Consider the following 53,434-nt stretch of genomic DNA (forward strand, 5'->3'; position numbering starts at 1 on the left):
CGTGGGGGGGGGGGGGGCTGGTGGGGCCGGTACCCGCCGTAAACCGGGCCGTTTTTCACGCCCCCAACCACACCCCCCCGCCGCCGCCCCCCCCCCCCCGGTACGAGACGGTCGCGAGCGGCCTCCAGGTCCGCTTGAGTGAGCCGGGTCAGAGGATCGCCCCCGGCGTGTAACCGGCGGCCTCCGGGTGCTGCTTCGCGATCTCCTCGACGCGGGCCACGAGCTGCGCGACCTGACCGGCGGCGGCGCCCGTGAAGGACAGCTTGTCCGCCATCAGCTCGTCGAGCTGCGCGCGGTCCAGCGGGATGCGGGAGTCGGCGGCCAGCTTGTCGAGCAGTTCGTTGCGCTCGACGCCCTGCTCGCGCATCGCGAGGGCCGAGGCCACCGCGTTCTCCTTGATCGCCTCGTGGGCCTCCTCGCGGCCGACGCCCGCTCGCACCGACGCCATGAGCACCTTCGTGGTGGCGAGGAACGGCAGGTAGCGGTCCAGCTCACGGGCGACGACGGCCGGGAAGGCGCCGAACTCGTCGAGGACGGTGAGGAAGGTCTCCAGGAGACCGTCGAGCGCGAAGAACGCGTCCGGCAGCGCCACGCGACGCACCACCGAGCACGAGACATCGCCCTCGTTCCACTGGTCGCCCGACAGCTCGCCGGTCATCGACGCGTAGCCGCGCAGGATGACCATGAGGCCGTTGACGCGCTCGCAGGAGCGGGTGTTCATCTTGTGCGGCATCGCGGAGGAGCCGACCTGGCCGGGCTTGAAGCCCTCGGTGACCAGCTCGTGCCCGGCCATCAGGCGGACCGTCTTGGCCAGCGAGGAGGGCGCCGCGGCCAGCTGCACCAGCGCGGTGACGACCTCATAGTCGAGCGAGCGCGGGTAGACCTGGCCGACCGAGGTGAAGGCCTGCGAGAAGCCCAGGTGCTGGGCGATCCGCTGCTCCAGGTCGGCCAGCTTGTCGGAGTCGCCGCCGAGCAGATCGAGCATGTCCTGGGCGGTGCCGACCGGGCCCTTGATGCCGCGCAGCGGGTAGCGGTTCAGCAGCTCCTCGACCCGGCCGAACGCGACGAGCAGCTCGTCGGTCGCGGTCGCGAAGCGCTTGCCGAGGGTGGTGGCCTGCGCCGCGACGTTGTGCGAGCGGCCGGCCATGACCAGCTCCGCGTACTCGCCGGACAGCTTGCCGAGGCGCGCGAGGACGGCGACGGCGCGGTCCCGGACCAGCTCCAGGGAGAGCCGGACCTGGAGCTGCTCGACGTTCTCCGTCAGGTCGCGGGACGTCATGCCCTTGTGGACCTGCTCGTGCCCGGCGAGCGCGTTGAACTCCTCGATACGGGCCTTCACGTCGTGCCGCGTGACCTTCTCGCGCTCGGCGATGGAGGCCAGGTCGACCTGGTCGAGCACGCGCTCGTAGTCGGCGATGGCGGCGTCCGGGACGTCGATCCCGAGGTCCTTCTGGGCCTTCAGCACGGCGAGCCAGAGCTGTCGCTCCAGCTTCACCTTCTCCTCGGGGGACCAGAGGGTGGCGAGCTCGACGGAGGCATAGCGGCCGGCGAGGACATTCGGGATACGGGGCTTTGCAGGCGCAGTCACGTGGACGGAGTTTACCGGGCGTCCCTACAGGCTCCGAACCGTCGTCCGAATGTAGGAACGTACAGGTCAGGGGCGGCGGGGTCGCACGGGCCCACGAGGTCCCCCGCCCACCCCGGACTCGACTTGCGCCGACTGTGGACCAGGGCACGATGAATTGGGGACGGCGCACGTCGGAGATCGGTCCGGCATCTTTGCCCCGACACCTGGATCCGATGTGTTCTCGGCCCCTTCTCAAGGCATTGAGGCCCCTCACATCGGAGCAGACATGAGTGATCTTCCTCCGCCCGTCACGCCTGTCCTGGAGCAGGCCGCGAAGGAGCTGGCCGAAGCGACCGATCCGCACCCGCGGATCTACGAGGTCCCTCCGGAGAAGGGGCGTGACATCCTCCTCGGTCTCCAGAGCGACACGAGCGTGCCGCGTCCGGACGTCGACGAGGAGTGGGTGGACGTCGATGCCGGGCAGTGGGGCACCGTCCGTACCCGGATCATCAGGCCCAAGGGTGCGAGCGGTCCGCTCCCGGTGGTCTTCTACATCCACGGAGCCGGCTGGGTCTTCGGCGACGACAGGACCCACGACCGCCTCTTCCGCGAACTCACGGTCGGCGCGAACGCCGCGGGTGTCTTCCCGGTCTACGACAGGGCGCCCGAGGCCAAGTACCCCACCCAGGTCGAGCAGAACTACGCGGTGGGGCAGTGGGTCATGGAGCACGGTGCCGAACACGGCCTGGACACCTCCCGCGTCGCGGTCACCGGGGAGTCCGTGGGCGGCTGCATGTCAGCGGTGTTCGCGCTCATGAACAAGGAGCGCGGCGGCATCGACCTCAAGGCCCAGGTGCTCCTGTACCCGGTGACGAACGCGGACTTCGACACCCCGTCGTACCTGCAGTTCGCCGATGGCTACTACCTCACGCGCGACGGGATGATCTGGTTCTGGGACCAGTACTCCGAGCCCGGCCAGCGCGCCGAGCCGCACGCCTCGCCGCTGCAGGCGCCGCTGGAGGACCTCAAGGGCCTGCCCAGAACGCTGGTGATCACCGACGAGGCCGACGTGCTGCGGGACGAGGGCGAGCAGTACGCCAACAAGCTGCGCGAGGCGGGTGTCGACGTCACGGCCGTCCGCGTCGCCGGCATGGTCCACGACTTCCTGCTCCTGGACAGCCTGCGCGACACCCGGGCCGCGAACGTGGCCCGCCGTCTCGCCGTCGACGCCCTGAGGGAGGCGCTGAACGGTCAGTAGCCTCCGGCCGAGTCACCGGTGCTCCCGCTTCCGCATGCCAGTACCGTCCCGCGGAACGACGACACGACCGGCCGCAGGTCGACCTGGTGCCACACGGCCCACAGGCGAACGGACCTGCGGAACCAGGGGAGTTCGCGCACGGTGACACCCTCGGTGCCGCGTTCGTGCACCATGCTGCGCTGCACGAACGCGGCACCGAGCCCCGACGCCACCAACCCCACCGCCGTGAGCGGTTCGGGGGCCTCGAAGCGGATGTCGGGGGTGAATCCGGCGGCGGCGCAGGCCGCGACGAAGTCGTCCCGCCAGACGTGGTCCTGCCCGTCCTCGACGGCGATCCACGGCCGGCCGTCGAGGTCCTCGGGCCGCACCACTTCGGCGTCCGCCAGCGGATGCGTGCTGGGGACGGCGAGCAGCAGCGGGTCCTGAAGGAGGAGCGTGCTGCGCAGGTCCGGATCGTCCTCGGGCGGCGCCTCCGGGACCAGGGCGATGTCGAGGCTGCGCTGGCGCAGGCCCTCGAACTGCTCGTGCGCCGTCATGTCGTAGAGGGCGACGTGGATGCCGGGGCGCTCCTCGTTCAGCGAGCGCAGCGCCTTCGGCAGCAGCCCGGTGTGCATGGCGTCGCCGACGTAGCCGACGCACAGGCCGCCCTCCTCGCCGCGCCCGAGGCGCCGGCCCAGGTTCTCCAGGCGGGCTGCGTGCCGCAGCAGGGCCGTCGCCTCGGTGAGGAAGACGCGGCCGTCGGAGGTGAGCCGGATGCGCTGCTGGCTGCGCTCGAACAGGGTCAGGCCCAGGTTCTTCTCCAGCTGCGCGATCTGCCGGCTCAGCGGCGACTGCGAGATGTGCAGCCGCTCGGCGGCCCGGCCGACGTGCTCCTCCTCGGCCACGGCCACGAAATAGCGAAGTTGTCGCAGGTCAAGCATGTTGGACCTCGGGGGACTCAAGTGTGTCCAAGCAAGTCTTGGACAGTCTTACCCGTCGATCCTAACCTCGGAGGAGCAAGAGGCGCGGAGCAGGAGAAACCCCAAGAAATCTCCTCAGGCCGCGTACAGCACCAGACGTACAGCCCCAGACGTACGGCACCAAGGCAAGGAACGATCTCCATGGGCATCAAGTCCCTCCTCCCCGGCAAGCTCGGCTTCGGCACCGCTCCCCTCGGCAACATGTTCCGCGCGATCCCCGACGACGAGGCCCGCGCCACCGTCGAGGCCGCCTGGGACCACGGCATCCGCTACTTCGACACCGCCCCCTTCTACGGCGCGGGCCTCGCCGAGGAGCGCCTGGGCGAGGTCCTGTCCACCAAGCCGCGCGACTCCTACGTCCTGTCGACCAAGGTCGGCCGCGTCATCCTCGACGAGCACGAGACGGACGTCCCCGACTTCGGAGAGAAGGGCGGTCTGTTCGAGCACGGCAACCCGAACAAGATCCTCCACGAGTGGACCGCCGACGCCACCGAGCGCTCCATCGAGGGCAGCCTCAAGCGCCTGGGCACCGACCGCCTCGACATCGTGTGGGTGCACGACATCGCCCAGGACTTCCACGGCGACGACTGGATCCAGAAGTTCGAGGAGGCCCGCACCGGCGCCTTCCGCGTCCTGTCGCGGCTGCGCGACGAGGGCGTCATCAAGGCCTGGGGCCTCGGCGTCAACAAGACCGAGCCCATCGAGCTGACCCTCGCCCTCGACGAGCCGAAGCCCGACGGCTTCCTGCTCGCCGGCCGCTACACCCTGCTCGACCACGAGCACGCCCTCACCCGGCTGCTCCCCATGGCCCAGGAGCAGGGCGTCGACCTGGTCGCGGGCGGCCCCTACAGCTCCGGCATCCTCGCGGGCGGCACCCACTTCGAGTACCAGGAGGCGCCGCAGGAGATCATCGACCGCGTCGCCCGGCTGAAGGCGCTGACCGCGAAGCACGGCATCGGCATCAAGTCCGCCGCCCTGCAGTTCTCCCTCGCCCACCCGGCGTCCGCCGCCGTGATCCCCGGCGCCACCCGCCCCAGCCGCATCGCCGAGGACACCGCCGCCCTCGCCGAGGAGATCCCCGCCGCGTTCTGGACCGACCTGCGCGCCGAGGGCCTCGTCAGCCCGGCCGCCCCGCTCCCGAACAACGCCTGACACCACACCACTTGAACGTGAAGGAGGCGGCCGTCATGGCTTCCACCACCGCAACCCTCGACATCCCGAAGAGCCCCGACCGTGTCTGGCGGCTCATCGGCGGCTTCGGCTCGCTGCCGGACTGGCTCCCGTACATCCCCAAGAGCGAACTCGGTGAGGGCGGGCGCGTGCGCCACCTGACCAACGCGGACGGCGGCGTCATCGTCGAGCGTCTTGTCGGGTTCGACGAGGCCGGGCGCCACTACAGCTACGCCATCGAGCAGGCCCCGTTCCCGGTCACCGGCTACCTCTCGACCATCACCGTGCACGCCGTGCCCGGCCGCCCCGACGCCTCCCGCGTCGAATGGTCCGGCTCGTTCACGCCGGACGGTGTGAGCGACACCGAGGCCGAGGAGCTGTTCCACGGCATCTACGCCGACGGCCTCGCCGCGCTCCTGAAGACCGTTCAGGCCTGACGGACGTGGGCGCGCAGCCACCGGGTGCCGCGGGCGAAGCAGGCCCCGGCACCCGGCGATCCGCGTCCTCGGCTCGAATTCCCCTCCTGGATATCCTTGCCCCGATCAACTCGACCCGGAGGTAAGGACCCATGGCGCGGCGGCCGACCGTCACCAGCGTGCAGATCGCCCGCGAGGCCGGAGTGGCGCAGTCGACCGTCTCCCGCGTCCTGAACGGCGGGAGCGTCGCACCCGAGACGCGCCGCCGCGTGCTCGAAGTGGTCGACAAGTACGACTTCCAGCCCAGCCAGGCCGCGCGCAGCCTCGTGGGCTCCCGCTCCGGCCTCATCGGCGTCGTCATCCGCGATCTGACGAACCCGTTCTACCCGGTCATGGTCAAGGCGATGGAGCGCGTCCTGCACGAGCAGGGGATGCGCCTGACCCTGGTCACGGACGTCATGACCGAGGAGGAGGGGCTCGCGCAGCTGCGCCGCGAGGGCGTCGACGGCGTCGTGTTCACCTCGGCGCTGCAGGACGAGCCGCTTGCGCACCGGACGGCGGGCCACGGCATCCCGGTCGTGCTGGTCCACCGCACCCTCGCGGACTTCCCCGCCGACCAGGTCGAGGCCGACAACCGGACCGCGGGCGAGCTCGCCGCCGAGCATCTGCTGGGCCTCGGGCACCGGAGGATCGCGATGGTCCGCGGCCTCGCCGGATCGAGCACGGCCCAGCAGCGCGGCCGTGGTTTCCGCGACCGGGTGCGGGCCACCGGCGGCGCCGTGCTCGCCGAGATCGACGGCGATTACGACTACGCCACCGCGTACGCGGCGGTGCGCACGCTGCTCGCCGCCCCCGAGCGGCCGACCGCGCTCTACTGCCACAACGACGTCATGGCGTACGCCGCGCTCAACGCCGCCGCGGCCGAAGGCGTCGCCGTACCGGGCGAGTTGAGCGTGGTGGGCTGCGACGACGTGCCGCTCTCCGCGTGGGAGCGGATCGACCTGACGACCGTGCGCCAGCCGCTGGAGCGGATCGCGCAGGTCGGCGTGGAGCTGCTGCTCGGCCGCCTCGAGGACCCCGAGCTGCCGCACCGGCACGAGGTGCTGCCGGTGGAATTCGTCGCTCGCTCCACCACGGGCCCGGCGCACACCCCCTCGTAAATCCCTCCCCAGAACCCTCTTGACCGTTCAACCCTTCGTCTTCCATTCTGTGGATACGTATCCAATGGATACGTATCCATCACGAGTGAGGAGCTGGACGTGTCCCGCACCATCAAGGCCGCCGCCACCCCGTCCACCGCGCCGTCCGGCAACGACACCGTCGGGCAGGCCGTCCGCGAGCTGATCGCCGACGTACGCGGCCGTGGCGACGAGGCCGTCCGTGAACTGTCCGCGCGCTTCGACCGCTGGGAGCCGGAGTCCTTCCGCCTCGACGAGCGGCGCATCGCCGAGATCATCGGCACGCTCGACCCGCAGGTCGTCGAGGACATCAAGACGGTCCAGGCCAACGTCCGCCGGTTCGCCGAGGCGCAGCGCGACTCGATGTCCGAGATCGAGATCGAGACCGCGCCGGGCGTCTTCCTCGGCCACCGCCACGTACCGGTCCAGTCCGTCGGCGCCTACATCCCCGGCGGCCGCTACCCGCTGACCGCCTCCGCGCACATGACGATCGTGACCGCCAAGGCCGCCGGTGTGCCGCGCGTCGTCGCCTGCACCCCGCCGATCCGCGGCGAGATCCCCGCCGCGACCATCGCCGCCATGCACTTCGCGGGCGCCGACGAGATCTACGTCCTCGGTGGCGTCCAGGCGGTCGCCGCGATGGCCGTCGGCACGGAGACCATCGAGTCCGTCGACATGCTCGCGGGGCCCGGCAACGCCTATGTCGCCGAGGCCAAGCGGCAGCTGTTCGGCGAGGTCGGCATCGACCTGTTCGCCGGGCCCACCGAGATCCTGGTCGTCGCGGACGAGCACGCCGACCCGTTCGTCGCCGCCGTCGACCTGCTCTCGCAGGCCGAGCACGGCCCCGACTCGCCCGCCGCCCTGATCACGACCAGTCGGCGGGTCGCCGACGAGGTGCAGCGGCACATCGAGGAGATCCTGCCCGGCATGCAGACCGGCGACATCGCGGGCCCGGCCTGGCGCGACCACGGGCAGGTCATCCTGGCCGACGACCTCGACGAGGCGTACCGCGTCGCCGACTCCTTCGCGTACGAGCACGTCCAGATCCTCACCGAGAACCCCCGCGAGGCGCTGGACAAGATGCACGCCTACGGCGCCCTGTTCCTCGGCGAGGGCACCTGCGTCTCCTACGGCGACAAGGTGATCGGCACCAACCACGTGCTGCCCACTCGCGGCGCCGCCCGCTACACCGGCGGCCTGTGGGTCGGCATGTACCTGCGCACCGTCACGTACCAGGAGGTGCGCGAGGAGAAGTCCTCCGCCGAACTCGGGGAGCTGTGCGGGCGCGCGGCCCGCGTCGAGCTGTTCGAGGGGCACGCCCGCTCCGGCGACGTCCGCGCCGCCAAGTACGCCGGCGCCACGCTGCCGTGGACCGACCACTACGAGACGGCTCGCGCCTGACCCCACCCGGTCGCCCCGCTCACGTCCCCTGATCAACGGAGATCCCCATGCCCACCGCCGCCACCCCGACACCGGAGCAGCTCCGGCGCCGGTCACTGCAGTCCGGCACCATCGGCGCGATCGTCGAGTGGTACGAGTACACGATCTACGGCACCGCCGCGGCCCTGGTGTTCGGGCACCTGTTCTTCCCGAACCTGTCGCCCGGCATCGGCCAGATCGTCTCGCTCGCCTCGTTCGGCGTGGGGTTCCTGGCCCGCCCGATCGGCGCGTTCGTCGCCGGGCACCTCGGGGACCGGATCGGCCGCAAGTCCACGCTGATCCTCACGTTCTCGATCATGACGGTGGCCACGGCGGCGATCGGCCTCGTGCCGACCTACGAGCAAATAGGCGTCGCGGCACCGCTGTTGCTGTGCGTGCTGCGGCTGGCGCAGGGCTTCGCCGTGGGCGGCGAGTGGGGCGGGGCGGCCATCGTCGCCGTCGAGAACGCGCCGCGCAAGCGGCGCGGCTACTTCGGCGCCTGGCCGCAGATCGGGGTGTCGGCGGGCCTGCTCCTCGGCACGGCCGCGGTGTCGCTGGCCTCGTGGCTCTCCGGCGACGCCTTCGACGAGTGGGGCTGGCGGCTGCCGTTCCTGCTCAGCGTGATCCTCGCCGGAGTCGGCTTCTTCATCCGCCTCCGCGCCACCGAGAGCCCCGCGTTCCTCGAGGAGAAGCGCAAGATGGACGCCGAGCTGGAGCGCCGCAAGGCCCCCGCGGCGGTCGTCTTCCGCGACCACCGCAAGGCCCTGCTGATCACGGTCTTCGGCCGCTTCGCCGAGGCCGGTAACTACTACCTGTTCACGACCTTCATCCTGTCCTACGTCACCACCACCCTCGGCGCGCCGAAGAGCTACGGCCTGACGGCGTCGATGATCGGCGCCGCGGTGAACATCGTGATGATCCCGGTGTTCGGGGCCGTCTCCGACCGCATCGGACGCGTCCGGACCTTCCTCATCGGCGGCGCCCTGATCGTGCTCACGACCTGGCCGGTCTTCGCGCTGGTGCACACCGGGCAGCTGTGGGCGATCGTCGCGGGCGTGGTCCTCTTCCTCGCCCTCGGCCACGCCATGGTGTACGCGCCGCTGCCCGCCCTGTACTGCGAGATGTTCCCCACGGCGGTCCGCTACTCGGGCATCTCCATCGGCTACCAGATGGCCTCGATCCTCCTGGCGAGCTTCACCCCGGCGCTGGCCGGCGCGATGGTGCTGTGGGCCGACGGCAGCCTGTGGATGGTGATCGCGTTCGCCGTCGTGACGACGGTGATCTCCATGGTGGCCATCGCGTTCGCACCGGACCTGCGGGACCGGGAGCTGTCGGAGATCGGGGCGGCGGGGGAGCGGGACGCGCCGGAGGCCGTGCCCGCGCGCTGACGGGTCGCTCAGGACGACGGGAAGTGCGGCAGCACCGTATCGGCGAGTTCCTTCAGGACCTCGTCGATGGGGCGGTCGCTCGGGCGGAGGTTGAACGAGACGTGGGAGACGCCGAGTTCGCCCATCGCCCGCAGGTACTCCACCAGAGCCTCGCGGCCGGTGCGCAGGCCGAGCCGGATCGAGGTCGCCGGGGCGGCGGGATCCGCCAGGAGGTCCAGCTGCATCGGCGTCAGGTACGGCTTCGGGTCCTCGCCCGTCAGGTCCCGCCACTCCTGCGTCTTGAGCCGCAACGCGCCGAGCGGTCGCGGGTAGTTGAGGGACGCGTCGGCGTTCTGGGAGATCCACTCCGCGGACTGCTGGGCGTGCCCGGCGACGGCGATCGGAACGGACGGGCCGGTCGGCTTGGGCAGTACCTCCAGGCGGCGGCCCGGGTCCAGGCCGAGCGCGGGCAGGCTCATGCCCTCGTCCCCGTCCCGTGCTGCCCAGGCGGCGCGCAGGGTCTCCACGCCCTCGCGGAACGTGGCGCCGCGGGCGTGGAAGTCCGCGCCGAACAAGGGGTATTCGACCGGCCGGTCCCCGCTGGCGAGGCCGAGCACGAACCGGCCGCCGGACAGTGCGTCCACGCTGGCCGCCGCCTTGGCGACCAGCAGCGGCTGCCGCAGCGGCAGGACGACGGCCGCGGTGCCGAGCACGGCCCGCCGGGTGACGGCGGCGAGATGCCCGAGGTGGGTGAACGTCTCGAACACGGAACCGGCGTCGCCGAAGTGCTCGGGATCGTACAGCGGGACGTCCCGTACCCAGAGGGCGGCGAAGCCCAAGTCGTCGGCGAGGCTTGCGAGTTCGGCATGCTGGCTCAGGTCGGGGACGCCGAAGGGGCGGCCCGCCGCCTGGTCGGCGCGCAGCCGGGTGCCGCCCCAGTCGGCGTCGAGGGGGAGTTCGAGACCCAGGGTCGGCAGTGTGCCCGCGGGGTTCACGAGGCGGTCGAGGGCGGTGGGGGCAACAGACATCTCAGGCGGTGCTTTCGGGGCTGTGGACGGCTTCCGCGCCGTGGCCGCCTCGGGCGCCCGCGGCGCGGAACTCGGGGGTCCGCTGGGTCAGTTGAGCTCGTCCGGGTGCGGCCCCGTGCGCAGGTCGCGGTCGAGGGTGGCGATGGAGGCCAGCTCGTCGTCGGTGAGCGTGAAGTCGAAGACGTCGAGGTTCTCGCGGATGCGGGCCGGCGTCACGGACTTGGGGATCACGACGTTGCCGAGCTGGAGGTGCCAGCGCAGGACGACCTGGGCGGGGGACTTGCCGTGGCGGGCGGCGATCGTCGTGATCGCCTCGTCGCCGAGGACCGCGCCCTGCGCGAGCGGGCTCCAGGCCTCGGTGGCGATGCCGAGGTCGGCGTGCACCGCGCGCAGCTCGCTCTGCTGGAGGCCCGGGTGCAGCTCGACCTGGTTGACGGCGGGGACGAGGTCCGAGCCGTCGACGAGGCGCTGAAGGTGCGCGGGCTGGAAGTTGGAGACGCCCGCGGCGCGGATCCGGCCGTCGGCGACCAGCTTCTCGATGGCCTTCCAGGTCTCGCGGTAGAGGTCGCGCTCCGGGGTCGGCCAGTGGATGAGGTACAGGTCGACGTAGTCGAGGCCCAGCTTCTCCAGCGAGGCGTCGAAGGCGGCCAGCGTGGCGTCGTAGCCCTGGTCGGCGTTCCACAGCTTCGTCGTGATGAACAGGTCCTCGCGGGCGATCCCGGAGGCGGCGAGGGCGCGGCCGACGCCGGTCTCGTTCCCGTAGATCGCCGCGGTGTCGATGCTGCGGTATCCGGCCTCGAGCGCGGCGGTCACGGCCGCGGTGGTCTCGTCGTCCGGCACCTGGAAGACGCCGAAGCCGAGCTGGGGGATCTTGACGCCGTTGTTGAGCGTGACGGTGGGGATGGTGGACGGTGCCATGGTGTGGGTGGCCTTTCGGGTGGTACGTGCCCTACGGGTGCTTACGTCGCACGACGGTACTTGCAGGCGCGGGTTAATTGCAAACGCACGTATCGGGGGCTTGCATTTACCGCCGTGTGCAACCATTGGGCGGATGAAGGCCATCACTCTGAACGCATACGGCGGCCCCGAAACGCTGCGGCTCACCGACCTCGCCGACCCGAAGGTCGCACCCGGTGAGGTGCTGATCCGGGTCAGGGCCGCCGGGGTCAACCCGGTCGACTGGAAGCTCGCCGCGGGCGGCCTCGACCCGATCATGGAGACCCACTTCCCGCTGGTCCCCGGCTGGGACGTCGCCGGAGTGGTCGAGCGCGTCGGCTTCGACGTCGAGGAGTACGCGCCCGGCGACGAGGTGTTCGGCTACATCCGCAAGGACACCGCCCAGCTCGGCGCCTACGCCGAGTACGTCTCCGCGCACGTGCGGATGCTGGCCCGCAAGCCCGCCGCGCTCTCCTGGGAGCAGGCCGCGGGCGTCCCGCTCGCCGGGCTCACGGCCTACCAGGCCATCAAGCGCGTGGGCGTCGGAGCCGGTGACACCGTCCTGGTGCACGCGGCGGCGTGCGGCGTCGGCTCGTTCGCCGTGCAGATCGCGGTGGCGCTCGGCGCGCGGGTCATCGGCACGGCGAGCGCCCGCAACCACGACTTCGTACGGGAGCTGGGCGCGGAACCCGTGACCTACGGCCCCGGACTCGCCGAGCGGGTCGCGGAGGCGGCGCCCGAGGGCGTCGGCGCGGCCCTCGACTTCGTCGGCAGCGCGGAGGCCGTCGGCGCCTCGCTGCGGCTGCTCGACCGGCCCGACCGGTTCGCGTCCATCGTCGAGGCGGAGGCCGCCGAGAAGGGCGGCCACTACGTGTGGGTCCGCCCCGACACGGCCGACCTCACGGCGCTCGCCGGCCTCGCCGACGCGGGGAAGCTGACCGTGCCTCTCGCGCGGGTGCTCCCGCTCGCCGAGGCGGCGGAGGCCTGGCGGCTCAATGCCGAGGGGCACACGCGGGGCAAGATCGTGCTGTCCGTGTAACCGGAGGTTTTGTCCCGCGCGTCGTGCCAGGGTGGGGCGCATGACCTTCGACGTGCGCCCCGCCTCGGTGTTCGAGGACGTCCGAGCCGTGCTCGGCCCGAAGTCGGCCACCGCCAACGTGTGCTGGTGCCTGAGCTATCGGATCCCGTCCAAGCTCAACAACGAACTCCGTGGCCCGGCCCGCGGCGACTACGTCGGCGAACTGTGCCGCGCCGGTACACCGCCGGGAGTGCTCGCCTACGACGGCGACGAGCCGGTCGGCTGGGCCGCCGTGGCACCGCGCTCGGACACCTCGTTCGCCCGCAGCCGCACCATCCCGCGCGTCGACGACCTGCCGGTGTGGTCCCTGTGGTGCATCCGGGCCCGCCCCGGTCACCGCAAGCAGGGCGTCTCGCACGCCCTGATCGCCGGAGCGGTCGACTTCGCCCGCTCCCACGGCGCGCCGGTGCTCGAGGCGTACCCGCTCGACAACGGGGAGGCGCGCGTGGACGCGACCATGGCGTACGCCGGGATCCGCAAGAACTTCGAGCGCGCCGGTTTCACGCATGCCGCCGACACCACCTCGGTGCTGGCCGGCCATCCCCGCGTCCTGATGCGGCTCGACCTGCGGAACTAGGGGCCTGTCGACCTGCCGGTCGGGTCAGGCCCGTCGTTCGGGCCAGGCCCGTCGTTTAGGCCAGGACTTAGGCGCGCGGATCCCGCGCGTACGGGGCCAGCTCCGCCCGCTTCGGGGCCCGGCCGTCGCCCGACGACCGGCCCGTCAGACGGCGGCCGATCCACGGCACGAGGTGCTGCTTGGCGAAGCGGGCGTCGGCCACGCGGCGCGACACCCAGTTCGGCGGGAGCGCGGACGGCAGCTCGGCGCGCCAGTCGGACTCCGGCTCGTAGCCGAGGCCCTGCCAGACCGCCTCGGCGACCCGGCGGTGGCCCTCCGCGGTGAGGTGCAGCCGGTCCACGTCCCACATGCGCTGGTCGGCGAGGGCCGGCGCCCCGTACAGGTCGACGACGAGGGCGCCGTGCTTCGCCGCCAGCTCGTCGATGCAGGTGAACAGCTCCTCCATGCGCGGCCGGAAGCGCTGCAGCACCGGGCCGTTGCGACCGGGGCTGCGCATCAGGACGAGCTGCTCGCAGGACGGGGCCAGCGTCTCCACGGCCTGCGTGAGCAGATCCCGGACGCGGACCATGTCGCACTTGGGGCGCAGGGTGTCGTTGAGGCCGCCGACCAGGGTCACGACATCCGCCTTCATCGCGGCGGCGACGTCGATCTGCTCGTCGACGATCTGGCCGATGAGCTTCCCGCGCACAGCGAGGTTCGCGTAGCGGAAGTCGGGCGTCCGCGCTGCCATCCGGTCGGCGAGGAGGTCGGCCCATCCCCGGTAGGAACCGTCGGGCAGCAGGTCCGACATGCCCTCGGTGAAGGAGTCGCCGACGGCGACGAGGCTGGTGTGGGTGGGGTTCGTGTGCATGGCTCCTCAGATCGTATCCCGAGGCAACGAAGTGCCGGGCGTCGCGGGGCTGGGCAGCGGCGCCCGGCGGCGGTATGCCGGGAGCGGACACGGTGAACGGGGGAGCGGAACATGTGGAGCATCGGTTTCTGGAAGGCCACCACCGAGCGTGCGATCAGGACGTTCGCGCAGGCGCTCGCGGCGGTGCTGGTCGCGGGCGCGACGAACCTGCTGGACGTCGACTGGGCCGCGGCCCTCGGCACGGCGGGGCTCGCCGCGCTGCTCGCGGTCCTCACGGCGGTCGGCACCGCGGGCATCGGCCCGCACGGGCCCGGCCTCCTGGAGGCCCCGACGGCGGACTCCGCGGCGCCGCGGCCTCAGCCCACCACGGACCCGCCCGCCACACGCACCTGACGGCCCTCGAAGCGGGCCCGGAGCCTGCGGTCGTGGGAGACCACGACGAGCGTGCCCGCGTAGCCGGCCAGCGCCTCGTCCAGGTCCTCCGCGAGCGCGGGGGAGACGTGGTTCGTCGGCTCGTCCAGGAGCAGCAGATCGGCGGGGCGGGTGACGAGCCGCGCCAGATCGAGCCTGCGGCGCTGGCCGACGGACAGGTCGCGCACCGGCACGGCCAGGTCCTCCTCGCGGAACAGGCCGAGCGCCAGCAGGTCCTGGGCGTGGTCCTCGGGCAGCCCGCCGAGCCCGGCCGCGAACGCGTCGAGGAGCGGCCGTGCGGTGCCGTCGTGCGCGACCTCCTGCGTCAAGTGGCCGATGCGGGGCGGGAGCTGGACCGTGCCGCGATCCGGTGCGAGGCGCCCGGAGAGCAGCGCGAGCAGCGTCGACTTGCCCGCGCCGTTCGGCCCGGTCACCAGCGTGCGCGACCCGGGCTCAAGGACCAGCCGGTCGACCGCGAGCCGCCCCTCGACGGCGACGTCGGTCACTTCCACGGGGCGCAGGAACGGGTGGGCGCCACCTTCGAGGACGCCGGGCACACCGGGCACACCGGGCACACCGGGTTCCGGTGCGCCGCCCGCCGCACTTTCGCCCACCCGGAACCGCAACGGCTCCGGCGGCCTCGGCACCGGGTCGGCGCGCAGCCTCCGCAGCCGCTCGCGCGCGTTGCGGACCACGCCCGAGACCTGGCCCTCCACCGAGCGCTGGTGCTTGGAGAACTTGGCGAACGTGCTGCTGTCCCGCATCCGCCAGCCGCCGGACAGCCGGGCCGACGTGTCCTCGGCGATCCGCTCCTGCCGGTCCACCTCGTCGGACCACGCCCGGTACCGCTCCTCCCAGCGGCGCCGTGCGGTGGTCCGCTGTTCCAGATAGCCGTCCCAGCCGTTGCCGTAGCGGGCGACGGCGTGCCGGTCGCCGTCGACCTCGACGATCGCGCCGGCCACCCGGTCGAGGAAGACGCGGTCGTGGGTGACGGCGACGACGGTGCCGCGGTGTGCCCGCAGCCGCTCCTCCAGCCAGCTCAGCGCCTGGTCGTCGAGGTGGTTCGTCGGCTCGTCCAGGAGCAGCAGCTCGGGCCGCGGGGCGAGGACGCAGGCGAGGCCGAGCCGCGCCGCCTCGCCGCCCGACAGCGAGCCGAGCGTGCGCGTGCGCGCCAGGTGCGGGACGCCGAGCCCGTGCAGGGCGGCCTCCAGACGGGCGTCGGCGCGGTAGCCGTCGCGCGCCTCGAAGGCCGCCACCAGGTCGGCGTACTCGGTGAGCGCGCCGGGCCCGGCCGAGCCGAGGGACGCCTCCGCCTCGGTGATCCGCCGCTCCAGGTCGCGCAGCTCGGCGAGCGCCGCGTCGACGGCGTTCTGCACCGTCGCATCGGGCGGCAGCGGCTGCGTCTGGGCGAGGTAGCCGGTGCCGCCGTCGGCGCTCACCGCCACGGAGCCCTCGGACGGGGCCAGCTCACCCGCGAGCAGCCGCAGCAGCGTCGACTTCCCGGAGCCGTTCTCGCCGATGACACACGCCTTCTCGCCGGGCCGCACCGACAGCGAGACCCGGTCGAGAACCGGCCGGTCCGGGTACCCGTACGACACGTCCTTCAGGACGAGCTGGCTCATGCCTCCCCTTTCCGGCCCCGCAGTGGGCTCACACCGGCTGGCCGAACAGCTCCCGCAGCACGTCCTCCATCGTCACCAGACCGGCGAGCCGGCCGTCCGCGCCGAGCACCGCCGCGACGTGCGTACGGCTGCCGCGCATCGCGGTCAGTACGTCGTCCAGCGGCGTCGTCTCCCGCACGCGCGCGATGGAGCGCATCTCCGGCACCCGGAACGGCAGATCGCGCGGCGTCGCGTCCAGGGCGTCCTTCACATGGAGGTAGCCGACGATCCGCCGGCCCTCGTCCACCACGGGGAAGCGCGAGAAACCGGACTCGGCGGAGAGCCGCTCCAGTTCCTCCGGCGTGACGCCCACGCGCGCGTAGACGACCTTCTCGATCGGCAGGACGACGTCCTTGATGGGGCGGCGGCCGAGCTCCAGCGCGTCGTGCAGCCGCTCCTGCGCGCGGTCGTCGATCAGGCCCGCCTCGGAGGCGTCCTTGACCATGCGGGCCAGCTCGTCGTCCGAGAACGTCGCCGTGACCTCGTCCTTCGCCTCCACGCGGAGCAGCTTGAGCAGCCCGTTCGCGAAGGCGTTGATCGCGAAGATCACCGGGCGCAGGGCGCGCGCGACGGCGACCAGGGGCGGGCCGAGCAGCAGCGCCGAGCGCACCGGCTCGGCGAGCGCGATGTTCTTCGGCACCATCTCGCCGAGCAGCATGTGCAGATACGTCGCCACGGTCAGCGCGATCACGAACGAGATCGGGTGGACCAGGCCGTGCGGCACGCCGACCGAGTCGAACGCGGGCTCCAGCAGATGCGCGATGGCGGGCTCGGCGACGATGCCGAGCACCAGCGTGCACAGCGTGATGCCGAGCTGCGCCGCGGCGAGCAGCGCGGAGACGTGTTCGAGGCCCCACATGACGCTGCGCGCGCGCCGGTCGCCCTCCTCGGCGTACGGCTCGATCTGGCTGCGGCGCACCGAGATCAGTGCGAACTCGCCGCCGACGAAGAAGGCGTTGACGAACAGCGTCGCCAGGCCGATGAGCAGTTGGATCGCGGTCATCGGGCCGCCCCCTTCTCGTGCGAGGCCCTGTCGGCCCTGGCGGACCTGTGCGCCGCCCTGGCCTTCGCGGCCGTCCGGCCGCCCTTCTCCTCGTCCGCCGTCCTGCGTTCCTCGGTGTCCAGGATCAGCGGCGCGTGCAGCAGGACGCGGGCCGCGCGGTGCCCGTGCGCGTCCACGACGTCGAGCCGCCACCCGGTGACGTCGACACTGTCACCGATGGCAGGGATCCGGCCCAGCTCCGTCGCGACGAGCCCGGCCAGCGTCTCGTACGGTCCGTCCGGCGCGCGCAGTCCGACCCGCGCGAGCTGGTCGGTGCGGGCGGCGCCGTCGGCCGAGTACAGCGTCCGGCCCTCCGGGTCGGTGCCGGCGGCCGCGATGTCGGGCGTCTCGTGCGGGTCGTGCTCGTCGCGGACCTCGCCGACGACCTCCTCGACGATGTCCTCCAGGGTGGCCACCCCGGCCGTGCCGCCGTACTCGTCGATGACGACGGCCATCGTCCGCTTGCCGGAGAGCCGGTCGAGCAGCCGGTCGACGGTCAGCGTCTCCGGGACGAGCAGCGGCTCGCGCAGCAGATCGGAGACGCCCTTGCGGGCCCGCTGCTCGTCGGGCACGGCCAGGACGTCCTTGATGTGCACGACGCCGACGACGGAGTCGAGGCTGCCGCGGTAGACGGGGAAGCGGGACAGGCCGGTGGCCCGCGTCGCGTTCGCCACGTCCTCGCAGGTGGCCTGGAGGTCGAGGGCCATGACCTGGACGCGCGGCGTCATCACGTTCTCGGCGGTCAGGTCGGCGAGGTTCAGCGTGCGTACGAAGAGCTCGGCGGTGTCCGGCTCCAGGGCGCCCTCCTTCGCGGAGTGCCGGGCGAGCGCCATCAGCTCCTGCGGGCCGCGCGCGGAGGCCAGCTCCTCGGTCGGCTCGATGCCGAAGCGGCGCACCAGCCGGTTCGCCGTGTTGTTGAGGTGCGTGATGAACGGGCGGAACGCCGCGCTGAACCAGCGCTGCGGCGTCGCCACCTTCTTCGCCACGGCCAGCGGCGAGGAGATCGCCCAGTTCTTCGGCACCAGCTCGCCGACGACCATCAGGAACACGGTCGACAGGGCGGTGCCGAGCACCAGGGCCACCGAGGTCGAGGCTCCCTCGGAGAGGCCGAGGGACTCCAGCGGCCCCGACAGGAGCTTGGAGATGGACGGCTCGGCGAGCATGCCGACGACCAGGTTGGTGACGGTGATGCCGAGCTGGGCGCCGGAGAGCTGGAACGTGAGGTTCCGTACGGCCCGCAGGGCGCCGGCCGCGCCGCGCTCACCGCGCTCGACGGCCTCTTCGAGGTCCGCGCGCTCGACGGTGGTGAGCGAGAATTCCGCCGCCACGAAGGCGCCGCAGGCCAGGGACAGCAGGACTGCGACGGCGAGCAGCAGTACTTCGGTCATCGGGACGTCACCTCCGTCCCATGGTCGGCCAGGGGCGGGACGGACGCGCGCTCGCGGGAGCCGCGCGGGGGGACGAAACGGGGACTGGGAGGCTCGCCCATGGGCGGACGCTCACACCTTTCGTATGGAGTTCGAGGAGCTCGAGAGAGTCTCGAGAGAGTTCGGGTGACCCATCCATGGTAAAGGACCGGCAAAACGATTTTTCCGGCCGCGGGGCGGCTCAGCCGTCGACCGCGTCGGAGGCGGGGAGCGGCTTCACCCAGCGCGACCACTGCGGCTCTTGCGCGTACCCGGCCGCCTTCCAGGCATGCCGTGCCCGCTCGTTCCGGTCCAGGACCATGGCGTCCCCGCGCCGCCCGCCGAGGGCGACGAACCGCTCCTCCGCCGCCGCGAGCAGCGCGGACCCGATGCCCTGACGCCGGGCCCCGGGATGCACCGCGAGCCGGTACAGATGGCAGCGCCAGCCGTCGAACCCGGCGATGACCGTGCCCACGAGCTCCCCGTCCCGCTCGGCGAGCAGCAGGGCCTCGGGGTCCCGCTCGACCAGGCGCTCGACGCCCGCGCGGTCGTCGCTGATGCTGGTGCCCTCCGCGGCCTCCTTCCAGAACGCGAGCGCGGCGTCGAGATCGGCGGGTCCTGCGGCACGGATACGAAGATCACTCATGGTCGGGATCCCACCACCGTCGGCCGCCGGGCGCCGCGGATTCCACATGCCGGACGCTCAGCGGCCCCGCAGCTCCGCGATCACCGGCGCGAGCGCCTCCATGGACGGCTCCAGCACGGTGAAGTACGAGAACCCGAACCGCTCACGGCGCTCCAGGAGCTGCTCGGTGATCTGCTCGACGGTGCCGACGAGCAGCAGCGGGGAGTCGAGCACCTGCTCCTCGGTGAGGTGCGGCAGATGCTCGAGCAGCGGCTGGACGGCGGCGGGCCGGTCGTCCGTCACCGCCACCAGCTGCACGAGCAGATTGAGTTCGGCGCTCTCCGTGCGGTCGGCGGCGAACTTCCGGTACGTGGCGACCCGCCCGTCCAGCTCGTCACCGGTCAGCGGTTCGAGACCGCCCGCGTTCCCGCTGGATGCGCGGGCCCCGGTGAACGCGGCGATGTCGGCGTGCTCGGCGGTGATCCGCAGCATCCGGTCGCCGTTCGCGCCGATCAGGAGCGGGGGCCGCGGGCCCTGGTCGGGGGCGGACAGCAGCCGGTCGAGCTCCGCGACGGTGTGCTCCAGATGGTCGACGCGGCTGCCGGGTGTGCCCCACTCCAGGCCGGCCTGCTCGAACTCCTCGCGCACGTAGCCGGTACCGAGGCCGAGTTCCAGACGACCGCCGGTCAGCGCGACGGTGGTGGTGATCTCGCGGGCGAGCAGCACCGGGTTCCAGAACGCGCAGTTGAGGACGAACGTCCCCACCTTCGGCTGGCTCGTCGCCTCGGCCGCCGCCACGAGCGAGGGGAACGGCGAAGGGGCGCCCAGATGGTCGGGCACGAGGATCACGTCGTAGCCGAGCTCCTCGGCCCGCCGGCACTTGGCACGCCACGCGTCGTCCGGCGCGGGCGTGACCAGATTGACGCCGAAGCGGAACGGGCGCGCCGCCCGCGAACCTTCCGTACTCATCTCCGTGAACTCCCCTCGCCACGTGGACAGTTGCCGCAGCCGACCCTACGTCCGCCTTCGCTACTCGTGCGCGATCGCCGCCAGCACGTTCAGCCGCGAGGCCCGCAGCGCCGGCAGCAGCGCCGCCGCGAGACCCACGACCACCGATCCGACCACCACCGCGACGATCGTCGGCCACGGGATCGCCAGCGCCTTCATGCCCTCCAGGGCGAGCACCCGCTGCGCGACCACGCCCCATATGAGGCCGAGCGCGAGCCCGAGCACCGCCCCGAACACGGCGATCACCACCGACTCCAGGCGGATCATGCGCCGCAACTGGCGCCGCGCGAGCCCGATCGCCCGCAGCAGCCCGATCTCCCGCGTCCGCTCCACGACCGACAGGGCCAGGGTGTTGACCACGCCGAGCACCGCGATCACGATCGCCAGGCCGAGCAGCGCGTACACCAGATACAGCAGCACCGCGATCTGCCCGTGGATCAGCTCCTTGTAGTCGGCGAGGTCGCGCACCTGCACCTGCGGATACGGATCGAGCGTCTTCTCCAGGCGCTCGCGCAGCACATCGGGCGAGGTGCCGGAGGAGGCGTTCACGTACACCGCCGAGTCCTGGCCGCCCGGCGCGTACTTCGTCAGCGTGGCCATGCCCATCGCGAAGCCGCCGGACATGCCGAAGTCGTTGGCCTCCTGGTCGGTCAGGGCGCCCACGGTCAGCTCGGTGCGCTTCCCGCCGGGGAACTCCACGGGCAGGACGCTGCCGATCCGTGCCCCGTGCTCGTCGGCGAACTCCTTCTGCAGCAGCAGGTGTCCGGGGGCGAGCCCCGTGGCGCTGCCGCCCCGCGCGTACTTCACGCGCGCGACGTCGTCGACGCGCCGGTCCCAGCCGGCGGCCGTCGTCTTCACCCGCTTCCCGTCCGGCATCCGCACGGCGAGCGCGGTGAACCGCTGGCGCACGACCTGGCCCACACCGTCCGTCGCCCGGATCTTGCGGGTGACCTCCCGCGGGAACGGCATGAAGTTCGTGTTCTGCACGGTGAAGTCGGCGCCCAGCGTGTCGTCGATCTGCTGGTCGAACGACTTGCTCATGGAGGCGCTCGCCACCGACATCCCCGCCACCAGGGCGAGCCCCACCATCAGGGCGGCGGCCGTGGCTCCCGTCCTGCGCGGGTTGCGCAGCGCGTTGCGCTGGCTCATCCGGCCGACCGAACCGAACACCGCGGGGAACGCGCCGCCGAGCACCCGGATCACGGGCCGTACGAGCAGGGGCCCCGCGACGACCGTCGCGATCAGCGTCAGGACGATGCCGAGGCCGAGCAGCGAGGCCGCCGTCCCCGTCTCGTCCGCCGTCCAGCACCCGATCAGCGCCGCGGCGCCCGCCGCGCCGATCACCGAGCCCACCAGCGCCCGCACCCGCAACGGCCGCCCCACGCCCGCGATCTCGGCGTCGGCGAGCGCCGCCATCGGGGAGACGCGGGCCGCGCGCCGCGACGGGAGATACGCCGCCACGAACGTGACCCCGACGCCCACCGCGAACGACACGACAGGGGTGCCCCAGCCCACCGCCATCTCCGTGGACTTGAGGTTCATCCCGAAGACGCCCATCAGCTTGATGAGACCGACGGCGAGCCCCACCCCGAGCGCGAACCCGGTCGCCGAGCCGACGAGGCCCAGCAGCACCGCCTCCGTAAGGACGGAGCGCCGCACCTGCCTGCGGTCCGCGCCGAGCGCCCGCAGCAGCCCCAACTCCCGGGTCCGCTGGGCGATCAGCATCGAGAACGTGTTGACGATGAGGAACACGCCGACCAGCACGGCGATCCCGGCGAAGCCGAGCATCACGTACTTGATGACGTCCAGGAATCCGCCCAGGTCCTCGGCGGCCGACTTCGCGTCCTCGTCCGCCGTCTTCAGGTCATAGGCCCCGCCCAGCTCCTGGCCTATCCGCCGCTTGAGCGTCGCGTCGGCGACGCCCGGCGCCGCGTCCACCGCGATGCTCGTGGCCCGGTCGGTGCCGCCCAGCAGCCGGCGCTGCGCGGTGCCGGTGTCCAGGAAGAGGAGGGCCGCGCCCGGGTTCGTCGTACGGAACGTGGCGATGCCCACGACCTCGACCTTGAACGAGCCGGGTTCGGCCAGCACCGTGAGCGGGTCCCCGATGCGCACGTGCTTCTTGTCGGCCGTGTCCGCGTCGAGCAGCGCCTGGCGGGGTCCGCGCGGTGCGTGCCCCGACGTCAGACGCACCGGACTGCGGTCCGTGGGCTCCCAGTTGGTGGCGATCGTGGGGGCGCCGGTGGTCGGGCCCACCGACTTGTTGTGCCGGTCGACCACCGTGATGTTCTCGACCCCGGCGTCGATGTGTGTCGCGGCCACACCCTCGACCCCGTCGATCCGCCCGGCCAGCGAGGCGGGCACCGTACGCACCGTGCCCGACGGCACCGACTCGTCGAAGTCGTCCTCCTTGGGCCCCACCCGCACGTCCGCGGACGTCGAGGCGAAGAGCCGGTCGAAGGTGCGCGACACGGTGTCGGAGAAGATCAGGCTGCCCGCGACGAACGCCACCGACAGGACGACGGCGAGCGCGGACAGGACGAGGCGCCCCTTGTGCGCCAGGAAGCTCCGTAGCGTCGCCTTCAGCATGGCTACGCCCGGGGGCCCGGGTTCTCGGCGACGGCCTGGCGCGCGACGTCGAACCGCTTCATGCGCTCCAGGACGGCCTCGGCTGTCGGCTCCCGCATCTCGTCCACGAGTCGGCCGTCACCGAGGAAGAGGACCAGGTCGGCGTGGGCGGCGGCGCCCGGGTCGTGGGTCACCATGACCACCGTCTGCCCCAGCTCGTCGACCGACTGGCGCAGGAATCCGAGGACTTCGAGCCCCGCCCGCGAGTCCAGGTTCCCCGTCGGCTCGTCCGCGAAGATCAGCTCGGGGCGCGCGGCGAGCGCCCGCGCGCACGCGACGCGCTGTTGCTGCCCGCCGGACAGCTGGGCGGGCCGGTGCTTCAGCCGGTCCCGCAGGCCGAGCGTGTCGATGACCTGCTCCAGCCACTTCTCGTCCGGGGACTTGCCCGCGATGTCCATCGGCAGCGTGATGTTCTCCGCCGCGTTCAGCGTCGGGATCAGGTTGAAGGACTGGAACATGAAGCCCACGCGGTCGCGCCGCAGCCGCGTCAGGTCGCGCTCCTTCAGACCCGTGATCTCCGTTTCCCCCAGCCACACCTGTCCCGCCGAGACCGTGTCGAGCCCCGCCAGGCAGTGCATCAGAGTGGATTTCCCCGAACCCGAGGGGCCCATCACGGCCGTGAACCGGCCGCGCGCGATGTCCACGTCCACCGCGTCGAGGGCGAGCACCTGCGTCTCGCCGGAGCCGTACGCCTTCGTCAGGCCCCTGGCCCGCGCGGCGACGGCTGCATCCTTGACCACACCCGTTCCCCCCACCCCAACTCCCTTACGTAGTAAGTCAGTTGTGCGCCGGGCTCGAAGGCTCGACATCGGGTCCGAGGATAGCCGCTCGCACTGACAACGGGCCTTCAGCGCGCGTCCACGCCGCTCACCTTCCAGCCGTCACCGGTGCGGCTCACGGTCAGCGGCGGCGACACCGTCACGGACGGCAGCCGTGCCTCGGGACCCGCCGCCGACGGCAGCCGTACGCCGGACACCGACATCCGCGGCACGGAAACGGAAGGCAGCGGCACCGACGGCAGCCCCCGCGAAGACTCCTCGGCGGTGGGACTCGGGCTCGGACTCCGACGCGGACCCGGGCTGGCGTGCTCGGACGGTGCAGCGGCCTGTCGGTGGGCGGCCCGCGTCGCTCCGGCGCGGGGGAGCGCGGAGGCGGGCCGGGGAGCACGCACGGACGGCACGTCCCCCGCGGGTGCCTCGGCCGCTGGTGGCCCGGCAGGCGGCCGAGGGCTGGTGTGTTCGGCGGCGTACGGGAGCACGAACCCCGCCGCCACCAGGCCGCCCGTCGCCGAGGACACCGCCACGGCCTGCGCGGGGCCGGTCGCGACGAGCTTGCCGCGCGCCCACAGGAACGCCGCGAGGCCCAGCGTCCCCGCCAAGGTGGAGCGCAAGGTCCGCCGGGCCCGCGCGAGCAGCGACTCGACGGTCCGGTGGCCGAGCCGCATCCGCAGGGCGACCTCGCCCACGTCGAGGCCCTCGGACTTCAGCCGCAGCGCCTCGGCCTGGCGCTCGGGCAGCCGGGCGCTGCGGGCCGCGAGCCAGCGCGCCTCGTCCCGGTCGCACACGGCCTCGTCGACGGGCACGGGGCCCGGGGCCGCCAGCGTCGGGCTGCGGTGCGCCTCGGCCTCCCGCGCGACCTGCCGCTGCCGGTCGGCGCACAGCCGCATCGTCACCGTCGTGAGCCAGCCGCCGAGCCGCTCGTCGTCCAGGCCCGGCCGTTCCGCCGCACGCAGCATCGCCTCGTGCACCGCGTCCTCGGCGTCCTCCGGGGTCATCGATCCGCGCCGCGCGACCCGGAGCAGGTCCTCGCGGTGGCTCCAGACGCGCAGCCAGTGCTCGGGGTATGTGCCACGGCCCGTGGCCGCGGCGGCGTTCGGTGTGTCGTCCGGCCTGTCCATCGGCATGAGGGCCCCTTCGCGCTCATCCGCCGGTCCCGTCCCGTCCGGCCCGCGAGAGTACAGCCGGAGATCAAAGGTGTGGAGAGGCACAGACGATCGATCGTCGGCGTCTTGCCGGTGCTAGCGGAACGGCGCTAGCGTGGAGGCATGGCCAAGACGCAGCTGAACGTCAGGGTGGAAGAGGGCACCGCCCGCGCCGCCCGCGAGCGCGCGCTCGCCCAAGGGGTGAGCGTGAACCGGTACATCGAGGAGCTGGTGCGGCGCGACGCGGGCGAGCAGGGACGGACCTTCGTCGACGCCGCCGCGGACTTCATGAAGCAGTACGAATCGGTGTTCGCCGAGGAGTTCGGCGCGGACACGGAAGGCCGGCGCCGTCCCGTTGAGTGAACCGCCACAGCCACCACAGTCGCCTCAGCCGTCACCGCCGCCGCATCTGACCATCGACCTCGCCTGGCTGCTCATGGTCGCGGAGCAGAAGACCCCCGGCGACCCGCAGGTCACCGACTGGGGCGCCCTGGTGTCCGCCGTCGCCCGCCACCGGGCCGCGATATTCGACGTGCCGGTGTACGACTCGCCGCACGCCCGCGCGGGGGCCCTCCTCCAACTCCTCATCCATGTACCGGCGTTGGAGCGCTCGAACGTGATGTACGCGACGGCCGTCGCCTACGCGTACCTCGTCGCCAGCGGGCTGAAGATCGTCACGTCGCCCGAGCAGATCCGCGACCTGGCGCGCCTGGTGAAGACGGGCACGGCGACGCTCGACGACATCGAGAAGGAACTGCGCACCTGGTGCCTGTGAGGCTACGGCCGGTCCCCGGAGTCCGCCGGGCGCCTGGCCGTGCCCAGCACGCAGTACGACATCGGCTGCCGGGGCCCGTGCCCCGGCATGGTCAGCGCCCGGTGCGCGCCCAGCTCGAATCCGGCCGCGCGCAGCGAGCCGAGGGCGTCCCGCCGCAGGTGGCAGCCCCCGACACAGAGCGGCCACACGGTGTGGTCCAGGGCGCCCTGCACAAGGCGCATGCCGCGCCCCGGGGCCCGCACATGTTCGAAGAACCGGACCTCTCCGCCGGGACGCAGCACGCGCCGCACCTCCCGCAGGGCCCGGTCCACGCTCTGCACGCTGCACAGCACGGTGCTGAGCACCACGGCGTCGTACGCCTCGCTCTTCACGGGCAGCGCCTCCGCCGCGCCCGGCACCACGTCGACCGGCACGTCCGCGCGCCGCGCCGCGTCGAGGGCGATGCGGCGCAGTGTGCGCTCCGGTTCGATGGCGACGACCTCGGAGACGGTGGACGGATAGTGCCCGAAGCCGATCCCGGTCCCGGCGCCGATCTCCAGCACGCGCCCGCTGAGCCCGGCGACGAGCTCGCTGCGGACGGGCGCCATCACGGGCTCGACGCGCGCGACGGCCTGTGCGTAGTACCGCGCGAACACGGGGTGCCGGACGGCGTCCCCGCGGGCCCTGGCCCTGGTCCTGCCGGCGAACACTGCCTGTGCCTTGCCCACGATGACGCCTCCTCCGAGTGGCCGCGCCCCCTTCCCTCCTTCTTGCCCGGCCCTCGGTTCCGCGCACCCTTCAGGGGCGCTCGGGCTCCCCGGAAGCCGCGCGCCGTGCGAACTCGGCCCCGTCCCACACCCCGCCCAACTCCCGCCCCAGCCACTCCCCGGCCCCGGACCGGAACGCCTCGGGTGACATCGTCCCGACACCCGCCGGCACCGCCCCCAGCAGCTCCGCCCCCGCTGCCACCGGCAGATCCGCCACGTTGCAGCGCTCCGCGAGCCCCGGCTCCCGGGGCCAGCTGCCGATGACGACACCCGCCTGGCGAAGGCCACGCGAGCGCAGGGCCTCACCCGTCAACTGCACGGAGTTCAGCGTGCCGAGGCCCGCCGCGGCGACCACGAGCACCGGCGCCGCGAGCAGCCCAGCGACGTCCGCCAGCGTCGAGCCCTCCGCGTCGAGGCGGACGAGCAGGCCGCCCGCGCCCTCGACCAGCACGAGGTCGTGCGACGCCGCCAACTTCTCGACGGCCTCGGCCACTTGCTCCGGCCGCACCGGCGCGAGCCCGGCCCGCGCCGCCGCCGTCCCCGGCGCGAGCGGTTCCGGATACCGCGCCAGCTCGACGCCCGTCACCGCGTCCCCCGCGAGCCGCACCACCTCGTCCACGTCTCCCGGCTCCCTGGGCGCGACGCCCGTCTGCGCCGGTTTGAGCACGGCCACCGAACGACCGGCCCGCGCCGCGACGGCCGCCAGCGCGGCCGTCGTCACGGTCTTGCCCACCTCGGTCCCGGTCCCGGTCACCACCAGCACACCCATCGGGGCACTCACCCTTCCCTCGAAGCGGCGGCGACCGCGCACACCGCACGGCCGATGCGTGCCACGTCCTCGTCGCCCGTCACATACGGTGGCATCGTGTAGACGAGGTCCCGGAACGGCCGCAGCCACACACCTTCCGCGACCGCGGCCCGCGTCGCCGCCGCCATGTCGACCTCGTGGTCGAGCTGGACGACACCGATGGCGCCCAGGACGCGTACGTCCCGAACTCCCTTCACGTCCCAGGCTGCTGACAGGGCGTCACTCAGACCCGTCTCGATCCGTTTCACCTCGCTGCGCCAGTCCTGCTCGAGCAGCACGTCGATCGACGCGCACGCGATGGCGGAGGCCAGCGGGTTCCCCATGAACGTCGGCCCGTGCGCGAGCACCGGCACCTCGCCCCGCGAGATCCCCTCGGCGACCCGAGGTGTGCACAGGGTCGCCGCCATCGTCAGATAGCCGCCGGTCAGCGCCTTGCCGACGCACATCACATCGGGCGTCACCCCCGCGTGCCCGGCCGCGAACAGCTCGCCGGTCCGCCCGAATCCCGTGGCGATCTCGTCGAACACCAACAGGACGTCGTGCGCGTCGCACGCCTCCCGCAGGACCCGCAGATACGCGGGGGAGTGGAAGCGCATCCCGCCCGCGCCCTGCACCACCGGCTCCACGATCACGGCCGCCACCTCGTGCGCGTGCCGGCCGATCGCCTCCCGCAACCGCTCCGCGTACGACTCGTCGTACGCGTCGAAGCCGCTCGGCGGCTCGGGCACGAAGATCTGCTCCTGCAGCACACCGGCCCACAGCCCGTGCATCCCGCCCTCCGGGTCGCACACGGACATCGGCTGCCAGGTGTCACCGTGGTAGCCACCGCGCCACGTCAGCATCCGCCGCTTCTCGGGCCTGCCGAGCGAGCGCCAGTACTGCAGACACATCTTCAGGGCGACCTCGACCGACACGGACCCCGAGTCGGCGAGGAAGACGTGCTCCAGGCCCTCCGGTGACATGTCGACAAGGCGCTCCACGAGCCGGACCGCCGGCTCGTGCGTCAGGCCGCCGAACATCACATGGCTCATCCGCCCCAACTGGCCGCGCGCCGCCTCGTCGAGCACCGGGTGCCCGTAGCCGTGGATCGCCGACCACCACGACGACATGCCGTCCACCAGCTCGCCGTGCCCGGCGACCCGCAGCCGCACCCCGGCCGCCGACTCGACGACCAGGGGAGCTTGTGTGCCGGGCATCGGGCCGTACGGGTGCCAGACGTGGCGACGGTCCAGGTCGAGCAGTTCGGCCACGTTCAGCTCAGGCATTGGGCGCCAGATCCGTCCCCGCGCCCCGGCGGCGTACGGCGACGAGGTCGGTGCGAGCCCCTTCGGTCTCGGTGGTGGCCTCGCCTTCGGTCTCCGGTGCCGGCGCACACGTCGAACCGCAGCCACCCACGGCCCGGTGCTCGGGCAGTGTCACCTGTTCCGTGCCCTCCACCTCGAACCCGGCGTCCGCGATCATGTCCAGGTCGGTCTTCCCGGCCTGGCCCTCGCTGGTCAAGTAGTCGCCCAGGAAGATGGAGTTGGCGATGTGCAGGGCGAGCGGCTGCATCGAGCGCAGGTGCACCTCGCGGCCACCCGCGATCCGCACCTCCACGTCCGGGCACACGAACCGCACCATGGCCAGGATCCGCAGACACCGCTGCGGCGTCAGGTTCCACTCCTTGGCCAGCGGAGTCCCCTCGAACGGGATCAGGAAGTTCACCGGCACCGAGTCCGGGTCGAGTTCGCGCAGCCCGTAGACGACGTCGACCAGGTCCTCGTCGCGCTCGCCCATGCCCGCGATCAGGCCGGAGCAGGCGGAGAGCCCGGCGTCATGGGCCTTCCTCACGGTGTCGACGCGGTCCGCGTAGGTGTGCGTCGTGGTGATGTCGCCGTACGTCGCCTCCGAGGTGTTCAGGTTGTGGTTGTACGCGTCCGCCCCCGCGCCGCGCAGCCGCTCCGCCTGGCCCTCGTCGAGCAGGCCGAGGCAGGCGCACACCTCCACGCCCTCGTTCTCCGACTTGATCGCGTCGATGGTCTTCGCGACCCGGTCCACGTCCTTGTCCGTCGGCCCGCGCCCGCTCGCCACCAGACACACCCGCTTGGCGCCGCCCGCGACCCCGGCGGCCGCCGCCTTCGAGGCCTCGTCGGGCTTCAGCCACGTGTACTTGAGGATCTCCGCCTTCGAACCCAGGCGCTGCGAGCAGTACGAGCAGTCCTCCGGGCACAGGCCCGACTTGAGGTTCACCAGATAGTTGAGTTTCACCCGCCGCCCGAACCAATGGCGGCGCACCTTGCCGGCCGCGGCCACCACATCGAGCAGTTCGTCGTCCGACGTCGCGAGTACCGCGAGCGCCTCTTCACGGCTCGGCAGTTCGCGCCGAAGCCCCTTGTCCACCAGCGTGTTCAGCAGGTCCATGGGCCCTGATCCTTACCTATCCCGTGCTCTCGGGGAAAGGAGACTCTCTACAAAGGACGGCGTACGGCGTGTGGGTATTGCCACACCCTGCCCAAGTGGCGCGGGCGCTAGTGTCTGTGCATTACCTACAAAGCACCGCTCACCCGTTGCCGGACTCGCAGAGGGACACATGGCCACGCCCCACACACCCGCGTTCGGCTGGATCGGCGCACAGCGGCGCGCCCGCGAGGCCGCGGGACTCGTCCGCACCCTGCGCCCGCGCCCCGCGGACAGCCCGGTGCTCGACCTCGCGAGCAATGACTATCTGGGCCTCGCTCGGCACCCCGAGGTCGTCGAGGGCGCGGCCGCCGCCGCGCGCCGGTGGGGCGGCGGGGCCACCGGGTCCCGCCTGGTGACGGGCAGCACCGAACTGCACGCCCGCCTGGAGCGGGAACTCGCCGAGTTCTGCGGTTTCGAGGCCGCCCTGGTGTTCTCCTCGGGGTACGCGGCGAACCTCGCCGCCGTCACCGCGCTCGCCCCGCACGGCTCACTGATCGTGTCCGACGCGGGCAACCACGCCTCGCTGATCGACGGGTGCCGGCTCGCCCGCGGTGCCACTCAAGTGGCTCCGCACGCGGACCCGGAAGCCGTCCGCAAGGCACTCGGCACGCATGAGGGGCCGAGCGTCGTCGTCACCGACTCGGTGTTCTCGGTGGACGGCGACCGTGCGCCCCTCGCCGAACTGGCAGGGGCGGCAAGGGAGTTCGGTGCGGGCCTGATCGTCGACGACGCGCACGGGCTCGGTGTGGTGGGTCCCGGCGGGCGCGGCGTCCCGCACGAGGCGGGTCTCGCGGGCGCCGCCGACACCGTCGTCAGTGTCACCCTGTCCAAGTCGCTCGGCAGCCAGGGCGGCGCGGTCCTCGGCCCGGCCCACGTCATCGACCATCTCGTGAACGCGGCCCGCACCTTCATCTTCGACACGGGTCTCGCCCCGGCCGCGTGCGGCTCGGCCCTCGCGGCGCTGCGACTGCTGCGCCGCGAGCCCGAACGCGCCGCGCGCGCCCGGCACGTGGCGTCGTCCATGCATCAACTGCTCAGTGAAGAAGGGCTGTTGGCTGTGCGCCCCGACGCCGCGGTCGTCTCCGTGCGCGCCCCCTCGCCCGACGCGGCCGTCCGCTGGGCGGCCGACTGTCGGGACGCGGGACTCTCGGTGGGGTGCTTCCGGCCGCCCTCCGTGCCCGACGGCATCGCGCGGCTGCGACTGACCGCCCGCGCCGACCTCACGGCGACCGAGGTCGCCGAGGCCGTCCGGGTGATCAGCCGCACTGCCCCCAACGGGGCCGCTACCGCAGGGAGTTGACGAAACTCCGCCAGGACCGGGACGTGAACAGGAGCGCGGGCCCCGCCGTGTGCTTGGAGTCGCGGACGGCCAGCAGGCCGGTCGTCCCGCTCGTCCTCAACGGGGCTGTCTCCACGCAGTTGTTGGCGCCCGTGCTGCGGCTGCTGCGCCGCCATCGGACTCCGCTCAGCGACGTACTGCAGGCAATGGTCATGGTGCCTCCTCACGCGGTGCCGGCGCACGACGAGGTGTCGGCGTCCTCGTTTACCCGGCAATCTTTGCGATGAATTCCAGCGAATCCTCGGGTGACCTGGCATGGAGCAGAAGAGCGTCAAAGGCGTCCGTGTACGCCTTGAGGTCTTCTTTCCGTTCGAGGTAGAGGCTACTCGTCAAATGGTCGAGAACAACCACATCCAGATCAGATGTGTTCGGAAAAGAGAACACAACGAAAGGCCCTGTCAGGCCGATATGACCACCGGACGCGAACGGAAGCACCTGGATCCGGACATGCGGCATCGCCGCCGCCTCGGCCAGATGTGTCAACTGCCGCCGCAGCACACCGTTCCCGCCCACCTCCCTGCGCAGCACCGCCTCGTCGAGCACCGCGGTGAGCCGCAGCGGAGGATCGGCGCGCAGCACGTCCTGGCGTGCGAGCCGCACCTCCACCAGCGCGTCGATGTGCCGGTCCGGCGCCCCGTTCAGCACGGAACGTGTCACCGCGTGCGCGTACTCGGGTGTCTGCAGAAGCCCTGGTACGACGCTCGTCTCCAGAGTCCTGATGCGGCACGCCTGGGACTCGAGACTGATGAAATCGCGGTAGGCGGGCGGCAGCAGACCGCGGTACGCGTGCCACCAGTGGTGCCCGCCCGCCTCGTCCCCGCCGGCCAGCGCGACCAGCAGCTCCCGGATCCCGGGATCGCGGGCCTCGAAGGCGTCGAGCAGCCGCAGCACGTCCGAAGGCTTCACGCCACTGCGCCCTGTCTCGATCCTGCTCACCTTCGACTGGTGCCAGCCGACGAGCCGGGCCGCCTCCCCGCTCGTGAGGCCGGCCTGGACGCGCAGCGTCCGCAATTCGGCACCGAGCTTGCGGCGGCGTACCGCGGGACCGTATTTCATGGAGGACTCCTCGGGCTCCTCGCGCCACCCGGCCGGGCTCCCTCCCGGCCCGCACGGGACGCGTGTCTGAGCCGACGGTAGAGGACGGAGCGTGTCCCGGCCCAAATACGGTCCACCGGCGCAGAGTTCACCGCATCGAGCGACAGATATATGCATATCTTGGGGGATCGGCACCACAGTGGGACGTCCAAGTGGCAATCTGGCGCGAAGCAGTTGCCGGGGCCCGCGCGCGAGCGATCCGCGAGGCCGGACGAGCCACCTCGGCGGGAAAGGGACACGTCGCCATGGCAGACCATCAGGAAGCATCCGTCACCCTGCCGAGCGATCCCGCCTCGGTCTCGTCCGCCCGCAGGTACGTCGCGTCGGTTCTCGCGGAGTGGGGCATGGCGTCCGGCACCGACGCGGCGGACACCGTCCGCCTGATCGTGTCCGAACTCGCGACGAACGCGGTGCAGCACACCCTCGGGCAGTCCCCGACGTTCACCGTCGACATGGAGCTGGAGCGCGACGAGCAGCTGCGCATCGGCGTCACCGACAGCCATCCCCGCTACCCCAAGCGGCTGCCGGCCGCGGTCCAGCAGGACAACGGGCGGGGGATGGTCATCATCCGCTGTCTCACCGCGGAGTGCGGCGGCACCCTGACGGTGCGGCCGACCCCGGAGGGCGGCAAGACGGTGTGGATCACACTGCCCTGGGTGGCCTCGGTCAGTCGTCCCGCTTGAGGACCGCCCGCCGCATCAGCCACGGCAGCAGCCCCCACAGCCCGGCACAGATGCAGAACGCCCCGACGCCCGCGGCGATCCCGCCGGCCCTGCCGACGGTCACATCGACCACGAGCAGCACGGACCCGGTGAGCGCCAGCACGAGCGCCGCCATCCCGTACGCGGCGAGCCGTGAGGACACCCGTACGATCCGCCGCTTCGCGCCCATCTGGAACAGCACCCGGTGCACCGCGGCCGGCGCCGTGAACAGCGCGGCCGCGATGACCGTGAGAAGCAGCGTCGTCACGTACGTGGTCCGTTGGACCGTGTCGAGCGACGGGAACCGGGGAGTGAAGGCGAGCGTCAGCAAGAACGCGAACAGGAACTGCACACCGGTCTGGGTGACCCGGAGCTCCTGAAGGAGCTCACCGAAGTTCCGATCGGCGCGTTCCAGCGGCGTTTCGTTGCGCTCATTCATCCCTTACGAGTATCCGCTCGCGGCACGCTCAAGCGCGAGCGCGGCGCCTCACCGCACCCGGCCGTACAGCACGCTGTTCGTCCAGATCCGCTCCAGACGGACCACGGAACCGGTCTTCGGGGAGTGCCAGATGCGGCCCTTGCCGGCGTAGATGCCGACGTGGTAAATGCTCCGGCCGGAGCGGAAGAACACCAGGTCACCACGTGAGCGATGGGACCTGGAGATGTGCTTGGTCCGGTTGTACTGCTGGGCCGCGGTGCGCGGCAGCTTCTTGCCGGCCCGCTTGAACGAGTAGAGCGTGAGCCCCGAGCAGTCGAACCGGTGCGGCCCGGCGGCGCCCCACTTGTAGGGCGCACCCTTCTTGGACGCGGCGACCTGCAGTGCCTTGACCGATGCCGTCGCCGCCGATGCCTCGGATGCGGCGCCCGGGACCATGAGCCCCCCGCCGGCGACGGCGAGGGAGAGGGCGGAAGCGGTACCCGCCCGGGTCAGCAGCGACGGAACACGATTCAGCGCAGTCATGCGCAACCCTTCGTCAACCGCCTGTGAAGGATGACCTGTCGGGTTCGGGTGGCGAAGTTGCCCGGCCGCGTACCGCGGCTTCACCCCAAGGACCGTCCGGCGCGGCCTCTGACGAGGTGCGGCGGGGGCCCGTCGTGCTCGGGTCCTCCACTCCTGCCGATGCACTCCTGTCGACCTGGCATCCGCACGCTGGCAGGACTCGGCGTCCGTGCGGACCGCCCCGCCGCGGTGGCGGGGGCTTGTCGTCGCAACGGATCTTCACGCACGGCCGAGGCGAAAACCGTGGTGAACCGGCGGTAAGTGAGGCTCGTCACGCTTGACCCGTTCGGGTGGACGGTGCGGCTTTCGCCCCTGCCCGCCGAGGCCCGACGAGGCCCGTACCAGCGGCGGAAGGCCATATTCCGGCGGCCGCCTACGACGCGTACGCAACTTTGCCGGGCTCATTTGCGTACCGGAGGCTGGGCCGTCCGGGGTACCCCGTCTGGGTCGTTTGGGTCGCGGTCCGGCGGCTCGGATGTCCGGTGAACGCTCTGCGGCTCCGGTTGACTCGAACCGACTTCAACCGACCGGTTCTGAAGGAAGCGTGACCCGATTGGTTCGCCGCTCCCCGTCCAGGACGCGCAGCGCCCGCGCCAGCGTGCTCGCGTGCATGCGGCTCTCGCCCCTCTGGTGCATCAGGTTCAGCGCGTCCCGCAGTTCGACGGCCCTGCTCGCCAGCGCCTGCGCCGCGCGCAGGCCGCTGTAGGTGTCGTCGCCCCGGGCCGGGTTGATCCGCGCGACGAGATCGACGACCTCCAGATAGCGGTCCACGAGTTCGCACTCGGCGCGGGTCAGCGCGGGCAGCGGCGGGAGTTCGGGCGGATACATCGGCCGATCACCTCGCGCCGGGGGAGCGCAGGGTGGCGGTCCGGTTCTCCACGACGTGGTCCACCAGGCCGTACTCCAGGGCCTGTTCGGCCGTCAGCACGGTGTCCCGCTCGATGTCCGCGCCCACCTGTTCCTTGGTGCGTCCGCTGTGCCGGGCGAGCAGCTCCTCCAACTGGTCGCGCATGCGCGTGAGTTCACTCGCGTAGATCTCGAGGTCGCTCGGCTGGCCCTGGGCCGGCTCGGGCAGCGAGGGCTGGTCGATCACCACGCGCGCGCCGGGCAGCGTCATCCGCTTGCCCGGTGTCCCCGCCGCGAGCAGCACCGCGGCCACGGACGAGCACTGCCCCAGACAGGTCGTCGCGACGTCGCAGCCGACGAACCGCATCGTGTCGTAGAGCGCGGTCATCGCGCTGAACGAGCCGCCCGGGGAGTTGATGTACAGGGAGATGTCCCGGTCGGGGTCCAGGTACTCGAGGTGCATGAACTGCGCCATCACATCGTTCGCCGAGACGTCGTCGACCGGCGTCCCGAGGAAGACGATGCGCTCTTCCAGAAGCTTCGAATAGGGGTCGAGGGTGCGGCTGCCCGAACTGGTGCGCTCGGTGAACTCGGGCAGGACGTAGCGGCCGGACGGACGGGGCATGGGGGCCTCCTCAAGGCGCTGCTTCAGGTCTGGCTGCGGTGCGCGCTTCTCTAAAAATGTACAGGACGTACATGACGTACGATGGTGGGCATGGGCTACGAGATTCCGGTGACGCAGGCCAGGGCTGAGCTCGCCGACCTGATCAACCGCGTCGTCTACGGCGGCGAGCGCGTGGTCGTCACCCGGCACGGCAAGCCGCTCGTCGCCCTGGTCTCGGCCTCCGACCTGGAGCGACTCGAGGCGGCGGGGGAGCCCGTCGGGGACTCCGTGGATGAACCTGTGATCACGTCTGTGTCACGGATTGGCTCCCTGGCGTCCGCTCCGGGCGAACAGCAAAGGTTCGGTATTGCCGCCGAGCACCGCGGCTCCGAAATCGGGTAGTGCGCCCGGCGTTCAGCAATAAGACGGTCAAGCGTCGGTTAACGCCGTTGAAACTCCGCTGAATTAGCCTTCAGTTCCAGGTCATCGGCCCCTTTCAGGGGCAGGGGTCCGCACAGGTGTCCGTATTCCGTGTGTGTTACATCTAGACCCGTCGCGGTGGCCGCGGCAGCCGGGCCCGCACGGCCCGGCATGAAGGACTGTGAGGTGGATCGTGCAACTGACCCCGCACGAGCAGGAAAGACTGCTCATCCATGTGGCATCCGACGTCGCCGAGAAGCGTCGGGCCCGGGGTCTCAAGCTCAATCATCCCGAGGCGGTCGCCCTGATCACCTCGCACATTCTCGAAGGCGCCAGGGACGGGCGCACGGTCGCCGAACTCATGGCATCCGGCCGCAAGTTGCTCTCCCGTGACGAGGTCATGGACGGCATCCCCGAGATGATCCACGACGTCCAGGTCGAAGCGACGTTCCCGGACGGCACCAAGCTCGTCACCGTGCACGAGCCGATCGTCTGACGGGGGAGCGGAAGCCATGATTCCCGGAGAGATCCTCTTCGCCGACGAACCCGTCGTATACAACGAGGGCCGCGACGTCATACGTATGACGGTCCTCAATGCCGCCGACCGCCCCATCCAGGTCGGCTCCCACTACCACTTCTACGAGGCCAACCCCGGCCTCGACTTCGACCGCGCCGCCGCCCGCGGCAAGCGGCTGAACATCGCCGCGGGCACCGCCGTTCGCTTCGAGCCCGGCATTCCCGTCGACGTCGAACTCGTAGCCCTCGCAGGCGGTCGCATTGTCACCGGCCTGCGCGGCGAGACCGGAGGTGCCCTCGATGCCTGAGCTGTCCCGCGCCGCCTACGCCGATCTGTTCGGCCCCACCACCGGCGACCGCATCCGCCTCGCCGACACCGACCTGCTCGTCGAGATCGAGGAGGACCGCTCCGGCGGGCCCGGCCTCTCCGGCGACGAGGCGGTCTTCGGCGGCGGCAAGGTGATCCGCGAGTCCATGGGCCAGTCGCGCGCCACCCGCGCCGACGGCACCCCGGACACCGTCATCACCGGAGCCGTGGTCATCGACCACTGGGGCATCGTCAAGGCCGACATCGGCATCCGCGACGGCCGCATCACCGCCATTGGCAAGGCCGGCAACCCGGACACGATGGACGGCGTCCACCCCGACCTCGTCCTCGGCCCCGACACCGAGATCATCGCGGGCAACGGCAAGATCGTCACCGCGGGCGGCATCGACACCCACATCCACTTCATCTCGCCGACCCAGTTCGACGAGGCCCTCGCCTCGGGCGTCACCACGCTCGTCGGCGGCGGCACGGGCCCCGCGGAGGGCTCCAAGGCGACCACCATCACGCCCGGTTCGTGGCACCTCGCCCGGATGTTCGCGGCGATGGAGAACAGCCCCGTCAACATCGGCTTCCTCGGCAAGGGCAACACCATGTCGAAGGACTCGATGCGCGCCCAGCTGCGCGGCGGCGCCATCGGCTTCAAGATCCACGAGGACTGGGGCGCGACCCCGGCGGTGATCGACGCCTGTCTCGACATCTGCGAGGAGTCCGGCGTCCAACTCGCCATCCACTCCGACACGTTGAACGAGGCGGGCTTCGTCCAGGACACCTTCGACGCGGTCGCGGGACGAACCCTGCACGCGTTCCACGTCGAGGGCGCCGGCGGCGGGCACGCGCCCGACATGATCACCGCGGTGTCGCTGCCCAACATGCTGCCGTCGTCGACGAACCCGACGCGGCCGCACACCGTCAACACCGTCGAGGAACACCTCGACATGCTGATGGTCTGCCACCACCTCAACCCGGCGGTGCCCGAGGACCTGGCCTTCGCCGAGTCCCGCATCCGGCCCACCACCATCGCGGCCGAGGACATCCTGCACGACCTCGGCGCCATCTCCATCATGTCCTCGGACTCGCAGGCCATGGGCCGCGTCGGCGAGGTCATCATGCGGACCTGGCAGACGGCGCACGTGATGAAGCGCCGCCGCGGCTTCCTGCCCGGCGACACCCGCGCCGACAACGTTCGCGCCCGCCGCTACGTCGCCAAGTACACGATCAACGCCGCCGTTTCGCAGGGCATCGACCACGAGGTCGGCTCCGTCGAGCCCGGCAAGCTCGCCGACCTGGTGCTCTGGGACCCGAAGTTCTTCGGCGTGAAGCCGCAGCTCGTCGTCAAGGGCGGACAGATCGCGTACGCGCAGATGGGCGACGCAAACGCGTCCATCCCGACGCCGCAGCCGGTGCTGCCGCGCCCGATGTACGGGGCGTACGGCAAGGCGCCGCAGGCCAACTCGGTCAACTTCACCAGCGAGTGGGCGATCGAGGACGGGCTGCCGGAGCGGCTCGGGCTCGGACGGTCGTTCGTGCCGATCCACTCCACCCGCGGCCGCGGCAAGTCCGACATGGTCAACAACGACGCCCTGCCGCGCGTCGAGGTCGCCGCCGACTCGTTCGCCGTGACCATCGACGGCGAGCTCGTCGAGCCCGCCCCCGCCGCCGAACTGCCGCTCGCGCAGCGGTACTTCCTGTTCTGATGCGGACTCTCACCAGCCGGGTGCGTACGTCATGACGCGCGCCGCACTGCTCGTCCTGGCCGACGGCCGCTTCCCCGCCGGTGGGCACGCCCACTCCGGCGGGGCGGAGGCCGCGGTCAAGGCGGGCCGTATCACCGGCGCGGCGAGCCTGGAGGAGTTCTGCCGGGGCCGCCTGCACACCAGCGGCGCCGTGACCGCCGCCCTCGCCGCGGCGGCCGCGCTCGGCATCGACCCCGTCGCGCTCGACACGGCCGCCGACGCGCGTACGCCGTCGGCCGCGCTGCGCGTCGCCGCACGCAAGCTCGGGCGGCAGATGATGCGGGCCGCGCGTGCCACCTGGCCGCATCCCGAACTCGACGCCCTGGCACGGCAGTTCCCCAAGGGGGCGCACCAGCCCGTCGTGCTCGGGCTCGCCGCGCGGGCGGCCGGGCTCGGGGCGCAGGACGCCGCGTACTGCTCCGCGTACGAAGGGGTGAGCGGGGCCGCCACCGCCGTCGTACGGCTGCTGAGCCTCGATCCGTTCGACGCCACCGGGGTGCTGGCGCGGCTCGCGCCGGAGGTCGACCGGGTGGTGGCCGATGCGGTGGAGGCGGCGCGGCGGGCGGTCGAGCTCGGTGTCGATGCGTTGCCCGCGGGGTCGGCGCCGCTGCTTGAGATCGGCGCGGAGGCGCATGCGGCCTGGCCCGTCCGGCTGTTCGCGTCCTAGACGACGTCGGCCCGCCGCACCCCGGGGGCTTCGCCCCCGGACCCCCTTGTCCTCAATCGCCGGACGGGCTGGTCGTTACGCCAGTCGGAACGGCGAATCCTCACCTTGGAGTTGTGATTTCTATGCACCTGGGACACCACCACGACGAAGCCTCCGCCGTCTCCGCCGATGCCCACCGGCCCGACGGGACCCGGCGGGCGCTGCGCATCGGGCTCGGCGGGCCCGTCGGTTCGGGCAAGACAGCCACCGTCGCCGCGCTGTGCCGCGCGCTGCGCGAGGAGCTCTCGCTCGCCGTCGTCACGAACGACATCTACACGCGTGAGGACGCCGCGTTCCTGCTGCGCGAGGCCGTGCTGCCGCCCGAGCGGATCACCGCCGTGGAGACGGGCGCCTGCCCGCACACCGCGATCCGCGACGACATCTCCGCCAACCTGGAGGCCGTCGAGGACCTGGAGGACGAGGTCGGCCCGCTCGACCTGATCCTCATCGAGTCCGGCGGCGACAACCTCACCGCCACCTTCTCCAAGGGCCTCATCGACGCGCAGATCTTCGTGATCGACGTCGCGGGCGGCGACGACATCCCGCGCAAGGGCGGCCCCGGCGTCACCACCGCCGACCTGCTCGTCATCAACAAGACCGACCTCGCCCCGCACGTCGGCTCCGACCTGGCCCGGATGGAGGCCGACGCCAAGGAGGCACGCGCCGAACTCCCCGTCGTGCTGCAGTCCCTGCGCTCCGAGGTCGGCGTCGGGGACGTGGCCGCCTGGGTGCGCTCGCAGCTCGCCGCGTGGACCGCGTGAGCGCCGGAGTCCGGTCCACCGCCCGGATCGTCGCGCGCGGCGACGGCCGGGGCGGGACCGCGCTGCCCGTCATGGCGGGCGAGGGCTCGTTCGCGCTGCGCCGTACGCGCGGCGCGGCGCCCGCCGAGTCCCGGGTGATGCTCGTCGGCGCCATGAGCGGCCCGCTCGGCGGCGACCACCTCACCGTGGAGGCACGCGCCGAGGAGGGGGCCCACCTGCACGTGGGCTCCATCGCCGCGACCATCGCCCTGCCGGGGCAGGCCAAGGACCCGGCCCAGTACGACGTACGGATCGAGGTCGCCGACGGGGCCCGCCTCGACTGGCTGCCGGAACAGCTGATCTCAGCGGGCGGGAGCGATCTGCGGGTCCACACGCGCGCCGAACTCGCCGCGGGCGCGCGGCTCGTGCTGCGCGAGGAGCAGGTGCTCGGGCGCGTGGCGGAGGAGCCGGGCCGGCTCACCAGCAGGCTCACCGTGTACCGGGCCGGGCGTCCGCTGCTCGACCAGGAGCTGGCGTGCGGTCCGGGCGCGCCCGGCGGCTGGGACGGCCCCGCCGTGCTCGCCGGGCACCGGGCGCTCGGCCAACTGGTCGTCGTACGCCCGGAATTCGAGACGGAGAAGCCGGCCGCCGCCCTGCTCGACGAGGCCGGGACGGCCGCGCTCACGCCCCTCGTGGGCCCTGCCGTGCTGGTCACGGCGGTGGCGCCGGACGCCCTGCGGCTGCGCCGGACGCTCGACGAGGCCTTGGGCCGACTGGCCTGATCCGCTCACCGGGCGAGTTATACCGTTTATCGGATTGGTAAAGAACGCCCGCTGTCTCTGTTGCAGGGGGCACCGCACGCGTCAGGATCCGCGTACCGATCAGCAACACGATCGACGTACGGATCGAATCGATGTGCGGGAGGCCTCACTTGAGACGGACCAGACAGACAGCGCGCGGCAGCCGGAAGGCGGTGATCGGCTCCGCGGGCGCGTTCGCCGCGGCGGCGCTGATAGCGGGCGCGGTCACCGCCCCCGCAGCCCAGGCCGACGCCCAGAAGTCCGGTGCGAGCACCGCCGATCTGCAGGCGCGCGGCGCCGCCCTCGCCGCCGCCAAGGCCGCGAAGGCCGGCATCGACTGGAAGGACTGCCCCGCGGACTGGGGCATCGCCAAGCCCATCCAGTGCGGCTGGGTCAGCGTGCCGCTCGACTACGCGAAGCCGAACGGCAAGCAGATCAAGCTCGCCGTGGACCGCATCGGCAACACCGGCACGAAGGACGAGCGCCAGGGCTCCCTCGTCTACAACCCGGGCGGCCCCGGCGGCTCCGGCATGCGTTTCCCGACGCGTGTGACCACCAAGAACCCGATCTACGCGAAGATGGCGAAGGCCTACGACTTCGTGGGCTTCGACCCGCGCGGCGTCGGCCACTCCGCGCCGATCTCCTGCGTCGACCCGCAGGAGTACGTCAAGGCGCCGAAGGCCGACCCGGTGCCCGACTCCGAGGCCGACAAGCTCGCGCAGCGCAAGCTGGCCAAGGAGTACGCGGACGGCTGCTATGAGAAGAGCGGCGAGATGCTGCCGCACATGACGACGCCGAACACCGCGCGCGACCTCGACGTCATCCGCGCCGCCCTCGGCGACAAGAAGCTCAACTACCTCGGCGTCTCCTACGGCACCTACCTGGGCGCCGTCTACGGCACGCTCTTCCCGGGCCACGTCCGCCGCATGATCGTCGACAGCGTGGTCAACCCGGCGAAGGACAACATCTGGTACCAGGCCAACCTGAACCAGGACATCGCCTTCGAGGGCCGCTGGAAGGACTGGCAGGACTGGGTCGCCAAGAACGACGCGACGTACCACCTCGGCGACACCCGCGCGAAGGTGCAGCAGCAGTGGGAGACCCTGCGCGCCGCCGCGAAGAAGAACCCCATCGGCGGGCTCGTCGGCCCGGCCGAGCTGATCGCCTTCTTCCAGAGCGCGCCGTACTACGACTCGGCGTGGGCGTCCACCGCCCAGGTGTGGAGCAAGTACGTCGCCGGTGACACCCAGGCCCTCGTCGACGCCGCCGCCCCCGACATGTCGGACACCGCGGGCAACGCCTCCGCGGAGAACGGCAACGCCGTCTACACGGCCGTCGAGTGCGCCGACGCCAAGTGGCCCACCAGCTGGTCGAAGTGGGACAGGGACAACACCGAGCTGCACAAGCAGTACCCGTTCATGACGTGGGCCAACGCGTGGATGAACCTGCCCTGCGCCACGTGGAAGACCAAGCAGCAGACGCCGCTTGACGTGAAGACCGGCAAGGGCCTGCCGCCGGTCCTCATCGTGCAGTCCGAGCGTGACGCCGCCACCCCGTACGAGGGCGCCGTCGTGCTGCACAAGAAGTTCAAGGGCTCCCGCCTGATCACCGAGAAGGACGCGGGCTCGCACGGCGTCACCGGTCTCACGAACCCCTGCGTCAACGACCGGGTCGACACCTACCTGCTCACCGGCAGGACCGACGCCAAGGACGTGACGTGCGCCCCGCACGCCACGCCCAAGCCGTAGTCGCAGCCGTAGCAGTTCGACAGGCCTACGCGGCCGAGGACGCCAGCCAGACGTCCTCGGCCGCGTAGTCGAACAGACCGGTCGTGTACGACGCGACCATCTTCGGGAACCCCGTCTCCCAGTCCTGCTCCCGCAGCCGCGCGGTGAGCCACTCGACGGTCTCCGGGAGCGCGTCGGCGTACGTCGTCACCGGCTTGTACCCCAGCTCCCGCTCGGCGGCCGACATGTCGAAGACGAGCGGGTGCGGCAGCGACCACGGGGTGTCCCCGACGGTCTCCGCCGGCGGCGGTCCTGGCACCAGCACCGTCTCCGTCTCCACGCCCATCAGCTCGTCGATCATCGTGCCGATCCGGGCGACGTTCGGACAGTCCGGGTCGGCGCCGTTCAGCACCCGCGAGCCCGGACGGGCCGCGGCGAGCCGCACCAGCTCCGCCAGATTCCGGACGCTCGCCGGATTGAAGCGGCTCTCCCCTTCGAACGCGAGCACCCGCCTGCGGCGCCCGTCGAGGTTCCGCTTCACGAAGTACAGCTCGCGCGGAGTGCGGCAGTGCGGTCCGTGCACCGCGGCCGCCCGCAGCAGGGTCGTCGGCAGCGCTTCGCCGAGCGCCAGCAGATCCCGCTCGAGGCGCACCTTGCGCGTTCCGTACGTCGCGTCGCCTGGCGCGACCGTACGGTCGGTCTCCCGCACGGGGCCGTCGTAGCGGGGCCAGCCGTCCGGCTCGGCCTGCGTGTCGAAGCTGCGGCCCGCGTCGTCCTCGTAGACGGCGCCGCTGGAGATCACCACCGCCGAACCGACCCGGCCGGCCAGCCGCGCGAGCTGCCGCCCGTGCTCCCGGGTGAAGGCCACCATGTCGACGACGAGGTCGACGCCGTCGCCGACCAGCTCCGCGAGCGCCGCGTCGTCCGCCCGGTCGAGCCGCACCGCGCGCACCCCCTCGGGCCAGCCCGCGTCCCGCCCGCCGCCGCGCGAGGCCGCCGTCACCTCCCAGCCGTCCGCCGCGAGCGCCCGCACCGTGGGCCGCCCGATCTGCCCTGCCGCACCGATCACCAATGCCTTCTTCATGGCGGGACCGTACGTCGGCAACGGCCGCCCGGACCCCGGAATCTGCTCAGCGCAGAGCGTGGAACCGGGGGAGTCCGGCTGGGCGCGGTGCGGGAACGGGGGCGCGACACCTGGGGGAGATCAGCTCAGCGGCAGCCGCGGGAACTTCCGGGCCTTCTCCTCCTCGGCCTCCGCCTTCACGAGGGCCGCGTACTTGTCGACGTACTCCTGCCCGGACAGCTCCAGGATCGCGTACATGATCTCGTCGGTGACCGCCCGCAGGATCGCCTTCTCGTCGTCCATCCCGACGTAGCGCGAGAAGTCGAGCGGCCTGCCGAACCGGATCGTCACCCGGTGCATCTTCGGGATCTTCTGGCCGGGCGGCTGCGCCTCGAACGTGCCGATCATCGCGCAGGGGATCACCGGGGCCTGTGCCTTGAGCGCCATCGCGGCGACGCCGACCTTGCCCTTGTACAGGCGCCCGTCGTGCGAGCGCGTGCCCTCCGGGTAGATGCCGAGCAGCTCGCCCCGGCGCAGCACCCCGAGTCCCTCGCGGATCGCCGCCTGCCCGGCCTCCTTGCCCGAGCGGTCGACCGGGATCTGGCCCGCGCTGCGGAAGAACGTCGCCGTCAGCCGCCCCCTGATCCCCGGCCCGGTGAAGTACTCGGCCTTCGCCAGGAACGTGATCCGCCGCTTGATGATCGCGGGCATCAGGAAGTGATCGGCGAACGACAGATGATTGCCCGCGACGATCGCGGCGCCGGATTCCGGTATGTGCTCCAGACCCTCGATCCGGGGCCGGAAGAGCAGCCGCAGCAGCGGCCCGAGGATCACGTATTTGAGCAGCCGGTAGAACATCCCGATCGCCTTCCCCCACGAACCGCTTGAACCGCTTGAACCGCTTGTACTGCCGCTTGTACCGCCGCGTGCTTGCGCACAGTAACCAATCGGCAGCGCCCGCGCGAGAGCCCGATCGGGCCTTCTCCGGGGCCGGAACGGCGCGTCCGCTTGGCGGCGGCGGCCCTGGCGGGTGCCCTGTTTCCACCCTGACGTCCAAGCACCGGAGGTTCTTCCGTATGCGTTCCGTCCACGTGGCCGCTGCCGCGCTCCTGTCCCTGGCCGCGGCGGCACCGGCCGCGGGCGCCGCGACCACCGGGCCCGAGCAGCCGCGCGAGCTGTTCCTGACCGTCTCCGGCGCCGACGACAACCGGACCCGAAGCGTCCACCTGAACTGCGTGCCCCGGCCCTCGGGCGAGCACCCGCACGCCGCCGACGCCTGCGCGGCCCTGGAGGCGGCCGGGGGCGACCTGGACGCGCTGCCGGTCGAGCAGCAGCTGTGCACCCAGATCTACGACCCGGTCACCGTCAGGGCCACCGGCACGTACCGCGGCAAGGCGATCGCCTGGCACAAGACCTTCGGCAACCCCTGTGCGATGGCGGCGTCGACGGGCCCCGTCTTCCGCTTCTGAGCCCCGGTGGCGGCGGCCGTCAGCTGCTGCGCGACGCCACCATGGCGACGGTGAGCAGGCCGAGCACCACCCAGCCGAACCACAGCCACCCATTGCTGCCGAGCGCCACCGTGTAGGCGGTCACGGCCACCAGGCCGCCCACGGTGAACGCACCCATCGTCTTCGTGGAACCGGGCATCACACACCCTCCTCCCAGCAGCCGGACAACGTCCGAGCCGCGACCAGGAGGCCATATTCACCCGTAACGGGGCAGTGGCGCTACTGCCCGCGCCGGATGGCTACTGCGTGCGCCCGTGGAGCGAGGCCAAGTAGGCGTTGTACGCCTCCAGCTCCTTGTCGCCGTCCCGGTCCGCGGCGCGGTCCTTGCGGCGCGCCTGCCGGTCGTCCGACTTCTTCCACTGGAAGAGCAGGGCCAGCAGCACCAGGACCGAGGGCACCTCGCTGAACGCCCAGGCGATGCCGCCCGCCGCCGTCTGATCGGCGAGCGGATCGATGCCCAGGGAGGCCGGCGGGTTCTCGAACGTGCCGACCATCGTCGTCGACGCCATCATCAGCGCGATGCCGAAGAAGGCGTGGAACGGCATGCCCGCGAACAGCTCCAGCATCCGCATCACATAGCCGGGCCGGTGCGGGCCCGGGTCCACGCCCATGATCGGCCAGAAGAACACCAGGCCGACGGCGAGGAAGTGCACCATCATCGCGATGTGACCGACCTTCGACCCCATGAGGAAGTCGAAGAGCGGCGTGAAGTACAGCGCGTACAGGCTCGCGATGAACAGCGGGATCGTGAAGGCCGCGTGCGTGATGATCCGCATGTAGCGGCTGTGCAGCAGCGCCAGGAGCAGCTCGCGCGGGCCCTTGCTGCCGCGCTTCGAGGCCACCGGCAGCGCCCGCAGCGCGAGCGTGATCGGGGCGCCCATCAGGAGCAGGATCGGCGACAGCATGCTGATGACCATGTGCTGCACCATGTGCACGCTGAACATGACCATGCCGTAGTCGTTGAGCTTCGTGCACATCACCAGGCCGATGCTGAGCACACCCACGACGTACGAGATCGTCCGCGACACCGGCCACGCGTCACCGCGCCTGACCAGGCGCAGCACACCCCATCCGTAGAGGGCGAGCGCCAGCAGGCACCCGACGAGGAAGAAGGGGTCGGCCGACCATTCAAGGCCACGCCCCAGCGTGAACGGCGGCAGATCCATGTTCATGCCGTGCCCGCTGTGATCCATCCGCCGGCTCCTGTTGCTCGTTTCGTACGGATTGTGCGAACCCAGAGTAGAACTGCCCCCGGCCGTCGTATCGGCCGGGGGCAGTTATGCGTGCTGGGGAGGCGTCCGGGTCAGAGCACGCACTCGGCTTCGGCGTACCGCTCGTCCGGCACCGTCTTCAGCGTCTGGACGGCCTCGGCCAGCGACGTCATCACGATGTCGGTGCCGCGCAGCGCGGTCATCTTCCCGAACTCGCCGCGGTGCACGGCCTCCACGGCATGCCAGCCGAACCGCGTCGCGAGCACACGGTCGTACGCCGTGGGGGTGCCGCCGCGCTGCACATGGCCGAGGATCACGGGGCGGGCCTCCTTGCCGAGGCGCTGCTCCAGCTCGATGGAGAGCTGCCGCGCGATCCCCGCGAAGCGCTCGTGGCCGTAGACGTCCTTGCCGCCCTCGTCGTACTCCATCGAACCGGCCCGGGGCTTGGCGCCCTCGGCGACGACGACGATGGCGAACTTCTTGCCGGCCTCGAACCGCTCGCCGACCTTCTTGGTCAGCTCGTCGATGTCGAAGGGCCGCTCCGGGACGACGACGGCGTGCGCGCCCGCGGCCATGCCGGAGTGCAGCGCGATCCAGCCGGTGTGCCGCCCCATGACCTCGACGATCAGGACACGCTGGTGCGACTCGGCGGTGGTCTTGAGGCGGTCGAGCGCCTCGGTGGCGACGCCGACGGCCGTGTCGAAGCCGAAGGTCACGTCGGTGACGGCGATGTCGTTGTCGATCGTCTTCGGTACGCCGACGATCGGCAGGCCGTTGTCCGAGAGGAGGCGGGCCGCCTTCAGGGTGCCCTCGCCGCCGATCGGAATGATCGCGTCCAGGCCGAGGTCCGCGACGTGCCCCCTGGCCCGCTCGACGCCGTCACGCAAGTGCGCGGGCTGGACGCGGGAGGAGCCGAGGATGGTGCCGCCGCGGGCGAGGATGCCGCCCACCGCGTCGAGGTCCAGCTTGCGGTAGTCGCACTCGAGCAGGCCCTTCCACCCGTCGTGGAAGCCGATGACCTCGTCGCCGTGGTCGACGACGGCACGGTGCACGACCGAACGGATCACGGCGTTCAGACCGGGGCAGTCTCCGCCGGAGGTGAGGACACCAATACGCATAAGCCCGGAATACCTTTGCAAACGTGGGCCGATGGCCGGACCACGCCGTCCGGCTGGACCCCCGTACCTTATCGGCGTCCGGGGGCCCTTCCGCACGGGGCGTCCGACTGGTGGACCGGCCTGCTCACATGGGCGCGGGGGCGCACCGAAGGGCCCTCGGGGAGGGCCCTTCCAAGGCGTCAGGCGGGCTGCGCCGTGGCCGCGGAGATCCGCTCGTTGCGGAGCTCCTCGTACCAGTGGTCGTTCACCGGCGGCAGCGCGTTCACATCGAGCGCCAGCTTGATCAGCAGGTCGGCGATCTGCGGATTGCGCGCGAGCACGGGCCCGTGCATGTACGTGCCGAAAACGGTGTCGTTGAAGGCGCCCTCGGTGCCGTCCCCCGTGCCGTTGCCCTTGCCGATGCGGGTGCGGGCGAAGGCGCGCGCGGTGGGGCCCAGGTGCGTGACGCCCTGGTGGTTCTCGAAGCCGGTCAGCTCCGGAAGGCCCAACTCCGGGTCGATGTCGCCCAGTACGTCACCGACGCAGCGCTCGCCCTCGCCGCGCGTCGAGACGACGTCGAGCAGGCCGAGGCCGGGCTCGCGCTCACCGAGGTCGTTCACGAACTCGTGGCCGAGGATCTGGTACCCGGCGCACACGGAGAAGACGATCGCGCCGTTGCCCACCGCGCGCTGCAGTCCGCCGTCGCGGCGCAGCCGCTCGGCCGCGAGGCGCTGCGGCCGGTCCTCGCCGCCGCCGATGAGGTAGATGTCGCCGGAGGTCGGCACCGCCTGGTCGCTGCGCACGTCGTAGCGCTCGACCTGGAGGCGGCGCTGCTGCGCGCGGCGCTCCACCACCAGCGCGTTGCCCTGGTCGCCGTAGGTGCTCAGGAGGTCGGGGTAGACCCACACGAGACGCAGGCTGTTGTCACTCATGCTCATGATCCTTCGCTGGTCCTCGTCAGGGCGGGGTCAGTTGCCCACACGCCGGCGGACGTCCTGGAACGCGGTGTAGTTGGCGATCAGCTCGATCCGCCCCTGGGGCGACATCTGCACCGCCTCGTCGAGCGTCTCGCAGACCCGGAAGTCCAGGCCCGCGACCTCGAGCCGGACCGCGAGGTCGAGCCGGCGGTCGCCGATCACCGCGATCGGGTGCCCGGCGAGGCGCGTGTAGTCGACGTCCCACAGCCAGGAGGTGTCGGTGCCGTCGGCGCCCCGCGCGTTGACCGAGAGGATCACCGGGGTCGGCGGCGGGTCGATCAGAGTGAACGTTTCGAGCCAGCCCGCCGGGTTCTTGGCGAGCAGCAGCCGCAGGTCGCGCTCCAGGAACTGCACGACGTCGTAGCGGCCCGCGACGGCCTGCACCTGGTACATGCGCTCGAGGGCGACCTGCGGGGGCACGCCGAAGCAGGCGGCAACGGCCGCCGACGTCGCCGCGTTCGCCTTGTTGGCGCGGCCCGGCAGCTGGAGGTTGATCGGCCAGGCCGAGCCGTGCGGGTCCACGACGTGGTCGCCCTGGAGCGCCCAGCTCGCGGTCGGCCGGCGGAAGCCGCACTCCCCGCAGAACCAGTCGTCGCCGGGGCGCTGCATCACGCCGCCGCACGCCGGGCAGGACCAGGCGTCGTCCTTCCACTCCTGGCCCGCGGCGACCCACACCACGTTCGGCGAGGAGGAGGCGGCCCAGACGATCAGCGGGTCGTCCGCGTTCGCGATCACGATGGACTTCGAACCGGCGAGCCCCTCGCGCCACTTCTCGGCGAGCATGCGGGTCTCACCGGCGCGGTCCAGCTGGTCGCGCGAGAGGTTGAGCAGCGCGATCGCCTTCGGGTCGGTGTCGCGGGCGACACCGGCCAGGTACTTCTCGTCGACCTCGATCACGCCGTACTTGGCCTCGCCGCCGCCGGCCAGGGCGGAGGTGATGCCCGCGGGCATGTTCGCCCCCAGGGCGTTCGACACGACGGGGCCGCTGGCGCGCAGGGCCTCCGCGAGCAGTCGCGTGGTCGTCGTCTTTCCGTTCGTGGCCGAGACGAGCACCACGTCCAGGTGCTGGGCGACCCGCGCGAGCAGCTCGGGGTCGAGCCGCAGCGCGACCTTGCCGCCGATCACTGATCCGCTGCCGCGGCCCGCCGCCCGCGACACCGCGGCCGCGGCCCGGCCGGCCGTCACGGCCAGCTTGGCGCGCGGAGTCATCGGCTCCGAGTTGCCTGCCATCTTCCTGGGTCCTCCTTGCGTACGGCGCCGCGCCTGCCCCCGGCATCGTTTATGGGCTCAGCCTATCGAGATCCTCCGACAAGCCCGAACAGCGGCACCACCAGCACTTCGTGGTCCGTACTGGACCGTACCCTTACCCGCATGCGACACGGCTCGATCCCGGGCGCCTCAGGGCGCGTACGACCCCTGACCCTGCTCGGCGAAGCCGTGCTGCACCAACCCTGCGCGCAGGTAACGGACTTCGGCCAGGACCTCGCGCGCCTGGTCGAGGACATGTTCGCCACGATGTACGCGGCTCAGGGCGTGGGACTCGCCGCGAACCAGGTCGGCGAGGGACTGCGGGTGTTCGTCTTCGACTGTGAGGATGACGACGATGTGCGCCACGTCGGCCACGTCGTGAACCCGCGCCTGGTCGAGGCCGACGGCGAGGTGATCCGCGGCCCCGAGGGCTGTCTGTCGCTCCCCGGCCTGGAGGCGGGCACGCCGCGCTTCGACCACGCGCGCGTGGAGGGCGTCGACGTCGACGGCGAGCCCGTGGTCATCCATGGCACGGGCTGGTTCGCCCGCTGCCTCCAGCACGAATGCGACCACTTGGAAGGGCGTACGTACACGGACCGGGTCACCGGGTGGCGGCGCAGGAGGGTGCTGCGTCAGGCGGCGAAGGCGCCGTGGGCGGCGCCTTCCTGAGGGGGTGCGGGGTGCCTTCCTGAGGTGTCGCGGGCGGGCTCAGAACCCGGGGCCGCCCACCTTGTCGCCCGCCGCGGCGAGCCGCCCCCACAGGAGGTCGGCGAGGCCGCGCACCAACTCGGCGCGCTCGCACGGGCGGTCACCGAGCCACCAGTCACCGGCGGCGTGCATCATGCCGACGATCCCGTGGCCCCAGACGCGCGCGAGCTGCTGGCTCCCCGGGCCGAGGTCCACGCGCTCCTCGATGACCTCGGCCAGCTCCTCGCCCATGCGGCGCAGCAACGGGAACGAGTGCCGTCCAACGTCGAACCCGGATTCGGTGGGGGAGCCCTCCGACGGATGCATCAGGAAGCGGTAGACCTGAGGGCGGGCCTCGATCGCCGCGAGGTAGGTGTCGAGCGTCGCCTCCACGCGCTCGCGGCGCTCCGCGGGCGCGTCCAGGGCGGCCCGCAACGAGGCGAGCAGCGCGTCCGTGTGGCGCGTGGCGAGCGCGGCGTACAGGCCGCCCTTGTCGCCGAAGTGCCGGTACAGGATCGGCTTGGTGATCCCGGCCTCGGCCGCGATCGCGTTCATCGAGGCGCCGGGGCCGTCCCGGAGCACCACGCGGTCCGCGGCCTCCAGCAGCTCCCGCCGCCGACGCTCGGCGGCGGACTGCTGGTCCGCGCGCTGATCGGTCCGCTGTGTGGTCTCCATGAGCTTTTCTCCCCGCCCCTGCGATTGCCTGACGCACGCGAAAGGTAACACCCGATGGCCGTCCGGCATCGAACGCGTACTCGGAGGTTGACAGGGGCTACTCGCCAGTAACAGACTCGGGTTACCTTAAGTAACACAGCAGTGCGTGCGCCCTGGAGGGGTTATGGCCGAGTTCACCATGGATCTCAACGACGAGCAGAAGGAAGTCCGTGACTGGCTTCACGGTTTCGCCGCCGATGTGATCCGCCCCGCGGCCGCCGAGTGGGACGAGCGCGAGGAGACCCCCTGGCCGGTCATCCAGGAGGCCGCCAAGCTCGGAATCTACTCCCTGGACTTCTACGCGCAGCAGTTCTTCGACCCGTCGGGCCTCGGCATCCCGATGGCCATGGAGGAGCTGTTCTGGGGCGACGCGGGCATCGGCCTGTCCATCGTCGGCACCGGCCTCGCCGCCGTCGGCGTCCTCGCCAACGGCACCGAGGAGCAGATCGGCACCTGGATCCCGCAGATGTACGGCGACGTGAACGACGTGAAGGTGGCCGCCTTCTGCTCGTCCGAGCCGGACGCGGGCTCCGACGTCGCCGCCATGCGCACGCGCGCGGTCTACGACGAGGCCAAGGACGAGTGGGTCCTCAACGGCACCAAGACGTGGGCGACGAACGGCGGCATCGCCAACGTCCACGTGGTGGTCGCCTCCGTGGACGCCGAACTCGGCTCCAAGGGGCACGCCTCCTTCATCGTGCCGCCGAGCACCCCCGGCCTGTCCCAGGGGCAGAAGTTCAAGAAGCACGGCATCCGCGCCTCGCACACCGCCGAGGTCGTCCTGGAGAACGTGCGGATCCCCGGCTCCTGCCTGCTCGGCGGCAAGGACAAGCTCGACGAGCGCCTCGCCCGCGCGCGTGAGAAGGCCCAGAAGGGCGGCGAGCGCGTGAAGAACGCCGCGATGGCCACCTTCGAGGCCTCGCGTCCCGCCGTCGGCGCCATGGCGGTCGGCACGGCCCGCGCCGCCTACGAGGAGGCCCTGGAGTACGCGAAGACGCGCGAGCAGTTCGGCCGCCCGATCATCGACAACCAGGGCGTGGCCTTCCAGCTCGCCGACATGCGCACCCAGATCGACGCCGCGCGTCTCCTGGTGTGGCGCGCCTCCTGGATGGCGTCCACGGGTAAGAAGTTCGAGAACGCCGAGGGCTCCATGTCCAAGCTGTTCGCGAGCGAGACCGCCAAGAAGGTCAGCGCCCAGGCCGTCCAGATCCTCGGCGGCAACGGCTTCACGCGCGAGTACCCCGTGGAGCGCATGCACCGCGACGCCGCGATCTACACGATCTTCGAGGGCACCAGCGAGATCCAGCGCCTGGTCATCGCCCGCACCCTGTCGGGCATGCCGATCCGCTAGTACGGGCGGGTCAACGGCCGACAGCACGGGCGGGTCAACGGCCGATCCGGGCCCGCACGGTGACGTTCACGATCGCGGACGTCACCGTGCGGGCCTGCCCGTGTGCCTGTCCGTTGCCTACCCGTCCTCGTCGGCGGAGCCGGTCGCGCCGGCCAGCGCCGAGGCGGGGTCGGAGGTCGCCGGTCCCGCGGGGGACCAGCGGCCGCGCTGCTTGCGGTACGGCCACCAGCGGCCGTCCCGGCCGAGCCGCAGCTGGGCCTGCCCGTCCGCCGTGCTCCAGCGGCCGCGGGCGGCCCTGAGGGTGGGGCGCTCGTCGTCCCAGGCCGCGTCGAGCGCGGCACGCGCGCGTGCGAGCCCGTCCGCGTCCGGCGTCCACTCCTCGTCCAGTACGTCGAGCCCGGCGGCGCCCCCGTACTCCCAGGCGCGCACGGCGAGCGTCAGACCCTCCCGGCCGCGGCCCCCGGTCTCGGCGAGCCGCGCGCGGATGTGCGGGGCGGGGGACGCGGCGGCCAGGCGCACGGCGTCCTGCACAACGGTCAACTCCGGCAGCACGGCCCGTTGTTCGTGGCCAGGCGACAGCGCCTCCGCGAGCAGCCGGTGCGCCTCGGCCGCCGCCTGCGCGCCGAGGAAGGCGAGCGCGTCGACGTCCGTGCCCGCGGGCGGCGGCGTCTCCGTGTCCAGCGACGGCGGCAGGCCGGGCTCCTCGGGCAGCGGCGGAGGGCCGGGCAACGGCGGCAGCACGATCGCCGACGCGTACGCCTCGGCGGCGTCCACGCCCTCGGCCTCGTCGTCCTCGCGCGGCGCCTCCGGTTCGGCGCGCACGGTGCTGCGCACCTGAAGCTCGTCGAGCAGCGCGCGCTCGCCGCGCCCGCGCAGCAGAAGCAGCACGAACGGGTCCTGGTCCAGCAGACGGGCGAGCTGATAGCTCAGGGCCGCCGTGTGCGCGCAGTGGTCCCAGGCGTCACAGTCGCAGCGCGGCTCCAAGTCGCCGATCCCCGGCAGGAGTTCCACCCCGGATGCCGAGGCGTCCTCCACGAGATGCGGTGGCATGTCGCGGTCAAGGAGCGCCGCGATGTGCCCGGCCCGCTCGGCCGCCATCGTCAGGAAGCCGTCCCACTCGTCCTCGTCCAGGCACTGCAGCAGCACGTCCGAGCGGTACGTCGCGCCGCCCCGGTCCTCCACCACCGCCGTGATGCGACCGGGCCTGACCGAGACCGCGCCCACCGCTCCCGCCCGCGCGAGCCTGCGCCCCGCCTTCAGTTGCGCGGTGTCGAGCGCGGTGTCCTCCAGCGCCTTCAGCCAGGCCTGCCCCCACCAGGTCTCGGCGAACGCCCTCCCGCGCGCGGGAGGCAGCGCAGCGAACGTGCGCATGTCGTCTTCCGTGTGGCTCATCGGTTGCCCCCTCGCAGCTCGACCAGGTCCGCCAGTTCCGCGTCGGTGAGTTCGGTCAGCGCCGCCTCACCGGAGCCGAGCACCGCGTCCGCCAACTCCTGCTTGCGGAGCAGCATCTGCGCGATCCGGTCCTCGATCGTGCCCTCGGCGATCAGCCGGTGCACCTGCACCGGCCTGGTCTGCCCGATGCGGTACGCCCGGTCGGTGGCCTGCGCCTCCACGGCCGGGTTCCACCAGCGGTCGTAGTGCACGACATGCTCCGCGCGCGTGAGGTTCAGACCCGTGCCCGCGGCCTTCAGGGAGAGCAGGAACACGGGGACCTCGCCCTCCTGGAAGCGCCGCACCATGGACTCGCGCTCCG

57 protein-coding genes and 1 riboswitch (1 of these 58 running past the window's edge) are annotated in these 53,434 nt (G+C 71.8%); of the genes, 24 read left to right on the forward strand and 33 right to left on the reverse strand.

Features of this window, described 5'->3' with window-relative positions; genetic code table 11:
* Positions 1–148 precede the first annotated feature (148 nt).
* Entirely contained in the window at positions 149–1,588 is a 1,440-nt protein-coding gene (gene purB / locus ACFV9W_RS23685) for an adenylosuccinate lyase (protein ID WP_385764049.1), read from the reverse strand.
* Positions 1,589–1,853: 265 nt separating this feature from the next.
* On the opposite strand from purB, the gene ACFV9W_RS23690 reads away from it, so the two are divergent.
* Positions 1,854–2,825, forward strand: a complete 972-nt coding sequence (locus ACFV9W_RS23690; RefSeq protein WP_385764051.1) for an alpha/beta hydrolase — start codon at positions 1,854–1,856, stop codon at positions 2,823–2,825.
* Here ACFV9W_RS23690 and ACFV9W_RS23695 read toward each other — a convergent pair.
* A complete protein-coding gene (locus tag ACFV9W_RS23695) occupies positions 2,819–3,745 on the reverse strand; it encodes a LysR substrate-binding domain-containing protein (protein ID WP_385764053.1) in 927 nt (308 codons plus the stop codon). The two genes, ACFV9W_RS23690 and ACFV9W_RS23695, sit on opposite strands and share 7 nt — an antisense overlap.
* Positions 3,746–3,925: 180 nt before the next feature.
* On the opposite strand from ACFV9W_RS23695, the gene ACFV9W_RS23700 reads away from it, so the two are divergent.
* The 5 genes from ACFV9W_RS23700 to ACFV9W_RS23720 all read left to right on the forward strand — a co-directional run bounded on the left by ACFV9W_RS23700 (position 3,926) and on the right by ACFV9W_RS23720 (position 9,355).
* Entirely contained in the window at positions 3,926–4,936 is a 1,011-nt protein-coding gene (locus ACFV9W_RS23700; RefSeq protein ID WP_385764055.1) for an aldo/keto reductase, read from the forward strand.
* 35 nt (positions 4,937–4,971) lie between these two features.
* The gene (locus ACFV9W_RS23705) at positions 4,972–5,391 is read left to right on the forward strand and encodes an SRPBCC family protein (protein WP_385764058.1); all 420 of its coding nucleotides are present in this window, start codon (positions 4,972–4,974) and stop codon (positions 5,389–5,391) included.
* Positions 5,392–5,522: 131 nt separating this feature from the next.
* Positions 5,523–6,530 carry a LacI family DNA-binding transcriptional regulator gene (locus ACFV9W_RS23710; RefSeq protein WP_385764060.1) on the forward strand — a complete coding sequence of 336 codons (1,008 nt, stop codon included), beginning with the start codon at positions 5,523–5,525 and terminating at the stop codon, positions 6,528–6,530.
* A gap of 99 nt (positions 6,531–6,629) precedes the next feature.
* Positions 6,630–7,949 (forward strand): histidinol dehydrogenase, encoded by a 1,320-nt coding sequence (gene hisD, locus ACFV9W_RS23715; protein WP_385764062.1) that lies wholly within the window; start codon positions 6,630–6,632, stop codon positions 7,947–7,949.
* A 47-nt stretch (positions 7,950–7,996) separates the two neighbouring features.
* Complete coding sequence (locus ACFV9W_RS23720) at positions 7,997–9,355, forward strand: MFS transporter (protein ID WP_385764065.1); 1,359 nt, start codon at positions 7,997–7,999, stop codon at positions 9,353–9,355.
* 8 nt (positions 9,356–9,363) lie between these two features.
* On the opposite strand, the gene ACFV9W_RS23725 is transcribed toward ACFV9W_RS23720, so the two are convergent.
* Positions 9,364–10,362 (reverse strand): TIGR03571 family LLM class oxidoreductase, encoded by a 999-nt coding sequence (locus tag ACFV9W_RS23725; RefSeq protein WP_385764067.1) that lies wholly within the window; start codon positions 10,360–10,362, stop codon positions 9,364–9,366.
* An 87-nt stretch (positions 10,363–10,449) separates the two neighbouring features.
* Positions 10,450–11,280: an aldo/keto reductase gene (locus ACFV9W_RS23730; RefSeq protein WP_385764069.1), complete on the reverse strand. Its 831-nt coding sequence runs from the start codon at positions 11,278–11,280 to the stop codon at positions 10,450–10,452.
* Between the two features lie 133 nt (positions 11,281–11,413).
* Between ACFV9W_RS23730 and ACFV9W_RS23735 the strand changes: the two genes are divergently transcribed.
* On the forward strand, positions 11,414–12,337 hold the full coding sequence (locus ACFV9W_RS23735) for an NADP-dependent oxidoreductase (protein ID WP_385764071.1): 924 nt from the start codon (positions 11,414–11,416) through the stop codon (positions 12,335–12,337).
* Positions 12,338–12,377: 40 nt separating this feature from the next.
* Positions 12,378–12,953 (forward strand): GNAT family N-acetyltransferase, encoded by a 576-nt coding sequence (locus ACFV9W_RS23740; RefSeq protein ID WP_385764073.1) that lies wholly within the window; start codon positions 12,378–12,380, stop codon positions 12,951–12,953.
* 67 nt (positions 12,954–13,020) lie between these two features.
* Here ACFV9W_RS23740 and ACFV9W_RS23745 read toward each other — a convergent pair whose 3' ends face one another.
* Positions 13,021–13,803 carry an SGNH/GDSL hydrolase family protein gene (locus ACFV9W_RS23745; RefSeq protein WP_385764076.1) on the reverse strand — a complete coding sequence of 261 codons (783 nt, stop codon included), beginning with the start codon at positions 13,801–13,803 and terminating at the stop codon, positions 13,021–13,023.
* Between the two features lie 111 nt (positions 13,804–13,914).
* On the opposite strand from ACFV9W_RS23745, the gene ACFV9W_RS23750 reads away from it, so the two are divergent.
* On the forward strand, positions 13,915–14,196 hold the full coding sequence (locus tag ACFV9W_RS23750; protein ID WP_385764078.1) for a holin: 282 nt from the start codon (positions 13,915–13,917) through the stop codon (positions 14,194–14,196).
* On the opposite strand, the gene ACFV9W_RS23755 is transcribed toward ACFV9W_RS23750, so the two are convergent.
* From ACFV9W_RS23755 to ACFV9W_RS23790, 8 genes are all read right to left on the reverse strand, one after another.
* Positions 14,160–15,836 (reverse strand): ABC-F family ATP-binding cassette domain-containing protein, encoded by a 1,677-nt coding sequence (locus tag ACFV9W_RS23755; RefSeq protein ID WP_385764080.1) that lies wholly within the window; start codon positions 15,834–15,836, stop codon positions 14,160–14,162. The genes ACFV9W_RS23750 and ACFV9W_RS23755 overlap by 37 nt on opposite strands.
* A 28-nt stretch (positions 15,837–15,864) precedes the next feature.
* Positions 15,865–16,878 carry a hemolysin family protein gene (locus ACFV9W_RS23760; protein ID WP_385764082.1) on the reverse strand — a complete coding sequence of 338 codons (1,014 nt, stop codon included), beginning with the start codon at positions 16,876–16,878 and terminating at the stop codon, positions 15,865–15,867.
* A complete protein-coding gene (locus ACFV9W_RS23765; RefSeq protein ID WP_385764084.1) occupies positions 16,875–18,305 on the reverse strand; it encodes a hemolysin family protein in 1,431 nt (476 codons plus the stop codon). Before ACFV9W_RS23765 ends, ACFV9W_RS23760 begins: the two co-directional genes overlap by 4 nt.
* A 220-nt stretch (positions 18,306–18,525) precedes the next feature.
* On the reverse strand, positions 18,526–18,969 hold the full coding sequence (locus ACFV9W_RS23770; protein ID WP_385764086.1) for a GNAT family N-acetyltransferase: 444 nt from the start codon (positions 18,967–18,969) through the stop codon (positions 18,526–18,528).
* Between the two features lie 57 nt (positions 18,970–19,026).
* A complete protein-coding gene (locus ACFV9W_RS23775) occupies positions 19,027–19,917 on the reverse strand; it encodes an LLM class F420-dependent oxidoreductase (protein WP_385764088.1) in 891 nt (296 codons plus the stop codon).
* 60 nt (positions 19,918–19,977) lie between these two features.
* Complete coding sequence (locus ACFV9W_RS23780) at positions 19,978–22,542, reverse strand: ABC transporter permease (RefSeq protein ID WP_385764090.1); 2,565 nt, start codon at positions 22,540–22,542, stop codon at positions 19,978–19,980.
* Positions 22,543–22,544: 2 nt separating this feature from the next.
* On the reverse strand, positions 22,545–23,336 hold the full coding sequence (locus ACFV9W_RS23785; protein WP_385764092.1) for an ABC transporter ATP-binding protein: 792 nt from the start codon (positions 23,334–23,336) through the stop codon (positions 22,545–22,547).
* 92 nt (positions 23,337–23,428) lie between these two features.
* Entirely contained in the window at positions 23,429–24,484 is a 1,056-nt protein-coding gene (locus ACFV9W_RS23790) for a sigma-70 family RNA polymerase sigma factor (protein ID WP_385764094.1), read from the reverse strand.
* Positions 24,485–24,625: 141 nt separating this feature from the next.
* Between ACFV9W_RS23790 and ACFV9W_RS23795 the strand changes: the two genes are divergently transcribed.
* Together ACFV9W_RS23795 and ACFV9W_RS23800 are read left to right on the forward strand one after the other, a co-directional pair.
* Positions 24,626–24,865: a toxin-antitoxin system HicB family antitoxin gene (locus tag ACFV9W_RS23795; protein WP_327664513.1), complete on the forward strand. Its 240-nt coding sequence runs from the start codon at positions 24,626–24,628 to the stop codon at positions 24,863–24,865.
* A gap of 73 nt (positions 24,866–24,938) precedes the next feature.
* Positions 24,939–25,277 carry a fic family toxin-antitoxin system, toxin component gene (locus tag ACFV9W_RS23800; protein ID WP_385764205.1) on the forward strand — a complete coding sequence of 113 codons (339 nt, stop codon included), beginning with the start codon at positions 24,939–24,941 and terminating at the stop codon, positions 25,275–25,277.
* A 2-nt stretch (positions 25,278–25,279) separates the two neighbouring features.
* Here ACFV9W_RS23800 and ACFV9W_RS23805 read toward each other — a convergent pair whose 3' ends face one another.
* From ACFV9W_RS23805 to bioB, 4 genes are all read right to left on the reverse strand, one after another.
* Positions 25,280–25,984, reverse strand: a complete 705-nt coding sequence (locus ACFV9W_RS23805) for a class I SAM-dependent methyltransferase (protein WP_385764097.1) — start codon at positions 25,982–25,984, stop codon at positions 25,280–25,282.
* Positions 25,985–26,054: 70 nt separating this feature from the next.
* On the reverse strand, positions 26,055–26,792 hold the full coding sequence (bioD, locus tag ACFV9W_RS23810) for a dethiobiotin synthase (protein WP_385764099.1): 738 nt from the start codon (positions 26,790–26,792) through the stop codon (positions 26,055–26,057).
* An 8-nt stretch (positions 26,793–26,800) separates the two neighbouring features.
* The gene (locus ACFV9W_RS23815; RefSeq protein ID WP_385764101.1) at positions 26,801–28,096 is read right to left on the reverse strand and encodes an adenosylmethionine--8-amino-7-oxononanoate transaminase; all 1,296 of its coding nucleotides are present in this window, start codon (positions 28,094–28,096) and stop codon (positions 26,801–26,803) included.
* Complete coding sequence (bioB, locus tag ACFV9W_RS23820; protein WP_385764103.1) at positions 28,089–29,231, reverse strand: biotin synthase BioB; 1,143 nt, start codon at positions 29,229–29,231, stop codon at positions 28,089–28,091. The genes ACFV9W_RS23815 and bioB overlap by 8 nt, the downstream gene beginning before the upstream one ends.
* Positions 29,232–29,400: 169 nt before the next feature.
* On the opposite strand from bioB, the gene ACFV9W_RS23825 reads away from it, so the two are divergent.
* Positions 29,401–30,570, forward strand: a complete 1,170-nt coding sequence (locus ACFV9W_RS23825) for an 8-amino-7-oxononanoate synthase (RefSeq protein ID WP_385764105.1) — start codon at positions 29,401–29,403, stop codon at positions 30,568–30,570.
* On the opposite strand, the gene ACFV9W_RS23830 is transcribed toward ACFV9W_RS23825, so the two are convergent.
* Together ACFV9W_RS23830 and ACFV9W_RS23835 are read right to left on the reverse strand one after the other, a co-directional pair.
* Positions 30,554–30,763, reverse strand: a complete 210-nt coding sequence (locus ACFV9W_RS23830; RefSeq protein ID WP_385764107.1) for a DUF397 domain-containing protein — start codon at positions 30,761–30,763, stop codon at positions 30,554–30,556. The genes ACFV9W_RS23825 and ACFV9W_RS23830 overlap by 17 nt on opposite strands.
* Positions 30,764–30,813: 50 nt before the next feature.
* On the reverse strand, positions 30,814–31,665 hold the full coding sequence (locus ACFV9W_RS23835; RefSeq protein ID WP_385764109.1) for a helix-turn-helix domain-containing protein: 852 nt from the start codon (positions 31,663–31,665) through the stop codon (positions 30,814–30,816).
* A gap of 284 nt (positions 31,666–31,949) precedes the next feature.
* Between ACFV9W_RS23835 and ACFV9W_RS23840 the strand changes: the two genes are divergently transcribed.
* Complete coding sequence (locus ACFV9W_RS23840; protein ID WP_385764111.1) at positions 31,950–32,387, forward strand: ATP-binding protein; 438 nt, start codon at positions 31,950–31,952, stop codon at positions 32,385–32,387.
* On the opposite strand, the gene ACFV9W_RS23845 is transcribed toward ACFV9W_RS23840, so the two are convergent.
* From ACFV9W_RS23845 to ACFV9W_RS23860, 4 genes are all read right to left on the reverse strand, one after another.
* Entirely contained in the window at positions 32,371–32,844 is a 474-nt protein-coding gene (locus ACFV9W_RS23845) for a DUF6328 family protein (protein WP_385764113.1), read from the reverse strand. The two genes, ACFV9W_RS23840 and ACFV9W_RS23845, sit on opposite strands and share 17 nt — an antisense overlap.
* Positions 32,845–32,892: 48 nt before the next feature.
* Positions 32,893–33,366: a C40 family peptidase gene (locus tag ACFV9W_RS23850; protein WP_385764115.1), complete on the reverse strand. Its 474-nt coding sequence runs from the start codon at positions 33,364–33,366 to the stop codon at positions 32,893–32,895.
* Between the two features lie 3 nt (positions 33,367–33,369).
* Positions 33,370–33,581: riboswitch (cyclic di-AMP (ydaO/yuaA leader) on the reverse strand.
* 343 nt (positions 33,582–33,924) lie between these two features.
* The gene (locus ACFV9W_RS23855; protein WP_385764117.1) at positions 33,925–34,233 is read right to left on the reverse strand and encodes a hypothetical protein; all 309 of its coding nucleotides are present in this window, start codon (positions 34,231–34,233) and stop codon (positions 33,925–33,927) included.
* Positions 34,234–34,240: 7 nt separating this feature from the next.
* The gene (locus tag ACFV9W_RS23860) at positions 34,241–34,876 is read right to left on the reverse strand and encodes an ATP-dependent Clp protease proteolytic subunit (RefSeq protein ID WP_385764119.1); all 636 of its coding nucleotides are present in this window, start codon (positions 34,874–34,876) and stop codon (positions 34,241–34,243) included.
* A 90-nt stretch (positions 34,877–34,966) separates the two neighbouring features.
* Between ACFV9W_RS23860 and ACFV9W_RS23865 the strand changes: the two genes are divergently transcribed.
* The 8 genes from ACFV9W_RS23865 to ACFV9W_RS23900 all read left to right on the forward strand — a co-directional run bounded on the left by ACFV9W_RS23865 (position 34,967) and on the right by ACFV9W_RS23900 (position 41,846).
* Positions 34,967–35,257, forward strand: a complete 291-nt coding sequence (locus ACFV9W_RS23865; protein ID WP_385764121.1) for a type II toxin-antitoxin system Phd/YefM family antitoxin — start codon at positions 34,967–34,969, stop codon at positions 35,255–35,257.
* A 211-nt stretch (positions 35,258–35,468) separates the two neighbouring features.
* Positions 35,469–35,771, forward strand: a complete 303-nt coding sequence (locus ACFV9W_RS23870) for an urease subunit gamma (protein WP_385764123.1) — start codon at positions 35,469–35,471, stop codon at positions 35,769–35,771.
* 16 nt (positions 35,772–35,787) lie between these two features.
* Positions 35,788–36,099: an urease subunit beta gene (locus tag ACFV9W_RS23875; RefSeq protein ID WP_385764125.1), complete on the forward strand. Its 312-nt coding sequence runs from the start codon at positions 35,788–35,790 to the stop codon at positions 36,097–36,099.
* Positions 36,092–37,813 (forward strand): urease subunit alpha, encoded by a 1,722-nt coding sequence (locus ACFV9W_RS23880; protein ID WP_385764127.1) that lies wholly within the window; start codon positions 36,092–36,094, stop codon positions 37,811–37,813. Before ACFV9W_RS23875 ends, ACFV9W_RS23880 begins: the two co-directional genes overlap by 8 nt.
* Positions 37,814–37,844: 31 nt before the next feature.
* Entirely contained in the window at positions 37,845–38,519 is a 675-nt protein-coding gene (locus ACFV9W_RS23885; protein ID WP_385764129.1) for an urease accessory protein UreF, read from the forward strand.
* 122 nt (positions 38,520–38,641) lie between these two features.
* Positions 38,642–39,319 (forward strand): urease accessory protein UreG, encoded by a 678-nt coding sequence (gene ureG, locus ACFV9W_RS23890; RefSeq protein WP_385764131.1) that lies wholly within the window; start codon positions 38,642–38,644, stop codon positions 39,317–39,319.
* Positions 39,316–40,080 (forward strand): urease accessory protein UreD, encoded by a 765-nt coding sequence (locus ACFV9W_RS23895; protein WP_385764133.1) that lies wholly within the window; start codon positions 39,316–39,318, stop codon positions 40,078–40,080. The genes ureG and ACFV9W_RS23895 overlap by 4 nt, the downstream gene beginning before the upstream one ends.
* Positions 40,081–40,211: 131 nt before the next feature.
* Positions 40,212–41,846 carry an alpha/beta hydrolase gene (locus ACFV9W_RS23900; RefSeq protein ID WP_385764135.1) on the forward strand — a complete coding sequence of 545 codons (1,635 nt, stop codon included), beginning with the start codon at positions 40,212–40,214 and terminating at the stop codon, positions 41,844–41,846.
* A gap of 25 nt (positions 41,847–41,871) precedes the next feature.
* Here the strand turns inward: ACFV9W_RS23900 and ACFV9W_RS23905 are convergent, their stop codons facing one another.
* Together ACFV9W_RS23905 and ACFV9W_RS23910 are read right to left on the reverse strand one after the other, a co-directional pair.
* Complete coding sequence (locus tag ACFV9W_RS23905; protein WP_385764137.1) at positions 41,872–42,909, reverse strand: NAD-dependent epimerase/dehydratase family protein; 1,038 nt, start codon at positions 42,907–42,909, stop codon at positions 41,872–41,874.
* A 120-nt stretch (positions 42,910–43,029) separates the two neighbouring features.
* On the reverse strand, positions 43,030–43,746 hold the full coding sequence (locus ACFV9W_RS23910) for a lysophospholipid acyltransferase family protein (protein ID WP_385764139.1): 717 nt from the start codon (positions 43,744–43,746) through the stop codon (positions 43,030–43,032).
* A 218-nt stretch (positions 43,747–43,964) separates the two neighbouring features.
* Between ACFV9W_RS23910 and ACFV9W_RS23915 the strand changes: the two genes are divergently transcribed.
* Positions 43,965–44,357, forward strand: a complete 393-nt coding sequence (locus tag ACFV9W_RS23915; RefSeq protein ID WP_385764141.1) for an SSI family serine proteinase inhibitor — start codon at positions 43,965–43,967, stop codon at positions 44,355–44,357.
* A 19-nt stretch (positions 44,358–44,376) separates the two neighbouring features.
* Here the strand turns inward: ACFV9W_RS23915 and ACFV9W_RS23920 are convergent, their stop codons facing one another.
* The 5 genes from ACFV9W_RS23920 to ACFV9W_RS23940 form a co-directional block, all read right to left on the reverse strand.
* Positions 44,377–44,535, reverse strand: coding sequence for a hypothetical protein (locus ACFV9W_RS23920; protein WP_326020160.1), 159 nt, complete (start codon positions 44,533–44,535; stop codon positions 44,377–44,379).
* A 100-nt stretch (positions 44,536–44,635) separates the two neighbouring features.
* Positions 44,636–45,589 carry a cytochrome c oxidase assembly protein gene (locus tag ACFV9W_RS23925; RefSeq protein WP_385764143.1) on the reverse strand — a complete coding sequence of 318 codons (954 nt, stop codon included), beginning with the start codon at positions 45,587–45,589 and terminating at the stop codon, positions 44,636–44,638.
* A gap of 110 nt (positions 45,590–45,699) precedes the next feature.
* Positions 45,700–46,725 (reverse strand): 6-phosphofructokinase, encoded by a 1,026-nt coding sequence (locus ACFV9W_RS23930; protein ID WP_385764145.1) that lies wholly within the window; start codon positions 46,723–46,725, stop codon positions 45,700–45,702.
* A 179-nt stretch (positions 46,726–46,904) separates the two neighbouring features.
* On the reverse strand, positions 46,905–47,636 hold the full coding sequence (locus ACFV9W_RS23935; protein ID WP_385764147.1) for a type 1 glutamine amidotransferase: 732 nt from the start codon (positions 47,634–47,636) through the stop codon (positions 46,905–46,907).
* A 36-nt stretch (positions 47,637–47,672) separates the two neighbouring features.
* On the reverse strand, positions 47,673–48,911 hold the full coding sequence (locus ACFV9W_RS23940; RefSeq protein WP_385764149.1) for a MurT ligase domain-containing protein: 1,239 nt from the start codon (positions 48,909–48,911) through the stop codon (positions 47,673–47,675).
* A gap of 141 nt (positions 48,912–49,052) precedes the next feature.
* On the opposite strand from ACFV9W_RS23940, the gene def reads away from it, so the two are divergent.
* Complete coding sequence (gene def / locus ACFV9W_RS23945; RefSeq protein ID WP_385764151.1) at positions 49,053–49,598, forward strand: peptide deformylase; 546 nt, start codon at positions 49,053–49,055, stop codon at positions 49,596–49,598.
* 39 nt (positions 49,599–49,637) lie between these two features.
* On the opposite strand, the gene ACFV9W_RS23950 is transcribed toward def, so the two are convergent.
* Positions 49,638–50,291, reverse strand: a complete 654-nt coding sequence (locus ACFV9W_RS23950) for a TetR family transcriptional regulator (RefSeq protein ID WP_385764153.1) — start codon at positions 50,289–50,291, stop codon at positions 49,638–49,640.
* Between the two features lie 163 nt (positions 50,292–50,454).
* Here ACFV9W_RS23950 and ACFV9W_RS23955 point away from each other — a divergent pair, with 163 nt between their 5' ends.
* Positions 50,455–51,681: an acyl-CoA dehydrogenase family protein gene (locus ACFV9W_RS23955; RefSeq protein ID WP_385764155.1), complete on the forward strand. Its 1,227-nt coding sequence runs from the start codon at positions 50,455–50,457 to the stop codon at positions 51,679–51,681.
* Positions 51,682–51,798: 117 nt separating this feature from the next.
* On the opposite strand, the gene ACFV9W_RS23960 is transcribed toward ACFV9W_RS23955, so the two are convergent.
* Entirely contained in the window at positions 51,799–53,073 is a 1,275-nt protein-coding gene (locus ACFV9W_RS23960; RefSeq protein WP_385764157.1) for an SWF or SNF family helicase, read from the reverse strand.
* Positions 53,070–53,434: the 3' end of an SNF2-related protein gene (locus ACFV9W_RS23965; protein ID WP_385764159.1), read on the reverse strand. It continues 2,437 nt past the right edge of the window; the window shows 365 of its 2,802 coding nt (coding positions 2,438–2,802); the start codon falls outside the window, past its right edge — the gene reads right to left on this strand; it ends in the stop codon at positions 53,070–53,072. Before ACFV9W_RS23965 ends, ACFV9W_RS23960 begins: the two co-directional genes overlap by 4 nt.

The sequence above is a fragment of the Streptomyces sp. NPDC059897 genome (assembly GCF_042730865.1).
Lineage (GTDB): Bacteria > Actinomycetota > Actinomycetes > Streptomycetales > Streptomycetaceae > Streptomyces.

Excerpts from the sequence above, each read along its gene's own strand:
- ACFV9W_RS23735 (WP_385764071.1), top strand. The coding sequence starts at position 11,414 with ATGAAGGCCATCACTCTGAACGCATACGGCGGCCCCGAAACGCTGCGG.
- ureG (WP_385764131.1), top strand. The coding sequence starts at position 38,642 with ATGCACCTGGGACACCACCACGACGAAGCCTCCGCCGTCTCCGCCGAT.
- bioB (WP_385764103.1), bottom strand. The coding sequence starts at position 29,231 with ATGGACCTGCTGAACACGCTGGTGGACAAGGGGCTTCGGCGCGAACTG.
- ACFV9W_RS23920 (WP_326020160.1), bottom strand. The coding sequence starts at position 44,535 with ATGCCCGGTTCCACGAAGACGATGGGTGCGTTCACCGTGGGCGGCCTG.
- ACFV9W_RS23875 (WP_385764125.1), top strand. The coding sequence starts at position 35,788 with ATGATTCCCGGAGAGATCCTCTTCGCCGACGAACCCGTCGTATACAAC.
- ACFV9W_RS23915 (WP_385764141.1), top strand. The coding sequence starts at position 43,965 with ATGCGTTCCGTCCACGTGGCCGCTGCCGCGCTCCTGTCCCTGGCCGCG.
- ACFV9W_RS23815 (WP_385764101.1), bottom strand. The coding sequence starts at position 28,096 with ATGCCTGAGCTGAACGTGGCCGAACTGCTCGACCTGGACCGTCGCCAC.
- ACFV9W_RS23730 (WP_385764069.1), bottom strand. The coding sequence starts at position 11,280 with ATGGCACCGTCCACCATCCCCACCGTCACGCTCAACAACGGCGTCAAG.
- ACFV9W_RS23935 (WP_385764147.1), bottom strand. The coding sequence starts at position 47,636 with ATGAGTGACAACAGCCTGCGTCTCGTGTGGGTCTACCCCGACCTCCTG.
- ACFV9W_RS23855 (WP_385764117.1), bottom strand. The coding sequence starts at position 34,233 with ATGTATCCGCCCGAACTCCCGCCGCTGCCCGCGCTGACCCGCGCCGAG.
- ACFV9W_RS23865 (WP_385764121.1), top strand. The coding sequence starts at position 34,967 with ATGGGCTACGAGATTCCGGTGACGCAGGCCAGGGCTGAGCTCGCCGAC.
- ACFV9W_RS23745 (WP_385764076.1), bottom strand. The coding sequence starts at position 13,803 with ATGCACACGAACCCCACCCACACCAGCCTCGTCGCCGTCGGCGACTCC.
- ACFV9W_RS23885 (WP_385764129.1), top strand. The coding sequence starts at position 37,845 with ATGACGCGCGCCGCACTGCTCGTCCTGGCCGACGGCCGCTTCCCCGCC.
- ACFV9W_RS23840 (WP_385764111.1), top strand. The coding sequence starts at position 31,950 with ATGGCAGACCATCAGGAAGCATCCGTCACCCTGCCGAGCGATCCCGCC.
- ACFV9W_RS23925 (WP_385764143.1), bottom strand. The coding sequence starts at position 45,589 with ATGGATCACAGCGGGCACGGCATGAACATGGATCTGCCGCCGTTCACG.
- ACFV9W_RS23940 (WP_385764149.1), bottom strand. The coding sequence starts at position 48,911 with ATGGCAGGCAACTCGGAGCCGATGACTCCGCGCGCCAAGCTGGCCGTG.
- ACFV9W_RS23765 (WP_385764084.1), bottom strand. The coding sequence starts at position 18,305 with ATGACCGAAGTACTGCTGCTCGCCGTCGCAGTCCTGCTGTCCCTGGCC.
- ACFV9W_RS23825 (WP_385764105.1), top strand. The coding sequence starts at position 29,401 with ATGGCCACGCCCCACACACCCGCGTTCGGCTGGATCGGCGCACAGCGG.
- ACFV9W_RS23740 (WP_385764073.1), top strand. The coding sequence starts at position 12,378 with ATGACCTTCGACGTGCGCCCCGCCTCGGTGTTCGAGGACGTCCGAGCC.
- ACFV9W_RS23760 (WP_385764082.1), bottom strand. The coding sequence starts at position 16,878 with ATGACCGCGATCCAACTGCTCATCGGCCTGGCGACGCTGTTCGTCAAC.
- ACFV9W_RS23960 (WP_385764157.1), bottom strand. The coding sequence starts at position 53,073 with ATGAGCCACACGGAAGACGACATGCGCACGTTCGCTGCGCTGCCTCCC.
- ACFV9W_RS23690 (WP_385764051.1), top strand. The coding sequence starts at position 1,854 with ATGAGTGATCTTCCTCCGCCCGTCACGCCTGTCCTGGAGCAGGCCGCG.
- ACFV9W_RS23950 (WP_385764153.1), bottom strand. The coding sequence starts at position 50,291 with ATGGAGACCACACAGCGGACCGATCAGCGCGCGGACCAGCAGTCCGCC.
- ACFV9W_RS23800 (WP_385764205.1), top strand. The coding sequence starts at position 24,939 with ATGGTCGCGGAGCAGAAGACCCCCGGCGACCCGCAGGTCACCGACTGG.
- ACFV9W_RS23710 (WP_385764060.1), top strand. The coding sequence starts at position 5,523 with ATGGCGCGGCGGCCGACCGTCACCAGCGTGCAGATCGCCCGCGAGGCC.
- ACFV9W_RS23790 (WP_385764094.1), bottom strand. The coding sequence starts at position 24,484 with ATGCCGATGGACAGGCCGGACGACACACCGAACGCCGCCGCGGCCACG.
- ACFV9W_RS23750 (WP_385764078.1), top strand. The coding sequence starts at position 13,915 with ATGTGGAGCATCGGTTTCTGGAAGGCCACCACCGAGCGTGCGATCAGG.
- ACFV9W_RS23930 (WP_385764145.1), bottom strand. The coding sequence starts at position 46,725 with ATGCGTATTGGTGTCCTCACCTCCGGCGGAGACTGCCCCGGTCTGAAC.
- ACFV9W_RS23845 (WP_385764113.1), bottom strand. The coding sequence starts at position 32,844 with ATGAATGAGCGCAACGAAACGCCGCTGGAACGCGCCGATCGGAACTTC.
- ACFV9W_RS23905 (WP_385764137.1), bottom strand. The coding sequence starts at position 42,909 with ATGAAGAAGGCATTGGTGATCGGTGCGGCAGGGCAGATCGGGCGGCCC.
- ACFV9W_RS23780 (WP_385764090.1), bottom strand. The coding sequence starts at position 22,542 with ATGCTGAAGGCGACGCTACGGAGCTTCCTGGCGCACAAGGGGCGCCTC.
- ACFV9W_RS23795 (WP_327664513.1), top strand. The coding sequence starts at position 24,626 with ATGGCCAAGACGCAGCTGAACGTCAGGGTGGAAGAGGGCACCGCCCGC.
- ACFV9W_RS23955 (WP_385764155.1), top strand. The coding sequence starts at position 50,455 with ATGGCCGAGTTCACCATGGATCTCAACGACGAGCAGAAGGAAGTCCGT.
- ACFV9W_RS23880 (WP_385764127.1), top strand. The coding sequence starts at position 36,092 with ATGCCTGAGCTGTCCCGCGCCGCCTACGCCGATCTGTTCGGCCCCACC.
- ACFV9W_RS23860 (WP_385764119.1), bottom strand. The coding sequence starts at position 34,876 with ATGCCCCGTCCGTCCGGCCGCTACGTCCTGCCCGAGTTCACCGAGCGC.
- ACFV9W_RS23830 (WP_385764107.1), bottom strand. The coding sequence starts at position 30,763 with ATGACCATTGCCTGCAGTACGTCGCTGAGCGGAGTCCGATGGCGGCGC.
- ACFV9W_RS23720 (WP_385764065.1), top strand. The coding sequence starts at position 7,997 with ATGCCCACCGCCGCCACCCCGACACCGGAGCAGCTCCGGCGCCGGTCA.
- ACFV9W_RS23775 (WP_385764088.1), bottom strand. The coding sequence starts at position 19,917 with ATGAGTACGGAAGGTTCGCGGGCGGCGCGCCCGTTCCGCTTCGGCGTC.
- ACFV9W_RS23770 (WP_385764086.1), bottom strand. The coding sequence starts at position 18,969 with ATGAGTGATCTTCGTATCCGTGCCGCAGGACCCGCCGATCTCGACGCC.
- ACFV9W_RS23910 (WP_385764139.1), bottom strand. The coding sequence starts at position 43,746 with ATGTTCTACCGGCTGCTCAAATACGTGATCCTCGGGCCGCTGCTGCGG.
- ACFV9W_RS23835 (WP_385764109.1), bottom strand. The coding sequence starts at position 31,665 with ATGAAATACGGTCCCGCGGTACGCCGCCGCAAGCTCGGTGCCGAATTG.
- ACFV9W_RS23725 (WP_385764067.1), bottom strand. The coding sequence starts at position 10,362 with ATGTCTGTTGCCCCCACCGCCCTCGACCGCCTCGTGAACCCCGCGGGC.
- ACFV9W_RS23755 (WP_385764080.1), bottom strand. The coding sequence starts at position 15,836 with ATGAGCCAGCTCGTCCTGAAGGACGTGTCGTACGGGTACCCGGACCGG.
- ACFV9W_RS23695 (WP_385764053.1), bottom strand. The coding sequence starts at position 3,745 with ATGCTTGACCTGCGACAACTTCGCTATTTCGTGGCCGTGGCCGAGGAG.
- bioD (WP_385764099.1), bottom strand. The coding sequence starts at position 26,792 with ATGGGTGTGCTGGTGGTGACCGGGACCGGGACCGAGGTGGGCAAGACC.
- ACFV9W_RS23900 (WP_385764135.1), top strand. The coding sequence starts at position 40,212 with ATGTGCGGGAGGCCTCACTTGAGACGGACCAGACAGACAGCGCGCGGC.
- ACFV9W_RS23850 (WP_385764115.1), bottom strand. The coding sequence starts at position 33,366 with ATGACTGCGCTGAATCGTGTTCCGTCGCTGCTGACCCGGGCGGGTACC.
- ACFV9W_RS23705 (WP_385764058.1), top strand. The coding sequence starts at position 4,972 with ATGGCTTCCACCACCGCAACCCTCGACATCCCGAAGAGCCCCGACCGT.
- def (WP_385764151.1), top strand. The coding sequence starts at position 49,053 with ATGCGACACGGCTCGATCCCGGGCGCCTCAGGGCGCGTACGACCCCTG.
- ACFV9W_RS23700 (WP_385764055.1), top strand. The coding sequence starts at position 3,926 with ATGGGCATCAAGTCCCTCCTCCCCGGCAAGCTCGGCTTCGGCACCGCT.